The 55,488-nt window shown below is 74.4% G+C and carries 61 protein-coding genes and 1 riboswitch (1 of these 62 only partly in view); of the genes, 37 read left to right on the top strand and 24 right to left on the bottom strand.

Features of this window, described 5'->3' with window-relative positions; translation table 11 throughout:
• Window positions 1-242 carry the start of an N-6 DNA methylase gene (locus tag INN71_RS15270; RefSeq protein ID WP_277499616.1) on the bottom strand. The gene continues 1,261 nt to the left of window position 1, outside the view, so the window shows 242 of its 1,503 coding nt (coding positions 1-242); the start codon lies at window positions 240-242; the stop codon falls past the left edge of the window.
• Between the two features lie 288 nt (window positions 243-530).
• Between INN71_RS15270 and INN71_RS15265 the strand changes: the two genes are divergently transcribed.
• The gene (locus INN71_RS15265) at window positions 531-1,037 is read left to right on the top strand and encodes an O-acetyl-ADP-ribose deacetylase (RefSeq protein ID WP_277499617.1); all 507 of its coding nucleotides are present in this window, start codon (window positions 531-533) and stop codon (window positions 1,035-1,037) included.
• Between the two features lie 10 nt (window positions 1,038-1,047).
• Here the strand turns inward: INN71_RS15265 and INN71_RS15260 are convergent, their stop codons facing one another.
• Entirely contained in the window at window positions 1,048-1,569 is a 522-nt protein-coding gene (locus INN71_RS15260; protein ID WP_277499618.1) for a cation transporter, read from the bottom strand.
• Between the two features lie 101 nt (window positions 1,570-1,670).
• On the opposite strand from INN71_RS15260, the gene INN71_RS15255 reads away from it, so the two are divergent.
• Together INN71_RS15255 and INN71_RS15250 are read left to right on the top strand one after the other, a co-directional pair.
• Complete coding sequence (locus INN71_RS15255) at window positions 1,671-2,321, top strand: hypothetical protein (protein WP_277499619.1); 651 nt, start codon at window positions 1,671-1,673, stop codon at window positions 2,319-2,321.
• A gap of 59 nt (window positions 2,322-2,380) precedes the next feature.
• Window positions 2,381-2,800, top strand: coding sequence for a hypothetical protein (locus INN71_RS15250; protein WP_277499620.1), 420 nt, complete (start codon window positions 2,381-2,383; stop codon window positions 2,798-2,800).
• 50 nt (window positions 2,801-2,850) lie between these two features.
• Here INN71_RS15250 and INN71_RS15245 read toward each other — a convergent pair whose 3' ends face one another.
• Entirely contained in the window at window positions 2,851-3,081 is a 231-nt protein-coding gene (locus INN71_RS15245; protein WP_277499622.1) for a hypothetical protein, read from the bottom strand.
• A gap of 226 nt (window positions 3,082-3,307) precedes the next feature.
• On the opposite strand from INN71_RS15245, the gene INN71_RS15240 reads away from it, so the two are divergent.
• The 4 genes from INN71_RS15240 to INN71_RS15225 all read left to right on the top strand — a co-directional run bounded on the left by INN71_RS15240 (window position 3,308) and on the right by INN71_RS15225 (window position 8,398).
• A complete protein-coding gene (locus INN71_RS15240) occupies window positions 3,308-5,041 on the top strand; it encodes an ABC transporter ATP-binding protein (RefSeq protein WP_277499624.1) in 1,734 nt (577 codons plus the stop codon).
• Window positions 5,038-7,050: an ABC transporter ATP-binding protein gene (locus INN71_RS15235; RefSeq protein WP_277499625.1), complete on the top strand. Its 2,013-nt coding sequence runs from the start codon at window positions 5,038-5,040 to the stop codon at window positions 7,048-7,050. Before INN71_RS15240 ends, INN71_RS15235 begins: the two co-directional genes overlap by 4 nt.
• A gap of 9 nt (window positions 7,051-7,059) precedes the next feature.
• Window positions 7,060-8,043 carry a hypothetical protein gene (locus INN71_RS15230; RefSeq protein WP_277499626.1) on the top strand — a complete coding sequence of 328 codons (984 nt, stop codon included), beginning with the start codon at window positions 7,060-7,062 and terminating at the stop codon, window positions 8,041-8,043.
• A gap of 184 nt (window positions 8,044-8,227) precedes the next feature.
• Window positions 8,228-8,398: a hypothetical protein gene (locus tag INN71_RS15225; protein ID WP_277499628.1), complete on the top strand. Its 171-nt coding sequence runs from the start codon at window positions 8,228-8,230 to the stop codon at window positions 8,396-8,398.
• A 21-nt stretch (window positions 8,399-8,419) separates the two neighbouring features.
• Here the strand turns inward: INN71_RS15225 and INN71_RS15220 are convergent, their stop codons facing one another.
• Window positions 8,420-9,034: a hypothetical protein gene (locus INN71_RS15220; RefSeq protein WP_277499629.1), complete on the bottom strand. Its 615-nt coding sequence runs from the start codon at window positions 9,032-9,034 to the stop codon at window positions 8,420-8,422.
• A 142-nt stretch (window positions 9,035-9,176) separates the two neighbouring features.
• Here INN71_RS15220 and INN71_RS15215 point away from each other — a divergent pair, with 142 nt between their 5' ends.
• Together INN71_RS15215 and INN71_RS15210 are read left to right on the top strand one after the other, a co-directional pair.
• Complete coding sequence (locus INN71_RS15215) at window positions 9,177-9,803, top strand: maleylpyruvate isomerase family mycothiol-dependent enzyme (RefSeq protein ID WP_277499630.1); 627 nt, start codon at window positions 9,177-9,179, stop codon at window positions 9,801-9,803.
• 5 nt (window positions 9,804-9,808) lie between these two features.
• Window positions 9,809-10,150, top strand: coding sequence for a TfoX/Sxy family protein (locus INN71_RS15210; protein WP_277499631.1), 342 nt, complete (start codon window positions 9,809-9,811; stop codon window positions 10,148-10,150).
• Between the two features lie 149 nt (window positions 10,151-10,299).
• Here INN71_RS15210 and INN71_RS15205 read toward each other — a convergent pair whose 3' ends face one another.
• Window positions 10,300-10,608 carry a hypothetical protein gene (locus INN71_RS15205; protein WP_301801040.1) on the bottom strand — a complete coding sequence of 103 codons (309 nt, stop codon included), beginning with the start codon at window positions 10,606-10,608 and terminating at the stop codon, window positions 10,300-10,302.
• Window positions 10,609-10,864: 256 nt separating this feature from the next.
• Here INN71_RS15205 and INN71_RS15200 point away from each other — a divergent pair, with 256 nt between their 5' ends.
• Window positions 10,865-12,139, top strand: coding sequence for a DUF3500 domain-containing protein (locus INN71_RS15200; protein ID WP_301801039.1), 1,275 nt, complete (start codon window positions 10,865-10,867; stop codon window positions 12,137-12,139).
• A 114-nt stretch (window positions 12,140-12,253) separates the two neighbouring features.
• Here the strand turns inward: INN71_RS15200 and INN71_RS15195 are convergent, their stop codons facing one another.
• Both INN71_RS15195 and serC read right to left on the bottom strand, forming a co-directional pair.
• A complete protein-coding gene (locus INN71_RS15195; RefSeq protein WP_301801037.1) occupies window positions 12,254-12,631 on the bottom strand; it encodes a hypothetical protein in 378 nt (125 codons plus the stop codon).
• A 160-nt stretch (window positions 12,632-12,791) separates the two neighbouring features.
• Window positions 12,792-13,925, bottom strand: a complete 1,134-nt coding sequence (gene serC / locus INN71_RS15190) for a phosphoserine transaminase (RefSeq protein WP_301801035.1) — start codon at window positions 13,923-13,925, stop codon at window positions 12,792-12,794.
• A 49-nt stretch (window positions 13,926-13,974) separates the two neighbouring features.
• Here serC and INN71_RS15185 point away from each other — a divergent pair, with 49 nt between their 5' ends.
• From INN71_RS15185 to INN71_RS15175, 3 genes are all read left to right on the top strand, one after another.
• Complete coding sequence (locus INN71_RS15185) at window positions 13,975-14,487, top strand: GNAT family N-acetyltransferase (RefSeq protein WP_301801033.1); 513 nt, start codon at window positions 13,975-13,977, stop codon at window positions 14,485-14,487.
• A 4-nt stretch (window positions 14,488-14,491) separates the two neighbouring features.
• Window positions 14,492-15,121 (top strand): hypothetical protein, encoded by a 630-nt coding sequence (locus tag INN71_RS15180; RefSeq protein ID WP_301801031.1) that lies wholly within the window; start codon window positions 14,492-14,494, stop codon window positions 15,119-15,121.
• An 88-nt stretch (window positions 15,122-15,209) separates the two neighbouring features.
• On the top strand, window positions 15,210-15,797 hold the full coding sequence (locus INN71_RS15175; protein ID WP_301801030.1) for a hypothetical protein: 588 nt from the start codon (window positions 15,210-15,212) through the stop codon (window positions 15,795-15,797).
• 94 nt (window positions 15,798-15,891) lie between these two features.
• On the opposite strand, the gene INN71_RS15170 is transcribed toward INN71_RS15175, so the two are convergent.
• Window positions 15,892-16,995, bottom strand: a complete 1,104-nt coding sequence (locus INN71_RS15170) for a citrate synthase 2 (RefSeq protein WP_277499644.1) — start codon at window positions 16,993-16,995, stop codon at window positions 15,892-15,894.
• A gap of 152 nt (window positions 16,996-17,147) precedes the next feature.
• Here INN71_RS15170 and pdxH point away from each other — a divergent pair, with 152 nt between their 5' ends.
• On the top strand, window positions 17,148-17,798 hold the full coding sequence (gene pdxH / locus INN71_RS15165; protein ID WP_301801028.1) for a pyridoxamine 5'-phosphate oxidase: 651 nt from the start codon (window positions 17,148-17,150) through the stop codon (window positions 17,796-17,798).
• A 372-nt stretch (window positions 17,799-18,170) separates the two neighbouring features.
• Window positions 18,171-19,781 (top strand): GAF domain-containing sensor histidine kinase, encoded by a 1,611-nt coding sequence (locus tag INN71_RS15160; protein WP_301801027.1) that lies wholly within the window; start codon window positions 18,171-18,173, stop codon window positions 19,779-19,781.
• Between the two features lie 91 nt (window positions 19,782-19,872).
• On the opposite strand, the gene INN71_RS15155 is transcribed toward INN71_RS15160, so the two are convergent.
• Together INN71_RS15155 and INN71_RS15150 are read right to left on the bottom strand one after the other, a co-directional pair.
• The gene (locus INN71_RS15155; protein WP_301801025.1) at window positions 19,873-21,024 is read right to left on the bottom strand and encodes an acyl-CoA dehydrogenase family protein; all 1,152 of its coding nucleotides are present in this window, start codon (window positions 21,022-21,024) and stop codon (window positions 19,873-19,875) included.
• 22 nt (window positions 21,025-21,046) lie between these two features.
• Window positions 21,047-22,222, bottom strand: coding sequence for an acyl-CoA dehydrogenase family protein (locus INN71_RS15150; RefSeq protein WP_301801023.1), 1,176 nt, complete (start codon window positions 22,220-22,222; stop codon window positions 21,047-21,049).
• A gap of 222 nt (window positions 22,223-22,444) precedes the next feature.
• Here INN71_RS15150 and INN71_RS15145 point away from each other — a divergent pair, with 222 nt between their 5' ends.
• From INN71_RS15145 to INN71_RS15130, 4 genes are all read left to right on the top strand, one after another.
• Window positions 22,445-23,152, top strand: a complete 708-nt coding sequence (locus INN71_RS15145; protein WP_301801021.1) for a manganese efflux pump MntP family protein — start codon at window positions 22,445-22,447, stop codon at window positions 23,150-23,152.
• 269 nt (window positions 23,153-23,421) lie between these two features.
• Entirely contained in the window at window positions 23,422-24,054 is a 633-nt protein-coding gene (locus INN71_RS15140) for an excalibur calcium-binding domain-containing protein (protein WP_301801019.1), read from the top strand.
• A gap of 256 nt (window positions 24,055-24,310) precedes the next feature.
• Window positions 24,311-24,979 (top strand): hypothetical protein, encoded by a 669-nt coding sequence (locus INN71_RS15135; protein ID WP_301801017.1) that lies wholly within the window; start codon window positions 24,311-24,313, stop codon window positions 24,977-24,979.
• A 3-nt stretch (window positions 24,980-24,982) separates the two neighbouring features.
• Entirely contained in the window at window positions 24,983-26,362 is a 1,380-nt protein-coding gene (locus INN71_RS15130; protein WP_301801016.1) for a hypothetical protein, read from the top strand.
• On the opposite strand, the gene INN71_RS15125 is transcribed toward INN71_RS15130, so the two are convergent.
• Window positions 26,325-27,692 (bottom strand): hypothetical protein, encoded by a 1,368-nt coding sequence (locus INN71_RS15125; RefSeq protein WP_301801015.1) that lies wholly within the window; start codon window positions 27,690-27,692, stop codon window positions 26,325-26,327. The genes INN71_RS15130 and INN71_RS15125 overlap by 38 nt on opposite strands.
• Window positions 27,689-28,132, bottom strand: a complete 444-nt coding sequence (locus INN71_RS15120) for a hypothetical protein (protein WP_301801014.1) — start codon at window positions 28,130-28,132, stop codon at window positions 27,689-27,691. Before INN71_RS15120 ends, INN71_RS15125 begins: the two co-directional genes overlap by 4 nt.
• A gap of 151 nt (window positions 28,133-28,283) precedes the next feature.
• Here INN71_RS15120 and INN71_RS15115 point away from each other — a divergent pair, with 151 nt between their 5' ends.
• From INN71_RS15115 to pruA, 3 genes are read left to right on the top strand one after another with little or no spacing between them, the layout of a single operon-like run.
• Window positions 28,284-29,816, top strand: a complete 1,533-nt coding sequence (locus INN71_RS15115; RefSeq protein WP_301801013.1) for a wax ester/triacylglycerol synthase family O-acyltransferase — start codon at window positions 28,284-28,286, stop codon at window positions 29,814-29,816.
• Window positions 29,813-30,277 carry a hypothetical protein gene (locus INN71_RS15110; protein WP_301801011.1) on the top strand — a complete coding sequence of 155 codons (465 nt, stop codon included), beginning with the start codon at window positions 29,813-29,815 and terminating at the stop codon, window positions 30,275-30,277. The genes INN71_RS15115 and INN71_RS15110 overlap by 4 nt, the downstream gene beginning before the upstream one ends.
• A gap of 53 nt (window positions 30,278-30,330) precedes the next feature.
• A complete protein-coding gene (gene pruA / locus INN71_RS15105; RefSeq protein WP_301801009.1) occupies window positions 30,331-31,956 on the top strand; it encodes an L-glutamate gamma-semialdehyde dehydrogenase in 1,626 nt (541 codons plus the stop codon).
• A 53-nt stretch (window positions 31,957-32,009) separates the two neighbouring features.
• Here pruA and INN71_RS15100 read toward each other — a convergent pair whose 3' ends face one another.
• On the bottom strand, window positions 32,010-32,480 hold the full coding sequence (locus tag INN71_RS15100; RefSeq protein WP_277500567.1) for a DUF2505 domain-containing protein: 471 nt from the start codon (window positions 32,478-32,480) through the stop codon (window positions 32,010-32,012).
• Between the two features lie 146 nt (window positions 32,481-32,626).
• On the opposite strand from INN71_RS15100, the gene INN71_RS15095 reads away from it, so the two are divergent.
• Both INN71_RS15095 and INN71_RS15090 read left to right on the top strand, forming a co-directional pair.
• Window positions 32,627-37,639 (top strand): NAD-glutamate dehydrogenase, encoded by a 5,013-nt coding sequence (locus tag INN71_RS15095; RefSeq protein WP_301801007.1) that lies wholly within the window; start codon window positions 32,627-32,629, stop codon window positions 37,637-37,639.
• A 312-nt stretch (window positions 37,640-37,951) separates the two neighbouring features.
• The gene (locus INN71_RS15090) at window positions 37,952-38,803 is read left to right on the top strand and encodes a hypothetical protein (RefSeq protein ID WP_277500569.1); all 852 of its coding nucleotides are present in this window, start codon (window positions 37,952-37,954) and stop codon (window positions 38,801-38,803) included.
• Window positions 38,804-38,898: 95 nt separating this feature from the next.
• Here the strand turns inward: INN71_RS15090 and INN71_RS15085 are convergent, their stop codons facing one another.
• Genes INN71_RS15085 through INN71_RS15075 form a run of 3 tightly spaced genes read right to left on the bottom strand, consistent with a single transcriptional unit; the run spans window position 38,899 to window position 41,593 of the window.
• Entirely contained in the window at window positions 38,899-39,699 is an 801-nt protein-coding gene (locus INN71_RS15085) for an enoyl-CoA hydratase-related protein (RefSeq protein ID WP_277500570.1), read from the bottom strand.
• A complete protein-coding gene (locus INN71_RS15080) occupies window positions 39,692-40,246 on the bottom strand; it encodes an isochorismatase family protein (protein ID WP_301801004.1) in 555 nt (184 codons plus the stop codon). The genes INN71_RS15085 and INN71_RS15080 overlap by 8 nt, the downstream gene beginning before the upstream one ends.
• Window positions 40,247-40,285: 39 nt before the next feature.
• A complete protein-coding gene (locus INN71_RS15075) occupies window positions 40,286-41,593 on the bottom strand; it encodes a nicotinate phosphoribosyltransferase (protein WP_301801002.1) in 1,308 nt (435 codons plus the stop codon).
• A 111-nt stretch (window positions 41,594-41,704) separates the two neighbouring features.
• On the opposite strand from INN71_RS15075, the gene clpS reads away from it, so the two are divergent.
• The 5 genes from clpS (at window position 41,705) to INN71_RS15050 (ending at window position 44,350) form a co-directional block, all read left to right on the top strand.
• Window positions 41,705-42,001: an ATP-dependent Clp protease adapter ClpS gene (gene clpS / locus INN71_RS15070; protein ID WP_301801001.1), complete on the top strand. Its 297-nt coding sequence runs from the start codon at window positions 41,705-41,707 to the stop codon at window positions 41,999-42,001.
• Window positions 41,998-42,582, top strand: coding sequence for a DUF2017 domain-containing protein (locus INN71_RS15065; RefSeq protein ID WP_301801000.1), 585 nt, complete (start codon window positions 41,998-42,000; stop codon window positions 42,580-42,582). The genes clpS and INN71_RS15065 overlap by 4 nt, the downstream gene beginning before the upstream one ends.
• 47 nt (window positions 42,583-42,629) lie before the next feature.
• Window positions 42,630-43,193 carry a hypothetical protein gene (locus tag INN71_RS15060; RefSeq protein WP_301800998.1) on the top strand — a complete coding sequence of 188 codons (564 nt, stop codon included), beginning with the start codon at window positions 42,630-42,632 and terminating at the stop codon, window positions 43,191-43,193.
• 138 nt (window positions 43,194-43,331) lie between these two features.
• On the top strand, window positions 43,332-43,823 hold the full coding sequence (locus INN71_RS15055; protein ID WP_301800997.1) for an NUDIX domain-containing protein: 492 nt from the start codon (window positions 43,332-43,334) through the stop codon (window positions 43,821-43,823).
• Window positions 43,823-44,350, top strand: coding sequence for a GNAT family N-acetyltransferase (locus INN71_RS15050; protein ID WP_301800995.1), 528 nt, complete (start codon window positions 43,823-43,825; stop codon window positions 44,348-44,350). Before INN71_RS15055 ends, INN71_RS15050 begins: the two co-directional genes overlap by 1 nt.
• A gap of 3 nt (window positions 44,351-44,353) precedes the next feature.
• Here INN71_RS15050 and INN71_RS15045 read toward each other — a convergent pair whose 3' ends face one another.
• The 4 genes from INN71_RS15045 to INN71_RS15030 form a co-directional block, all read right to left on the bottom strand.
• A complete protein-coding gene (locus tag INN71_RS15045; RefSeq protein WP_301800993.1) occupies window positions 44,354-44,668 on the bottom strand; it encodes a multidrug efflux SMR transporter in 315 nt (104 codons plus the stop codon).
• 10 nt (window positions 44,669-44,678) lie between these two features.
• A riboswitch (guanidine-III (ykkC-III) riboswitch) is annotated at window positions 44,679-44,748 on the bottom strand.
• Window positions 44,749-44,841: 93 nt separating this feature from the next.
• Window positions 44,842-46,452 carry an FAD-dependent oxidoreductase gene (locus INN71_RS15040; RefSeq protein WP_301800991.1) on the bottom strand — a complete coding sequence of 537 codons (1,611 nt, stop codon included), beginning with the start codon at window positions 46,450-46,452 and terminating at the stop codon, window positions 44,842-44,844.
• Window positions 46,449-47,396 (bottom strand): FAD:protein FMN transferase, encoded by a 948-nt coding sequence (locus INN71_RS15035; protein ID WP_301800988.1) that lies wholly within the window; start codon window positions 47,394-47,396, stop codon window positions 46,449-46,451. Before INN71_RS15035 ends, INN71_RS15040 begins: the two co-directional genes overlap by 4 nt.
• Window positions 47,397-47,398: 2 nt before the next feature.
• Window positions 47,399-47,914: an FMN-binding protein gene (locus tag INN71_RS15030; RefSeq protein ID WP_301800987.1), complete on the bottom strand. Its 516-nt coding sequence runs from the start codon at window positions 47,912-47,914 to the stop codon at window positions 47,399-47,401.
• A gap of 234 nt (window positions 47,915-48,148) precedes the next feature.
• Between INN71_RS15030 and INN71_RS15025 the strand changes: the two genes are divergently transcribed.
• Window positions 48,149-48,472: a hypothetical protein gene (locus INN71_RS15025; protein WP_301800986.1), complete on the top strand. Its 324-nt coding sequence runs from the start codon at window positions 48,149-48,151 to the stop codon at window positions 48,470-48,472.
• A gap of 41 nt (window positions 48,473-48,513) precedes the next feature.
• Here the strand turns inward: INN71_RS15025 and INN71_RS15020 are convergent, their stop codons facing one another.
• A complete protein-coding gene (locus tag INN71_RS15020; RefSeq protein WP_301800983.1) occupies window positions 48,514-49,413 on the bottom strand; it encodes a dihydrodipicolinate synthase family protein in 900 nt (299 codons plus the stop codon).
• 86 nt (window positions 49,414-49,499) lie between these two features.
• On the opposite strand from INN71_RS15020, the gene INN71_RS15015 reads away from it, so the two are divergent.
• From INN71_RS15015 to INN71_RS14985, 7 genes are all read left to right on the top strand, one after another.
• Window positions 49,500-49,955: a M67 family metallopeptidase gene (locus INN71_RS15015; protein ID WP_277500586.1), complete on the top strand. Its 456-nt coding sequence runs from the start codon at window positions 49,500-49,502 to the stop codon at window positions 49,953-49,955.
• Between the two features lie 5 nt (window positions 49,956-49,960).
• A complete protein-coding gene (locus tag INN71_RS15010; protein ID WP_277500587.1) occupies window positions 49,961-50,248 on the top strand; it encodes a MoaD/ThiS family protein in 288 nt (95 codons plus the stop codon).
• Between the two features lie 127 nt (window positions 50,249-50,375).
• The gene (locus tag INN71_RS15005) at window positions 50,376-50,948 is read left to right on the top strand and encodes an NYN domain-containing protein (RefSeq protein ID WP_277500588.1); all 573 of its coding nucleotides are present in this window, start codon (window positions 50,376-50,378) and stop codon (window positions 50,946-50,948) included.
• 16 nt (window positions 50,949-50,964) lie between these two features.
• Window positions 50,965-51,912, top strand: a complete 948-nt coding sequence (locus INN71_RS15000) for a PLP-dependent cysteine synthase family protein (protein ID WP_277500589.1) — start codon at window positions 50,965-50,967, stop codon at window positions 51,910-51,912.
• Between the two features lie 11 nt (window positions 51,913-51,923).
• On the top strand, window positions 51,924-52,817 hold the full coding sequence (locus INN71_RS14995) for a DUF3152 domain-containing protein (protein ID WP_301800980.1): 894 nt from the start codon (window positions 51,924-51,926) through the stop codon (window positions 52,815-52,817).
• A 106-nt stretch (window positions 52,818-52,923) separates the two neighbouring features.
• Entirely contained in the window at window positions 52,924-53,736 is an 813-nt protein-coding gene (gene murI / locus INN71_RS14990) for a glutamate racemase (protein WP_277500591.1), read from the top strand.
• On the top strand, window positions 53,733-54,512 hold the full coding sequence (locus INN71_RS14985) for an MBL fold metallo-hydrolase (protein ID WP_277500592.1): 780 nt from the start codon (window positions 53,733-53,735) through the stop codon (window positions 54,510-54,512). The genes murI and INN71_RS14985 overlap by 4 nt, the downstream gene beginning before the upstream one ends.
• Here INN71_RS14985 and INN71_RS14980 read toward each other — a convergent pair.
• From INN71_RS14980 to INN71_RS14970, 3 genes are all read right to left on the bottom strand, one after another.
• A complete protein-coding gene (locus INN71_RS14980; protein ID WP_277500593.1) occupies window positions 54,500-54,742 on the bottom strand; it encodes a hypothetical protein in 243 nt (80 codons plus the stop codon). The genes INN71_RS14985 and INN71_RS14980 overlap by 13 nt on opposite strands.
• Window positions 54,739-55,113: a DUF1622 domain-containing protein gene (locus INN71_RS14975; RefSeq protein WP_277500595.1), complete on the bottom strand. Its 375-nt coding sequence runs from the start codon at window positions 55,111-55,113 to the stop codon at window positions 54,739-54,741. Before INN71_RS14975 ends, INN71_RS14980 begins: the two co-directional genes overlap by 4 nt.
• Window positions 55,114-55,315: 202 nt before the next feature.
• Window positions 55,316-55,488: integrase core domain-containing protein (locus INN71_RS14970; RefSeq protein ID WP_277497804.1), on the bottom strand; the 173-nt coding region annotated here is incomplete at its 5' end.

Here is a 55,488-nt window from a genome sequence, read left to right as displayed (position 1 = left end):
ACTCCCGGAGCCTGTGAGATGAGCCGAGCTACAAGCGCAGCACTCAGCGATCCAGTTCCGGCTCCTGGGTCGAGCACTCGGAATGTGCCGTCAGACGGGAGCGTGACCATGTTAGTGAGCAGTTCAGCAGCCTTCGCCGGCGTAAAGTACTGACCCCGCCGCGCCCGATCTTCCGGATTCAGTCTGGCCAAGGTCGTCGAGCGGCGGAGTTCGGCCTGCTCGACGAGGTTTGTTGCGTTCACGCGGGCAGCCTACGGAACAGGATGACCCTCAAAGCAGGCTGACCACCGATGGCAACGCGCGCAGCGAGTAGGACCGATCCCGCGCGGGGACGCGCAACGACCGTCGGCAGGGGTACATGCGGTGGATTTGCGGCTACGTGTCCGGGTTGGGCATCCGCCGGGTCCAGTCATTTGCTCTGTCATTCGCGGGCGGTGCGTCGAAGTTTGCGCCGCAGCGTCCGGTGTTCCGAAGTGTCGTCCGCCCGGGCGTACTGTCGCGGCGAGGGTCGTCGTACTGAGGGAGGTCTGATGATCAGGTTCGCCGAGGTGACGGTCGTCGAGGGCGACATCACGCAGCAGCGGGTCGACGCGGTGGTCAACGCCGCGAACCGGCGCATGCGGGGCGGGGGAGGCGTTGACGGCGCGATCCACGCCGCGGGTGGGCCGGAGGTGCTGGCCGACTGCGCGCGCCGCTTCCCCGACGGGCTTGCCACAGGTGACGCCGGCTGGACGACCGCCGGAGTGATGCCCGCGCGGTGGGTGATTCACGTCGTGGGTCCGAACTACTCGGCCGGAGAGCGCGACCGCGGGCTGCTGGAGTCCTGCTACCGCCGCGCGCTCGAGGTGGCCGACGAGCTCGGGGCGAGCACGGTGGCGTTCCCGCTCGTCAGCGCCGGCATCTACGGCTGGCCGCGCGAGGACGCCATCGCCTGCGCGGTCGAGACGCTGCGCACCACCCCGACGCAGGTCCGCGAGGCCCGGCTCGTCGCCTACGGCCGCCGCGCCTACGACGAGATCGCCGCGGCGCTCGGCTGACCGCCGTACCTCAGCAGGAGGCGCAGCAGCCGCACGCCTCCGCCTCGACGGACCCGTCGGCGCCAAGGTCCCGCGGCGCCGTCGGCGCGCAGCACGCGTCCCCGCGCAGCGCCCCGACGCCCTCCGGCACCGCGACTGCGGCGATGACCATCGCGGCGACGGGGTCGGCCCAGCTGATGCCCCACAGGCTGTTGAGCAGCAGCCCGGCGAGCAGCACCGCCGAGAGGTAGGTGCACAGCAGCGTCTGGTGGGAGTCCGCCACCGCCGAGGGCGACCCGAGCTCGCGCCCCGCCCGCCCCTGGGCCCACGACAGCAGCGGCATGATCGCCAGGCTCAGCGCCGCGATGGCGATGCCGACGCTCGAGTGCTCCGCCTCGTGGCCGCCGAGCATTGCGCGCACGGCGACGAACGAGGCGAACGCGGCGAGCAGCAGGAACGACGTGCCGATCACTAGGAGCGCCACCCGCTCCCGCGCTTGGTGGTTGCGCCCGTCGTGCCGAGACGGGGGCCAGAACCGCTGGGCAGTGCTCACGCCGCCGCCAGACCGGTGACAAGCGAGACGAGTCGCCTGTGTCTGCGTTCTCATTATGGGCGTGCAGCGCCGCGAGGGCGTGAGCCGAAACGGGGGAGATCATGGGCTGGATCCGCAAGACCATCGTCGGGGCAGGTGCTGCAGCGGCCGCGCTGTCGCTCACGGCAGTCACCGCCATGCCGGCGGGCGCCGCGGCCGTGATCGAGCGCATCGACGACGAGCGGGGCGACGTCGGCGTCAGCTACGTCGGCGCGTACGGCCCCAGCTTCACGCCCGCCGTGCCCATGAGCAGCGTGGACGTCGAGTGGGTCACGGTGAAGCAGGTGGGAGCCAACCACCTGCTGGAAATCAAGGTGGAGGACGTCTTCGTCTACCTCCTGAAGTACGCGCGGTCCGGCGACAGGCGGGACCTGAACGTGGCGGAGCAGCGCGTGCACGGCGTGTACCGCGGTGTGGAGGTCTCGGTGCGCCCCACCCAGGCCGGGACGGCGTTCTTCGTCGAGGCCACCGTCACCTGGCACGCGGACGGCAGCAGGGAGCGCTGCGCGACCGCCGGGCAGGTGACGTTCTCCCGCGTGCACGACCTGGTCGGCCTCACGCTGCCGGACGCGTGCCTCCCCGACGAGCTGTGGTACGACCACCTCTCGGCGGGGGTGAACATGGTGCTGACCCGTGAGGTCGTCGTCGGAACGCGCACCGTCTCGGAGTCCAGGCGTTACGCCTTCGACAGCGCCAGCACGTACAGGCAGTAGCCGGGCGGTCGGACGAGGCGGGGCGTTTCGTGCCGTCGTACCGGGGGAGCGTGGGCCCCGTGAGCCAGCAGCCTCCCCACAGCCGTGCCCGCCGCAGCCTCGCCTGGCCCCTATTCGCGCTCGCCACCGCGCTGGTGGGCGTCGGCGCGGGCATCGCGATCGGGCTGCTCATCGAGGGTGGCGGCAGCGACGACCGAGGAGAGCGCAACGCCTCGACGGGTTGCGGGCTACTTGTCGACATCGACCGCGACGAGCCGCTGACCGAGGACTCCGCCATGGACGACCCCGCCTTCTGGGAGCTGTCCGCGATGGCGCCGCTCGCCAGCGCAGCGGGGACGGCCGACGACGAGTACGCCGACCTCGCCGAGGCGGCGCAGGTCATCGGGAGGTCCCTGCAGACCTATGACACCGACGCGCTGTCCGGTGCCCTCGACGACGTCGCCGACGAGTGCGAGGCGCTCGGCCTCGCCACCGACTGACCCCTCACGGAGACCGCCGGGTGCTGCTCACCCGCGATCCCGCGGGCGCCTCAGGGGAGTCGGGCGGCCGCGCGCCGCTCGGCGGCTTCGTCGACCGCGGTCCACACGCGGTAGATCACCCGCTCGAGCACGGTGGCGCTGACGCCGAGCGCCGCGAGACCGATGAGGATCCGCAGCGGGAACGACAGGTGGTCCAGCGCCGGGCTCAGGAACAGGGCGAGCACCAGGAGCATCCCCGGCCAGGCGATGATCCGGCTCGTCCGCCATCTCGTGTATCCCACGCGCGCCACCGTAGGCCCCTCGCCCGCCCACGTGCCGCGAACGCCGCACCCGCACGCCGTACCCGAGACCCCCGAACCCCGCCGAAAGTCGGAAGCCCGGCGAGGCCACCCCCGATATCGTGGGCGACCGGCGCGCGACGCGCCGCCTGACGGGCCTCGCACCCCGCCGCAGACGCGCCGCCACCGCGACTGCCGCCGTACCCCCACCGCTCGAACCGAGGCCCACTTGCTGTTCCGCCTGCTGCGTGACCACCTGCGTCCCTACCGCCGCCAGCTGCTCGTCATCGGGCTGCTGCAGCTGGGGTCGACGGGGGCGATGCTGTTCCTGCCCAACCTCAACGCCTCGATCATCGACGAGGGCGTCACCCAGGGGGACACGGGCCACGTGCTGCGCATCGGCGCGCTCATGCTGCTCATCTGCCTCGGGCAGATCGCCTGCCAGGTGACGGCCGTCTGGTTCTCGGCGCGCACCGCGATGGCGGTCGGGCGGGACATGCGGGCGGAGCTGTTCGGACGCATCACCGGGTTCTCCGGGCGGGAGGTCGGGCAGTTCGGGGCGCCGTCGCTCATCACGCGGGTGACGAACGACGTGCAGCAGGTGCAGATGCTCACCCTGATGACGTGCAGCATCGCGGTGTCGGTGCCGATCATGATGTTCGGCGGCATCGCGATGGCGCTCTACACCGACGTCGGGTTGTCATGGATCTTCGCCGTCGTCGTGCCCACCCTCTTCGTGGTCGTCGCGATCGTCGTGCGCGGCATGGTGCCGAGCTTCCGCGCCCAGCAGGGCCGCATCGACACCGTCAACCGCGTGCTGCGCGAGCAGATCACCGGCATCCGCGTCGTGCGCAGCTTCGTGCGCGAGCGCGAGGAGACCGACCGGTTCGACGACGCCAACGCCCAGCTCACCGAGGTCTCCATCCGCGCCGGCCGCTGGCTGGCCACCCTGTTCCCGCTCGTCATGCTCGTCGTCAACGTCGCGAGCGTCGCCGTCATCTGGTTCGGCGGCCACCGCGTCGACTCCGGCGAGCTGGGCGTGGGCCAGCTGACCGCGTTCATCGCCTACCTCATGCAGATCGTCATGTCGGTGATGATGGGCACCTTCATGCTCATGCAGATCCCGCGCGCCGCGGTCTGCGCCGATCGCATCAGCGAGGTGCTCGACACCTCCTCCAGCGTCCACCCGCCCGAGCAGCCCGTCACCCACCTGCCCGAGTCGGCGACGCTGCGCTTCGAGCACGCCGGCTTCACCCACCCCGGCGCCGAGAAGCCCGTCCTCACCGACGTCTCGTTCTCCGCCGGCCCCGGCCAGACCGTCGCCGTCATCGGCTCCACCGGCTCCGGCAAGTCGACCCTCGTCGACCTCGTGCCCCGGCTCATGGACGCCACCGAGGGCCGCGTGCTCGTCGGTGGCGTCGACGTGCGCCAGGTCGACCCCGAGCTGTTGTGGTCGCGCATCGGGCTGGTGCCCCAGCGCGCGTTCCTCTTCAGCGGCACCATCGCCAGCAACCTGCGCCACGGCAAGGCCGACGCGACCGACGACGAGCTGTGGGAGGCCCTCGAGGTCGCCCAGGCCCGCGACTTCGTCGCCGCGCTCCCCGACGGGCTCGACTCGGTCGTCGCCCAGGGCGGCACCAACTTCTCCGGCGGCCAGCGCCAGCGCCTCGCCATCGCGCGGGCCCTCGTGCGCCGCCCCGAGGTCTACCTCTTCGACGACTCGTTCTCCGCCCTCGACCTCGCCACCGACGCCCGGCTCCGCGCGGCGCTGAAGCCGTGGACCACCGACGCGTGCGTGCTCGTCGTCGCCCAGCGCATCTCCACCATCCGTGACGCCGACCTCATCCTCGTGCTCGAGGACGGGCACCTCGTCGGCTCCGGCACCCACGAGACGCTCGTCGACGACTGCCCGACGTACGCCGAGATCGTCGCGTCCCAGCTGAGCGCGGAGGAGGCGGCATGAGCACCGACCAGGAGCAGCGCACCGACGAGAAGCACGGCGGCGGGCTGCGCGCGACCGAGCGGATCGCCGTACCCCAGCGCGGGCCCGGGCCCGCCGGCGCCATGGGCGCGGGGGAGAAGGCCATGGCGTTCGTGCCGTCGGCCCGCCGGCTGCTGCGCCGCATGCGCCCCCAGCGTGCCAAGGCCACCCTCGTGGTGCTGCTCGCCATCGGCAGCGTCACCCTCATGTCGCTCGGGCCGTGGCTGCTCGGACGCGCCACCGACCTCGTGTTCGCCAGCTACATCGGCCGCCAGCTGCCCGGCGGCCAGACCGCGGAGCAGGCCGAGACCGTGCTGCGGGCCGGCGGCCAGGGCGAGCTCGCCGACCTCGTGTCGGGGATGGACGGCCTCGTGCCCGGTCGGGGGGTCGACTTCGGGGCCGTCGGGCAGGCGCTGCTCGTCGTGCTCGCCGTGTACGTCGCAGCTGCCGCGCTCGCGTGGCTGCAGGGGTGGTTGCTCAACGACGTCGTGCAGTCGACCATCCGCGAGTTGCGCGCCGACGTCGAGCGCAAGATCCACGCCATGCCGCTCGCGACCTTCGACAAGGCGCCGCGCGGCGAGCTGCTGAGCCGCGTCACCAACGACATCGACAACGTCGGGCAGACCCTGCAGCAGACGATGAGCCAGCTGCTCACCTCGCTGCTCACCGTCGTCGGGATCCTCGCGATGATGCTGTGGATCTCGCCGCTGCTCGCCGTCGTGGCGCTCATCGCGGTGCCGGTCTCGCTGGTGCTGACCGGCGCGGTGATGAAGCGCAGCCAGCCGCAGTTCGTCACCCAGTGGCGCCGCACCGGCTCGCTCAACGCCCACGTCGAGGAGTCCATCTCCGGGCACGCGCTCGTCACCGTCATGGGTCGCCGGGGAGCCGCCGAGGAGGTCTTCGCCGAGCAGAACGACGCGCTCTACGACGCGGCTTACCGCGCCCAGTTCGTCTCCGGGCTCCTCATGCCCGTGATGATGCTCATCGGCAACCTGTCGTACGTCGTGGTGGCCGTCGTCGGCGCGTTCCGCGTGACCGCCGGCGCGATCACGATCGGGGACGTGCAGGCGTTCATCCAGTACTCCCGGCAGTTCAACCAGCCGCTGACCACCGTCGCGTCGATGACGAACCTGCTGCAGTCGGGCGTCGCGTCCGCCGAGCGGGTCTTCGAGCTGCTCGACGCCGACGAGGAGGTCGACGCCACCATCGTGGCCGCCCGGGCCGCCGCCGCGGCCGAGGCACCCCGGGGGCGCGGCGAGGTCGCGTTCGAGCACGTCTCGTTCTCCTACAGCGCCGACCGGCCGCTCATCGAGGACCTCTCGCTCGTCGCGCGCCCCGGCCAGACCGTCGCGATCGTCGGCCCGACCGGCGCCGGCAAGACGACGCTGGTCAACCTCGTGCTGCGCTTCTACGAGCTCGACGCCGGGCGCATCACGCTCGACGGGGTCGACGTCACCGAGCTGTCGCGCCACGACCTGCGCGCGCAGACCGGCATGGTGCTGCAGGACACCTGGCTCTTCGAGGGCACCATCCGCGACAACATCGCCTACGGCCGCCCGGGCGCCGGCGAGGACGAGATCCTCGAGGCCGCGCGCGCGACGTACGTCGACCGGTTCGTGGGCTCGCTGCCCGACGGCTACGGCACCGTCGTCACCGAGAACGGCGAGAACCTGTCGGCCGGCGAGCGGCAGCTGCTCACCATCGCCCGCGCGTTCCTCGCCGACCCGGCGCTGCTGATCCTCGACGAGGCCACCAGCTCCGTCGACACCCGCACCGAGCTGCTGCTGCAGAAGGCGATGGGCGCGCTGCGCGAGGACCGGACGTCGTTCGTCATCGCCCACCGGCTCTCCACCATCCGCGACGCCGACGTCATCCTCGTGATGGAGGCCGGGCGCATCGTCGAGCAGGGGACGCACGGCGAGCTGCTGGAGGCCGACGGCGCGTACGCCGCGCTCTACCGGTCGCAGTTCGCGGCGAGCGCGATCGAGTGAGGGGGAGACGTGGACGGTGAGTGGTTCTCGCTGCGCGGGAAGTCGGCGATCAGGGACCTGTGGGTCGCGCCGGAGTGGGAGGGCCAGCCGAAGCTCGGGCCGTGGCTCCTGCCCGACGGGCGCGAGATCCCGCGGCTCATCGAGGACGGCCAGGCCGACGAGCTCGGCTTCCCGTTCTGGTTCCGCCAGGTCGAGGGCTCCCGTGGGCGGCGCCGCGGCGACCTCCTCTGGGGCGGCGGATCGAGGACCAAGGTGGTCTCGCGACGATTCGTCGACGCGCTCGGGGAGCTCGGGGTGCTCGACGACCTCATGACCTACCCGGCGGCGATACTGGACCGCCGTCGGCGCGTGATCGAGGCCGACTACCTGGGGCTCGTCGAGCCCATCGGGCGCGGAGAGGTGCGCGCGGGGCTGACGACGCAGCGCAACTCCATGCTCACCGTGAGCGCCCGGGTGCTGGAGGGCCTGCGCGAGCGCGGTGTGACCGAGTTCGAGGCCGAGCCGACGGAGCGGGACGTCGAGCCGTGGGACGGGCCGCCGCTCTTCGAGCTGTCCTTCGACACCGTCGTCTTCAGCCGCGCGAAGGACGCCGTCGGGGTGTACGACGAGGCGCTCGCCGAGCACTTCCCGGCCGAGACGTTCGAGGTGGGCGACCGAGCCCTCCGGGACGTCCTCACGTTCGACGACCTGGCGATGGACCGGAGCCTGTGGGCCGCCGTGGCCGAGCTCGACGGCGATGTCGGCTTCCCCCTCGACCGGGTCATCGCGAGCTGCCGCCTGCTCGGTATGTCGGCCGCAGCCGAGGCCATCCTCTCGGGGCGTGCTGCGCTGGTGTCGGACCCGCCGGCGGCGGTGCCGGACGTCGACCTGTCCGTCCGCGGATCGGGCGACGCGGCGTACGACGAGTTCAGCTTCGACGGCCTGTGGCCCGCGGTGCAGGCCGTCGTCGCCGGGCAGCCGCAGCTCTTCGGGGCGCCGTCCGCAAACTGGTGACCACGGCGCCTGGGGTCGCTGTCGGTGGCCTCCCCTAGCGTGCCGTGGTCGAGGCCATCGAGGAGCTCGACGTCCCCGGGAACCCGCCGACGCGGCTGTCGTCGCGGAGTACCGTGGACGGTCCGTCGTGGGTGGACCGGGCGCGACGAGCGTCGCGCAGAACGCTCAGGAGAGGCGAGGCGAGATGAGCAAGGACCAGAAGTCCTCGGCAGCGGGTGCGAGCGTCCCGGTGAGGTCGTCGTCCCAGCGCGATCCTCTGACCGAGGGACAGCGCCGCAAGATCGCAAATATCCGGGCGGTCTACAGCAAGAAGCGGCAGGCCGCCGAGGCGGGTCGGCGCGGGTCGGCTTCCTGACTGTGGATCGCGTCTGGCTGCTCAGATACCCGGCGAGGTGGCCGCGTCGCCGTACACGCGCCGCGAGGTGACCGTGCCGGCGCCGTTGCGCTGCTCGAGCACCTGCGACGACTGCACCTCGGCGCCGCGCAGGGTGGCGCCGGACCGCACGCAGGCGGCGGGCAGGCGCAGCAGGATCCAGTGGTCGACCGTCGACGTGCTGACGGTGGCGGGGCTCCGGCAGACGCCGTCGCGCTCGGAGATGGTCGCCGTGACCTGGGGACGGGCCCCGACCTCCCAGATGGCCGTGCCGGTGAGGAAGGCGGACGTGCCGTCGTACAGGTCGACGACCACCGACTGCGCGCCCTGCTGCCGGTTCGCCACCTTGGCCGCGCCGTAGAACTTCCTCAGGTCGACGCGCACGAAGATCGTGTCCCGGTTGGAGGTGACGGTGACCCGCTCGAGGTCGACCGCCGCCGGGTCGATGCGCGGCGTGAACGACGGACCCGAGCTGGCGTAGGGGTCGAGGGTGACGTCGCCGCGGGCGTCGTCGACGACGATCGTGGGGGCCGTCGCCGCGCCGCTGGCGGCGGGCGCCGCACCGAGCCCCATCGCGGTCGCGACCAGGGCTGCTGCCGTCCACGTCCTGCGCACCATCACGTACCCCTGTCGCCCCGGCTGCCGCTCGGCCGCCGAGGGCAACGGTCCCGTCCGGCGCCGGCGTCCGTCAAGCGGAGAGGTACGGCGCACGTCGCCGCGACACGCGGACGCGGCCGGGCCGGCGCGCGACGATGACCGCGTGGACACCTTCGCCGCGATCGCCGACGAGCGCCGAGCCCTGGCCGCGCTGCTGACGGGGCTCACCCCCGCGCAAGCCGCGACGCCGAGTCTCTGCGACCGGTGGACCGTGCACGACGTCGCCGCCCACCTGGTCGTGCCGCTCGAGGTGGGGCTCGGCGGGTTCGCGCGGGCGATGATCGTCGCGCGCGGCAGCTTCCACCGGGCGAACGTGCGGCTGGCCCACGAGCAGGCGCGCCGCCCGCTGGCCGAGCTCGCCGGGGTGCTGCGGGCGAAGGCCGACTCCCGGTTCACCCCTCCCGGCCACGGCCCCGAGGCGCCCCTGACCGACCTCCTCGTGCACGGCCTCGACGTCCGGTGGCCGCTCGGGCTGGCGCGCGACGTACCGGCGGAACGACTGACCGCGACTCTGAACTTCCTCGCCTCGTCGCGCGACCGCAGCTTCGTGCCCCGCGGGGCGCTGGACGGACTGCGGTTCGAGGCCGACGACGTCGACTGGGCCCACGGCAGCGGCCCGGTCGTGCGCGGCCGCGCGGAGGCGCTGCTGCTCGCGATCACCGGTCGCGCCGCCGCGCTCGAGCACCTCGCCGGCGACGGCGTCGCGACGCTGCGCGAGCGTCTGGCCTGACCCCGGTGGCGTACGACGAGCAGTTCGCCGCCCGCGTCCGGGGCGCCCTGGCCGGGGAGTCGGAGGTCCGCGAGGTGAAGATGTTCGGCGGCCTCGCGTTCATGGTCGACGGCGCCATGGCCGTCTGCGTCTCGACCGGCGGGGGAGCGCTGCTGGTGCGGGTGTCGCCCGCCCGCGACGCCGAGCTGGTGCGGGCGGCGGGCGCTCGCCGGGCCGAGATGGGCGCCGGGCGGTCGATGGGCGAAGGGTGGATAGCCGTCGACGACGCGGCGGTGGCCGGCGACGGCCTGCGGTCCTGGCTCGACGCCGCCCTGGAACGCGAGGGGCGTCGAGGCGAGGGCGGCTGACGCGCGGCGTACTGCTCGAGGAGCGCTCTGGTGCGGTGGTGGTGTCTCCTGCGGCGCTGGGGTGTCGGGTGCGGCGGTCCGCCACGTGTGCAGTAGCCCGGACACCGCGTTACAGCGGCGGGCCGGGCGTCGCACCCAGCGCGAGGGCGTCAGGGGCGCGGGGGCTCCTCCTCGAAGTAGACGACCTCGACCTCGGAGCCCAGCTCGCCCTGCAGACGGCGAGAGAGGTGGAGACCGTCGTTCCACCAGCGCCACGCCTCCGCCACCCGGTCGACCTCGAACGGCGACTCCGGCTCGACCCCGTAGCGGTCGTTCCACGCCGACAGTGCGTCGGCCAGGTCGGGACTGATCGCCAGCTCTTCGAGCTCGATGTCGCCGTACGGCCCGCCCGGCGTGCGGTCCCAGAGAGGCGAGGCGAAGTACTCGGCCATGACGTGGACGACGCTGACGACCCGCATCGCCGCAGGCTAGCGCCGCGATGCCCGGAACGCTCGGGCTTCGGCGACGGCGGGCCCGCGACGTACCTCGGGGGCCGTTCTTCTGGTGCGGTGCAGATGTCTCCTGCGGCGCTGGGGTGTCTGGTGCGGCGGTCTGCGGCGTGTTCAGTAGCCCGGACACCGCATTACAGCGGCGCGTGCGACCGCCCACGGGCTCGTGGGGCACGCAAAGACGACGCACAGGAACCGGACAGGATCCGTTCCTAGCGTCCCTGCCATGAACGTGAACACCCGACCCGGCGGCGCGACCGCCGCCCCGCGCGCCCGCCGTACCGCCCGCTGGATCGCGGCCACCACGCTGACCCTCGGCCTCACCCTCACGGGGTGCGCCGCCGAGACCACGTCGTCCTCGTCCGGTGCGTCGTCGTCGGCGGTGTCGTCGGCCGCTGCCGCCGCCGGTACGACGTCGACCACCGACGCCACGACCACCGCCGCGACGATCACCGACACCGCCGCGGCGGCCGAGGCGTTCCTCGCGACGCTGTCCGACGAGCAGCGGGAGCAGGTGCTCTACGACTACGACGACGAGACGAAGACGACGTCGTGGTCGAACTTCCCGGTCACCTTCGTGGAGCGTGCGGGCCTCGACCTGGCCGACCTCACCGAGGAGCAGCAGGTCGCCGCGATGGAGGTGCTCGAGGCGCTGCTGAGCGACGAGGGGTACGCCACGGTCACCGGGATCATGGCGGGCGACCAGTACCTCCTCGACAACAGCAGCAGCACGGAGGAGTCGCTGGGGCAGTACTACATCGCCTTCTTCGGCGACCCGTCCGACACCACGGCCTTCGAGGTGCAGTTCGGCGGCCACCACCTCGGCATCAACGCCACGCTCGACGGCAGCACCGACGCCATCACCTTCGCGCCCACGCACCTCGGGGTGCAGCCCGCCGTCTGGACGAACGAGGACGGCGAGGAGGTGCAGCCGTTCGGCACCATCTACGAGACCGCCTTCGCGTTCTACGACAGCCTCACCGACGAGCAGAAGGCTGCGCTCTACCAGGGCGAGTCCGTCGCGGCGATGGTGTGCGCGCCCGGCAGCACCTGCAGCTACCCGACCGGCACCGGCCTGTCCGGCGCGGACCTCACCGACGAGCAGAAGCAGCTTCTGCTCGACGTGATCGCCAACTGGGTGGGCCTCGCCGACGAGGAGACCACCGCCACCGCGCTCGCCGAGATCGAGGCGACCCTCGACGAGACCTACGTGAACTGGTCGGGCGCCACCGTCTACGACATGACGCAGGGCGACGGCATCTACTTCCAGATCTCCGGGCCGAAGGCGTACGTCGAGTTCGCCGCCCAGCAGGGCTCCGCCGGCGCCGACGTCGACGGGGTCACCACGTCGGGCTGGGGCCACGTGCACACGATCTACCGCGACCCGACCAACGACTACGCCGGCAGCGCCACCCAGCAGGAGTCGACGGGCATGGGCGGCGGCATGGGCGGCACGCCCCCCGGCGGTGGTACGCCGCCCGCCGACGCGCAGGACGGCTGAGGCGCGGCGGCGAGCCGCCGGTCGCCGGCCTTGTGCGGAGGTCCGCTGAGCAGACGTCGAGCAGCAGACCTCCGCACAAGCGCGCCAGCGCCGAGGTAGCGGGCCACCGGCCCCTCAGACAGCGCCGATGGCAGCTACCCGCGAGCCGGTCTTCGGGCACTCCCACACCGCCGCCTCGTCGTGGACCGCCGCGAGCAGAGGGTGGTTGCGGGGGTGCAGCGGGCACGGCGGCCAGTTGTTGGGGCCGGTCGGCATGAGGTAGTCGATGACCGCCTCCTGCACCGCGTCGGCGACCCACGCGACCTGCTCGGCCTCGGTCGCCAGGCGCGACACGGTGATCCCGGTGCCGGCCCCATCGGGGGTGTGGAGCATCGCCGAAGCCACAGCGGTGTCGTCGAGCCAGTCGTAGTCGAGCAGGCGTGGAGGTGCGATCCCCGACCGCACGAGGTCCCGCATCACGGGGGCGATGGCTTGCTCCAGGAGGACGTCCACCGGGCCAGCATCGAGCGGCGCGACCGCAGCGTCCACCGAGTTTCGGGTGCGCAGGAGCGGCGAGCGCCGGCTGCCGGGCACGTGCGGAGATCCGCTGAGCAGACGAGTCGCAGCAGACCTCCGCACAGGCCACCCGGGCGGTCGTGCCGGCTGACGCCCCTCAGATCCGCTCGACGACCCAGTCGACGCAGCGCGTCAGCGCCTCGACATCACCCGGGTCGATCGCCGGGAACATCGCGACGCGCAACTGGTTGCGGCCGAGCTTGCGGTAGGGGTCGACGTCGACGACGCCGTTGGCGCGCAGCACCGTCGCGACCTGCGCCGCGTCGACGGCCCGGTCACCGGACGTCGCCAGGTCGATCGTCCCCACGACCTGCGAGCGGATGGCCGGGTCGGTGACGAACGGGGTCGCGTACGACGACGCCTCCGCCCAGCCGTAGAGCGCGGCCGACGACGCGGCGGTGCGCGCCGCCATCGCCTCCAGCCCGCCCTCGGCGAGCATCCAGGCGAGCTGGCGCTCCATGAGGAACAGCGTCGCGATCGCCGGGGTGTTGAGCGTCTGGTGCTTCGCCGAGTTCTCGACCGCGGTCGCCAGGTCGAGGAACGCCGGGACGAAGCGCCCCGACGCCTTCACCTCCTCCACCCGCGCCAGCGCGGCCGGCGACATCAGCGCGAACCACAGGCCACCGTCGGCGGCGAAGCCCTTCTGCGGCGCGAAGTAGTAGACGTCCGTCTCGCGCAGGTCCACGGCCGCTCCGCCGGCGGCCGAGGTGCCGTCGACGACGACGAGCGCGTCCGCGTCGGCGCCGGGCACCCGCCGTACCGGCGCCATCACGCCCGTCGAGGTCTCGTTGTGCGGCCACGCGTAGACGTCGACCCCGGCGACCGCCTCGGGCACCGCCACCGAGCCGGGCTCGGCCCGCGCCACCACCGGCTCGCCCAGCCACGGCGCGGCGGCGCTGGCGGTGGCGAACTTGCCGCCGAACTCGCCGAAGACGCCGTGCGCGCTGCGCTCGCGCACCAGCGAGAACGTCGCCACGTCCCAGAACGCCGTCGAGCCGCCGAGGCCCAGCACCACCCGGTAGCCGTCGGGCAGCGCGAACAGGTCGGCGAGCCCGCCCTGCACCCGCGCCACCAGGTCCTTGACCGGGGCCTGGCGGTGCGACGTACCCATCAGCGAGCGCCCCGACGCCGCCAGCGCGTCGAGCGACGACTGCGCCACCTTCGACGGGCCGGAGCCGAAACGACCGTCGGCGGGCAGCAGGTCGGCGGGGATCTCGAGCGCGCGGGTCACCGGGCTAGTCTCCCACCGGCGGGATCGGGCACGGCGAGGAGGACGAGGGATGAGCGGTCTGCGGCTCGAGCGCGTGGGCTACGGGCACGAGGACGCGACGCGGCTCGTCGCGCAGGTGCAGGACGAGTACCGCAGCCTCTACGGCGGCCCCGACGAGACCCCGCTCGAGCCCGAGATGTTCGAGCCGCCGACCGGCAGCTTCTTCGTCGGGTACGTCGAGGAGCACGGCACGCAGGTGCCCGTCGCCACCGGCGCCTGGCGCTCCCACCTCGACCTCGACGAGCCGGGGCTGGGCCGGATCGCCGAGATCAAGCGCATGTACGTCGTGCCCTCCCACCGCGGGCGCGGGCTGTCCAAGCTGGTGCTCGCCCACCTCGAGCAGGACGCGCTGCGCGCCGGCTTCGACTCCCTCGTGCTCGAGACCGGAACGATGCAGCCGACCGCCATCGCGCTCTACACCGCGGCGGGCTACGCGGCGGTGACGCCGTACGGGCACTACAGGTGCTCGCCCAAGTCGGTGCACCTCGGGCGGCGGCTCTCGCCGCTGGAGCAGGCGGGCTGAGCCGGTGCGCCTCCCGCCGAAGGTCGCCCAGGGCGTCGCCGACGGGTCGGTGACGCTCGCGTTCCGCCGGTGGGCGCGCCCCGACGTGCGGGTCGGGTCGGAGTTCCGCAGCTCCGCCGGCGTCGTGCGCGTGACCAGCGTCGACGTCGTCGACGAGCACGCCATCACCCCCGACGACGCCCGCGCGGCGGGCTTTCCCGACGCCGACGCGCTGCGCCGCCGCCTGCGCCCCGTCGACGAGGCCGCCCGGCCCGGCGCCGGCGAGCCCGTCGTCTACCGCGTCGGCCTCACCTGGGCGGGGGAGGACCCCCGCATCGCGCTGCGCGAGTCCGCCGACCTCACCGCCGACGACGTCGCCGACATCGACCGCCGCCTCGAGCGGCTCGACCGCGCCAGCAGCCACGGCCCGTGGACGATGCAGACCCTCGACCTGGTGCGCCGCCGCCCCCACACCCGCGCCCCCGACCTCGCCGCCGAGGTCGGACGCGAGCGCGACCCGTTCAAGATCGACGTCCGCAAGCTCAAGGGGCTCGGGCTCACGCAGAGCTTCGACGTGGGCTACGACCTGTCGCCGCGCGGCCGGGCCTACCTCGCGGCGACGACGCGCGTCGTACCCGAGCCGGGCTCGGACTGACCCAGCGGATCCCGATACCACCCGTTGGGGTGCTCAGGTCGGGAGCGACACGGCCGAAAGGGTGACGAGTCCCCTCGGAGGAGTTGTCATGTCCCTGCGTCACCCGCGCCTGCTCACGATCGTCGGCGCCGTCCTGCTCGCCCTCGTCGCCGTCATCGGCCCCCAGCCGACGACCGCCGACGCCCGCGTCGCGTCGCCCGTCGAGCCCTTCGCCCGCTACGAGCCGCAGACCGGCTGCACGTCGAAGATCATGCCCGGCATGCAGGCGTACTCGAGCCAGCTGACCGCCCGCTACGGCGGCCGCATCATCGGCATCACGCGCGCCTGCAGCTCGGGCGGTCGCTCGGAGCACAAGGAGAGCCGCGCGCTCGACTGGAACCTCGACGCCCGCAACGCCAACCAGCGCCAGGCGTTCTACCGCTTCCTCGCCGAGCTGCAGGCCACCGACGCCGCCGGCAACGTCGCCGCCCGCGCCCGTCGCCAGGGCGTCATGTACGTCATCTGGAACGACCGCATCTGGTCGGCCTGGAACGGCTTCCAGGTCAAGCCCTACCTGCACGCCAACTGCACGAGCGTCGCGAAGTGCTCGCCCACGCTGCGCCACGTCGACCACGTGCACGTGTCGCTGAGCTGGGCCGGCGCGCGCGGCCTCACGAGCTGGTACACCGGCGGCTGAGCCCCGGTCACCCCTGGTACGACGGACGGGCGGGCCCGCAGCGCCGGCTGCGGGACCCGCCCGTCGTCGTACCTGCTCGGCGCAGGGAGGGGGCTCAGGCGCCCCAGGCCTCCTGCCAGCCGTCGACCGCGTCGGCGGGACGGGCGGCGGGGCCGGTGTAGACCGCGGACGGGCGGATCAGGCGGCCCGTGCGCTTCTGCTCGAGGATGTGCGCCGACCAGCCGCCGGTGCGGGCGCAGGTGAACATCGACGTGAACATGGGCGCCGGCACCTCGGCGAAGTCGAGCACGATCGCGGCCCAGAACTCGACGTTCGTCTCCAGCACGCGGTCGGGGCGACGCTCGCGCAGCTCGGCCAGCGCCGCCTGCTCCAGCGCCTCGGCGACCTCGTAGCGCGGGGCGTCGAGCTCGCGGGCGGTGCGGCGCAGCACGCGGGCGCGGGGGTCCTCGGCGCGGTAGACGCGGTGGCCGAAGCCCATGAGGCGCTCGCCGCCGTCTAGCAGCTCCTTGACGTAGGCGCGGGCGTCGCCGCGGCGCTCCACCTGCTCGATCATGCCGAGCACGCGGGAGGGGGCGCCGCCGTGCAGCGGGCCGCTCATCGCGCCGATCGCGCCGGAGAACGCGGCCGCCACGTCGGCGCCCGTCGAGGTGATGACGCGGGCGGTGAACGTCGAGGCGTTCATGCCGTGCTCGGCCGCCGACGACCAGTAGGCGTCGATCGCCTTGACGTGCTTCGGGTCGGCCTCGCCCTTCCAGCGGATGAGGAACTTCTCCGCCAGCGTCGCGCCCTCGTCGACCGCCTTCTGGGGTACGACGGGCTGGTGCAGCCCGCGGGCCGACTGCGCGGCGTACGACAGCACCATGACCGCCACCCGCGCCAGGTCGTCGCGCGCCTGCTCGTCGCTGATGTCGTAGGTCTGGCCGAAGCCGAACGCCGGGGCGAGCATCGCGATGGCCGCCTGCACGTCGACGCGCACGTCACCTGTGTGCACCGGCAGGTTGTAGGCCTCCGCCGGCGGCAGGCCGGGGGTGTAGCTGCCGTCGATGAGCAGGCCCCACACGTTCTCGAACGGCACCCGGCCGACGATGTCCTCGATGTCGACGCCGCGGTAGCGGAGCGCGGAGCCCTCCTTGTCGGGCTCGGCGATCTCGGTCTCGAAGGCGACGACGCCTTCCAGGCCGTGGTGGACCTCGGTCATGGGGCGACTCCTTCGTCGGCGCGGTTCCCGCGTGCTCACGTTCGCGTGCTGGTGGCGTGTGTGCCGCGTCGCATTGTGCCCGCGCGCTCCGCGGGCCCGCCACGGGGGCGTCCGAGCGGTGGTCGGGCGCGCTCCGCCGTACCGTGGCGGGCATGAGCGACGAGAGGGACCTGGCCGACCTGCGCGAGGACTACGCGAGCGGCGGGCTCGCCGAGGGCGACCTGACGCCCGACCCCGTGTCGATGTTCTCCCGCTGGTACGACGACGCCGCCTCCGCCGCGATCGGGGAGCCCAACGCCATGGTCGTCTCGACCGTCGACGTCGACGGCGCGCCCTCGTCGCGCTTCGTGCTGCTCAAGGGGTTCGGCCCCCACGGCTTCCGCTTCTTCACCCACACGGGCTCCCGCAAGGGCACCGGCCTCGCGGCCGAGCCCCGCTGCGCGCTGCTGTTCCCCTGGCACCAGCTGGAGCGGCAGGTGCGGGTCGACGGGCACGCCGTACCCGTGCCGCGGGCGGAGGTCGAGGAGTACTTCGCGCGCCGCCCCCGCGGCTCCCGCATCGGCGCGTGGGCCTCGCAGCAGTCCGCCGAGGTGGCCTCGCGCGACGAGCTGACCGCTGCCTACGACGAGGCCGAGCGCCGCTTCGCGGGCACCGACGACGTGCCGGCGCCCCCCGGCTGGGGCGGGTACGACGTCGTGCCCGACGCCGTCGAGTTCTGGCAGGGCCGCACCGGGCGGATGCACGACCGGCTCGTCTACCGGCGCTCCGGCGACGGCTGGACCGTGCGGCGCCTGGCGCCCTGACCCGGGCGCCGTGACCGGCACCCGATTCGCCCTCGGCGAACGGCCCGGAAAACCCCTTGAGACCCCCCGGGCACCGGCGTACGTTCTGGTGCACACGGGAAAGGAGGTGGTCCGGAGAATGAGTTCTTCCAGGACGCGTGAGGTGGCTGCTCGCTAGCAGCTCCGCACCAGACGCGGGACGCCCGACCGGCGAGGTGCCGGTCGCAGCAGAACGCAGTCGGCGGCGTCGAGCCGCTGGCAATCCAAGGGCAGTCACCCGGCCCGCAGGCGCTCCAGACCTTGTCCTACTGGAGACGGCCCCTCCCGAGGGGCCACGCCTGCGGGTCGTCCCATTTCCGCCGCCGCGCGCAGCGACGACCTAGGGTGGCGGGCATGGCCTCGAGCCCCCGGCCCACCCCGCGCTCCATCACCGGCATCGTCGGCGGCGACCGGCTGCCGCACGTCCTCGACCTGCTGGCCCGGCTCACCGGGGACGGCGACGTCCGGACGCTGCTGCAGGACGTCGTCTCGAGCGCCTGCGAGCTGGTCGGGGCCCGGTACGGCGTCCTCACCGTCCTCGACATCGACGGGCGCCTCGGCGACTTCTACCTCCACGGCCTCGACGAGTCCGCGCGCGACGAGATCGGCGACTTCCCGGTCGGTCGGGGCGTCCTCGGCTGCCTCCTGCGCTCCGACGAGCCGATGCGTCTCGACGACGTCACGGCCCACCCGCTCGCCACGCTGCTGCCCCCGGGCCACCCGCCGGTCGAGCGGTTCGTCGGCGTCGGCATCGACCGGCGCGAGCGGCGGCTCGGCATGCTCTACCTCGGCGACGAGGACGACCGGGCCCCCTTCACCCCCGACGACGAGCGGCTGTTGGGCTGGCTGGCCGACCGCGCCGCCCACGTGCTCGACGTCGCCGGCGCACGCGAGCGGGCCGTGCGGCGCTCGGAGTGGCTGACGGTCTCGCAGCGGCTCGCCGAGCTGCTGCAACCGCCCATCGCGGCCGACGCCGCGCTGGCCCACGTCACCGAGCTCGTCAGCTGGGTCTTCCGGGCGCGCTCGGTGGTGCTCGTGCGCCTCGTCGCCGACGCCGTGGTCGTGGTGGCCGAGGACGACGTGTCGAGCACGGAGCACCTGGTGCCCGCCGAGCACCTGGCGCCCGGCGCCGCGGTGTTCGAGGCGGTGCACGCCGCGAACCGGTCCCGCCGCTCCGTGGTCGCCCGGGCCGACAGCACGGTCGTCGTGCTCGTGCCGTTCCGCTCCGAGCTCGCCGAGCCGCTCGTGCTGGGCGTCGCGCTCCGGCCGGGCGACCGGGCCCCCGCCGAGGAGGAGCTCGAGCTGCTCGAGTCGTTCGTGTCGCACGCCGTCTCCTCCATCGACCGCATCCGGGCGGTGGGGGAGCGCCAGGAGCTGATGGTGCTCGCCGACCGCGACCGCATCGCCCGCGACCTGCACGACGTCGTCATCCAGCGCATCTTCGCCACCGGCCTGCAGCTGCAGGGCCTGCGCGCCCAGGTCGCGCCGGACGCCCGGCCCCGGTTCGACGCCGCCGTGCGCGAGCTCGACCAGACGATCCGCGACATCCGCACGACGATCTTCGAGCTCAGCCGGCTCCAGGGCACCTCGCTGCGTGCCGAGGTGCTGCAGCTCGCCGCGGAGTACGCCGACGCGCTCGGCTTCACCCCCGAGGTGCACGTGCGCGGCCCGGTCGACACGACGGTGCCGGACCGCGAGTCCGACGAGCTGCTCGCGACGCTGCGCGAGGGCCTGTCGAACGTGGTGCGGCACGCGCGGGCGAGCGCGGTGACGATCGACCTGCAGGCCGACGACGACATCGTGGCGCTGCGGCTGCTCGACGACGGCGTCGGCTTCGACGGCGCGGTCGAGAGCGGGCTCGTCAACGTGCGCCGGCGCGCCGAGGCGCTGGGCGGGACCGCGCGGGTGATGAGCGAGCACGGCGGCGGGACGCTGCTGGAGTGGGTCGTGCCGCTGCCGCGCTGAGCGGCCGGTGCGGCCGTCCCCTACGGAGGTTCGTGGTAGCAGCGCCGCGGAGTGCCTGGCGCTGCTACCACGAACCGGGGTACGGCGGGGCTCAGCGGAGCGGGTCGACCTCACCGTGGCCGGCGACGTCGAGCGCCAGCAGGCCGAGGTGGTGCCGGGCGTCGCCCAGCAGGTGGTCGAGCGCCGTGAGGTGGGCGGTGTAGGAGCCCGTCGAGTACTCCGCGGTCATCGCGATGCCGCCGTGGAGCTGGATGGCCTCCTGGCCGACGTGGCGCCCCGCCGCGGAGGTCTGGGCCCAGGCCCGGCGAGCCGCGTCGGCCTTCTCCTCGGGGGTGGCGTCGGGGTCGGCGTGCACCATCGTCGCCCAGAGCGCGAGGCTGCGGGCGAGCTCGAGCGCGACGTACATGTCCGCGGCGCGGAAGGTGAGCGCCTGGAACGTCTTGAGCGGCACGCCGAACTGCTCGCGGCTCTTGAGGTACCCCGCCGTCGTCTCGAGCGCGACCTGCATCGCCCCCACGGCCTGCTGCGCGGCCGCGACGCGGGTGGCGTCGTGGGCCGCCGCGACCTCGGCCGTGCGGTCGACGCCGGCCTCGCCCAGCGGCGTACCCGTCGCGCTCTCGAGGTGCACCCGGGCGGCGCGCCCGCCGTCGGGCGTGCGGTAGCCGTCGCGGGTGACGCCGTCGGCCGCCGGGTCGACCACGAACACCCCGGTGCCGCCGCCCGGCAGGGCCGCGGTGACGAGCAGGACGTCGGCGGAGGCGCCGAACGGCACCGGCTCCTTCACCCCGTCGAGGGTCCAGGTGTCGCCGGCCTGCTGCGCGGTCACCGCGGTGGCCTCGGCGCTCCAGCGGCTGCCCGGCTCCGCGTGGGCCAGGGCCGGCACCAGCTCGCCCGACGCCAGGCCGCCGACGAGCTCGGCGCGCTGCTCGTCGGTGCCGAGGGCTGCGACGAGGCCGCCCGCCAGCACCACGGCCGCGAGGTAGGGCTCGGGGGCGAGCACGCGACCGATCTCCTCGGCCACCACGCCCACCTCCACGGGGCCGGCGCCCACCCCGCCGTCGTCCTCGGCGAAGGGGAGGGCCAGCAGGCCCATCTCGGCCATCCGGCCCCAGGTGGCCGCGTCGTACCCCGGGTCGTCCGCGACCGCGCGGCGCCGGTTCTCGAAGTCGCCGTACGCCCGGCCGAGGAGACCCCGCACCGCCTCGCGCAGCGCGACCTGCTCCTCGTCGTAGGTGAAGTCCACGTCTCGTCCTCTCGCGTGCGGGTCAGAGCCCGAGGATGGTGCCGGCGATGATCTGGCGCTGGACCTCGTTGGAGCCGCCGTAGATGGAGGCCTTCCGCAGGTTCAGGTACGCCGGGGTGCCGCGTCGCTGCCAGGCCGGCAGGTCGCTGGTCTCGTCGTCGGCGCCGGAGGCCAGGGCGCCCGGGCCGGCGACGTCGATCGCGAGCTCCGAGACCGCCTGCTGCAGCTCGCTGCCCTTGAGCTTGAGCACCGAGGAGGCGGGGTGCGGGCGACCGTCGGCCGAGTGCGCGACCACGCGCAGCGCGGTGAGCTCGAGGGCGCTCAGCTCGTTCTCCAGCTCCGCGATGCGGGCGGCGACGAACGGGTCGTCGAGCAGCGTGCCGTGGGGGGAGGTCACCGTGGTGGCCCACTCCTTGATCTGCGCGAGCAGCCGCTTCGTGGCGCCGACCGGCGCGACGCCGACGCGCTCGTTGCCGAGGAGGAACTTGGCCTGGGTCCAGCCCGAGTTGACCTCGCCCACCAGGTTCTCCGAGGGGACGCGCACGTCGGTGAACCACACCTCGTTGACCTCGTGGCTGCCGTCGATGAGCTCGATGGGACGGACCTCGACGCCGGGGCTGGTCATGTCGATGAGCAGCATCGAGATGCCCGCCTGCTTCTTCACGTGCGGGTCGGTGCGCACCAGGGTGAAGATCCAGTCGCCGTACTGCCCCAGCGTGGTCCACGTCTTCTGGCCGTTGACGACCCACGTGTCCCCGTCGAGCACCGCGGAGGTGCGCAGCGACGCCAGGTCGGAACCCGCGTTGGGCTCGGAGAAGCCCTGGCTCCACCAGATGTCGAGGTTGGCCGTGGCCGGCAGGAAGCGCTCCTTCTGCTCCTGGCTGCCGAACTGGGCGATGACCGGGCCGATCATCGAGGTGTTGAACGCCAGCGGCGGCGGCACGCAGGCGCGCTGCATCTCCTCGTGCCACAGGTGGCGACGCAGCGAGCTCCAGTCGCGCCCGCCCCACTCGGCGGGCCAGTGCGGCACGGCGAGGCCGGCCGCGTGCAGCGTGCGGTGGCTGCGCACGATCTGCTCCTGCGTGAGGTGGGCGCGGTCGCGGACCGCGGTGCGGATGTCCTCGTCGACCTGCGTCGTGAAGAACTCCCGGAGCTCGGCGCGGAACGCCGCGTCCTCCTCCGTCAGGTGCAGCCGCATGCGCTCCTCCTCCGCCCCTTCCGGGGTCCTCCGCCTGTGATCGCGCTCACCGTAGCCGCTCGCAGCGACACTACGGCGATGACCTAGGGTTCGAGGTCGAAGGGGAGTAGCCCGGCCGACTCGCGTCGGCAGGGACGGTCGACATGCTGGTGCCCGCGGCGACGTGGTCACCCGGCCGTCCCGCCCGAGGCCGCCCGCGTCGCAGGACGCGGGGAGCCGGTGGTGGACGAGACCTTCGACCAGCTGATGCTGGTCGAGGCCTCGGCGTACCCGGATCCCCTCGACCAGCCCGACGAGAGGAACCCCTCGGTGACCATCGCCGAACTCATCGTGCTCGCCTTCGCCCTCGCCATGGACGCCGTCGCCGTGTCCGTCGCGCAGGGCCTGCGGATGCACCGCCCCCGCTGGCGCGACGCGCTCTTCCTGGCCGGCGCGTTCGGTCTCTTCCAGGCCGTCATGCCGCTCGGTGGCTGGGTGCTGTCGTTCTGGTTCGCCGGCGTCGTGAGCGCCGCTGCCCCCTGGATCGCCTTCGTGCTGCTGGCGGTCCTCGGCGGGTTGATGATCAAGGAGTCGTTCTCCGACGACGACGACGAGCCCGCCGACGCGGGCGCCGGCACGGGTACGGCGGGGGGCGCCCTCGCCGCGTACGCCCCGCTGACGCTCGCCGTCGTCGTACCCCTGGCCGTGGCCACCTCGATCGACGCCGCCGCCGTCGGCGTCACGTTCGGCGTGCTCGACATGACCGTCGCGGCCGTCGTCCAGGCCGTCGTGATCATCGGCGTCATCACCTTCGCGCTGTCGCTGGTCGCCGTGTTCGTCGGCTCCCGTGTCGGCGAGCGCCTCGGCACCTGGGCCGAGCTCGTCGGCGGCGTGATCCTCGTGCTCATCGGGCTGCGCATCCTGCTCGACCACCTCGGCGTCCTGGGCTGACGCCCGCGGCGCCGCAGCGGCCCGCCGCACCGCCGCACCGCCGTACGGGCTCGTGTAACGCGGTGTCCGAGCGACTGCACACGTGGTGGGCGGCGTGTGCAGACGCGTGGACACCGCGTTACACGGCGGGGGGGCGACCGCCGGCGGTACGGCGCGGGCGGTGGTCCAGGCCAGCGGAGCCGGACGCGCCGTTCGGCGGACGCGGGCGGCGTACGACGCGTTCACTGGTCGCGCGCCTCGCGAACGGCGGGCGCGAGGGGGAGACCACGATGCAGCCGTACGACATGACGAGGACGCCGCGCCGCCGCGGCCCGTTCTGGACCCGCGCGAAGGTCGGGATCGCCGCCGGCCTGGCCGGGCTGGTGCTCGGCCTCGGCGCTTCCGGGGAGGACGAGGACGCGCTGGCGCGCGCCGAGGCCGAGGGCCGCGCCGCTGTCGAGGAGTCGACGGAGCGCGAGGTCGCGGCCGCCCGTGAGGAGGCGCGCGACGAGGCCGCGGACGCGGCGGCGGACCAGCTCGACGCCGCCGAGGCGGCCGCAGCCGCGCAGGTCGCCGAGGCGCACGCCGCGACCGACGTCGCCGTGGCGGAGGCCGTCGAGGCGGAACGGGTCGCGCAGGCGGAGGCCCAGCGCCGGGCGGTCGACGACGCCGTCGCCCAGGCGCTCGCGTCGCGGCCGGCCAGCGGCTCGGGCGGCGGGTCCGGCTCGTCGGGCTCGGGCGGTGGGTCCGGCTCGGGTGCTGCGACCGCGCCCGAGGCGGCTCCCGCGTCCTCGACGGACCCACGGTTCGGGACGTGCGGGGCGGCGAACGACGCCGGGTACGGCGACTACGTGAGCGGCGTCGACGCCGAGTACGACTGGTACCAGGACCGCGACGGCGACGGGGTCGTCTGCGAACGCTGAACCGGAGCCCGCGCCTCTGGCGCGGTGCTGGGGTGTCCGTGCACGCCGTCGACCGCGTCTCCCGTCGCCCGGACACCGCGTTGCAGCAGCAGGACTTGTCACCGGCGTGAGCATCGGGGGACGTCCTGTGGACGGACCGGTGCGAGGACCCGGCGGTTGTGGTGATGATGTCCGGGTGAGTGGACATCTCGGGACCGTCCCTCCCCAGCGGGCGACGCGCGCGACCGCGCCGGGTTGGCGCGATCCGCGGCTGTGGGTGGGGTTGCTCATCGTCGCCGTCTCCGTCCTGGTGGGCGCGCGGGTGCTCGGCTCGGCCGACGACACGGTCGAGGTCTGGGCGGCCGACGCAGACCTCGTGGCGGGGTCGACGCTGTCGGCCGACGACCTCGTGGCCGTGCGCGTGCGCTTCCGCGACGGCGAGTCCCTCGACTCCTACCTGCGGGCCTCCGAGCCACCGGAGGACGGCGCGCGGCTCGCCCGTGACGTCGGCGCCGGTGAGCTGCTGCCCGCCGCCGCCCTGGGGGAGGGGGAGGACGAGGGGCTGCGCCACGTGCCCGTCGCGGTCGAGGCGACGCGGGTGCCGCCGGGCGTGGTCGCCGGCAGCGTCGTCGACGTCTGGGCCGCCGGCGCCGAGGTGCCCGCCGACGCGGCCGGCACCTCCGCGACGACCCAGCCCGGCCAGGGCACGGCCCCGGGCCCCGCGCAGGGCCAGCAGGGCACGGGTGCCCCGGACCCGTCGGCACCGGGTGCGGTGCTGCTGCTCGAGGAGGTCCGCGTCGTCGAGGCGCCCTCGGCCCAGGACGGCATCGGCAGCCTCGCCGACCGCCAGCTGGTGCTCGCCGTGCCCGAGGACCAGCACGACGCCATCGGTCCCGCCCTCGCCGCCATGACGAGCGGCACCGTCACTGTCGCCCAGCGGGGCTGAACCGTGATCTGCGTCCTCGTCGTCGGCTCGGGCGCCGCCTGGGAGCAGGGCGCCCTGACGGCGCTCGCCGACCGCAACGACGTCGCCGTGCTCCGGCGCTGCGTCGACGTCAACGACCTCCTGGCCTCCGCGACGCTCGGCCAGGCCGACGTCGCGCTCGTCGGGCTCGAGGCGCCCGGTCTCGACGGCGCCGCGGTCGAGCACCTGCGGCGCCACGGCGTGCGCACCGTCGGCGTCGTGGAGCCCCACCAGACCGGCGGCCCCGACACCGTGCGGGCCCGTGCGGCGCGCCTCGGGGTCCGCTCCCTCGTGCCGGCCGACGACGGCCCGGCCCTCGTGACGGCCGTGCTCGCGCCCCCGGACCCGACGGCGGTACGCCGCACGCCCGGCCCGGCGTCCGGCCCCGCGTCCGGCCCCGCAGCCGCCTCGCCCCACCGTGGGGCGGACCCCACCTCGACCGCCACCCAGGCCGCGGTGTCGCCGTTCGGGCCCGCGGGAACCGCGGCCCCCGGCGCCCCCGCGCCGACCTCGCCGGGCGCCGACGCGGCCGTTCCGGAGCCCGTGCCGCGCCGCGTCGTCGCCGTGTGGGGCCCGGCCGGCGCGCCGGGGCGCACGACGGTCGCGACGGCCCTGGCGGCCGCGCTGGCCTCCCGGGGTGAGCCCACCCTCCTCGTCGACGCCGACCCCTGGGGCGGCACGGTCGCGCAGCACCTCGGGGTGCTCGACGAGGTCTCGGGCCTGCTGGCGGTCGCGCGGCACGCGGGCGCGGGGGACCTGGAGGAGCGCTGGCTCGGCGCGGTCCGCTCGCTCGACCGGCACCTGCACGTGGTGACCGGGCTGCCCCGCGCCGACCGCTGGGCCGAGGTCGACGGCGGGGCGCTGGAGCAGCTCGTCGACCTGGCCCGCGAGGTCGGTCACGTGGTGCTCGACACCGGGTTCGCGCTCGACCACGACGACGGCGGGTTCGCCGTCGGCCCCGCCCGCAACGAGCTGACCACCACGGCGGTCGAGCTGGCCGACGCGGTGGTGGTGGTCGGCACGGCCGACCCGGTAGGGCTGACACGTCTGGCCCGCGGCCTCGCCGACCTGCGCGAGCTGGGGCGCGGCGACGTGCACGTCGTCGTCAACCGGATGCGGTCCACGCTCGGCTGGTCGGAGCGGGAGGTGGCGTCGATGCTGGCCGACTTCGTGCGCCCCGCGTCGCTGCACTTCCTGCCCGACGACCGCCCGGCGACGGACCGGGCGCTCGTGACGGGACGCTCGCTGCTCGACGGGGGCGACGGTCCGCTGGCCCGGGCGGTGCTCGCCGCGGCCGCGGGCGTCGTACCCGGGGCCGCGGCGCCCGTCAGGAGGCGAAGAGCAGGTAGAGCCCGCCGCCGGTGAACGCGATCATCACGCCGAGCATCGGCAGCTGACCGACGAGCTGGTGCTGGCGCGGCAGCACCGACAGCGACCGGTCGTGTGCCGCCACCGCGGCCACGACGTGCCCCACCACGACGCCGGACACCTGCACGAACGCCAGGAGGCCGATGTTGTCGGACAGGAAGTACGACGGCTGCAGGTTCGCCGTGCCCAGCCAGTTCGACCCCTGGGCGAGCGGGTCGCTCATGTAGATCACGACCTGCTGGCCGAACTCGAGCAGGTAGGTCAGGTAGTGGGCGCCGACGTACCCGACGATGATCGGCGCGATCGAGTGCGCCATCAGCGACGGCAGCGCCCGGCGCGGGATGCCCTCGCGCGCCGGCACGGCCGCGGACGCCAGCGTCAGCAGCACCCCGACGATCGCGATGACGCCGATGAGCGCGACGTTGAGGATGAGGTCGGAGTCGAGCGTGCTCGTGTTGACGAACCGCACGAACGGCAGCGACTCGCGGAAGGAGTCGTACGCCGTGCTGCCGAAGAGCACGGCCACGAGCGCCACCAGCCCGGCGGCGGGCCGCAGCGTCGCCAGGTTCGCGAGCGGGCTGCGTGCCACCAGCGTGCCGTCGGCGTCGCGGCCCCAGACCGACACGTGCGCCACGAGCGTCGAGTAGGCCTCGAACGGGTCGCAGCGCTCGTAGAACACGTTGCCGAAGACCGCACCGCCGACCAGCATCAGAGCGAAGTACGCCGCCAGCCACAGCCGCACGGCGCTCGTCTCGACGCCGTTGGTGCTGACCAGCTCGAGCCACACGAACGCGTAGAGGCCGATGGCCGCCGGCCAGTAGCCCACCCAGGACGGCAGCTCGCGCAGCCCGTGCTCCGGGTCGGTGCCGGCGAGCCGGGAGAGGCCGGCGTTGATGGTGCGCACCGGGCTCACGGCCCGGTAGAAGCGGCCGAGGAACAGCGACGCCGGTACGATCCCGACCCAGAGCAGCACGTAGAACATGCCGAGACCGGGGTTCGTCGCGTAGTCGGGGCCGACCACGAGCGCGAACATCATGTAGGCGAAGAACGCCGCCCCGAGCAGTCGGGCGAGCACCCGCACGACCGGGTGGTCGACCACGGCGCCGATGCGCCGTACCGCCCCCGGCGCCCAGGGCCGCATGCGGGTGGTGCCGGGCCCGGGTCCGTCGTACCGCGGCTTGCGCCACGCGACGGCGAGCACCAGGAACGACGCCGCCAGCGCCACGACCGAGCCGATGACGACCGCCTCGAGCGGGATCGGCAGGTCGGCGGCGTTGCCCAGCCCGCTGTGGGCGAGGGTGACCTGGTCGGAGGGGTCCGGCGTCACGGGCGGACGTCGACGCGCACGAGCAGGCGCTCGGGGTCGTGCAGCTCGACGTCGTAGCTGCCGGCCCGGTCGATGGTGACGGTGTGCTCGCTGGTGCCGGGCTCCGCGTCGATCGTGAACTCCGGGTCGGTGTGGCCGTGGATCTCGGCCGCCACGTCGGTGGTGACGCGGAAGACGATCGGCTGGCCGACCGCGGCCTCGACGCGGCTCGCGTTGGGGGAGACCGAGTCGCCGTCCACGACGACGTCGATCATGACGGGCTCGACGCCGGGCTCGGCCGACGCGCTGCCCGAGGTGGCGCCGGACGTGGTCGTGCTGCTCGACGACGTCGACTCCTCCGGGCCGGCCTCGTCGGCGGTCCCCCCGCAGGCGGAGGCGGTCACGGCCAGGGTGGCGGCGACGGCGACGGTGGTGAGCGGGCGCAGGGCGCGACGGAACACGGTGACTCTCTTCTCCCTCGGGTACGACGACACGGTGCCGGCCCGGTCCGGCGACCCCCACCCGGGCACGGCGGGGGCTGTGCCGGTCGGGGGCGGATGACATGATCCACGTCGAGGTTACGTACAGCGTCGAGCGGGAGCGAGGTGGGGGATGGGCGAGCGGCTGCGCTCCCGGGACATGGCGATCCTGGCGACCGACTCGACGACGTCGCCGTTGCACAACGCGACGCTGGAGATCTTCGACCCGGGCGAGTCCGGGTTCGACCACGAGCGCCTCGTCGCGCTCATCGGCGACCGCATCACCTTCGTGCCGCGCTACCGCCAGCGGCTCCTCACCGTCCCCGGCCACCTGGCCACGCCGGTCTGGAGCGACGACCTGCGCTTCGACCTCGCCTACCACGTGCGCCGCTCGGCGATCCCGCGCCCGGGCACGCTGGAGCAGCTGCTCGAGCTGGTCGCCCGCATCGTGTCGCGCCCGCTGGACCGCACGCGGCCGCTGTGGGAGGTCTACTTCATCGAGGGCCTCGAGGACGGTCGGGTCGCCGTGCTGTCCAAGTCCCACCAGATCCTGGTCGACGGCATGGAGACGGTCGACCTCGGCCAGGTGCTCCTCGACGTCTCGGCCACGCCCAAGGTCATGGAGCCCGACGAGTGGGAGCCGGCGCGCCGGCCGACCAACCCGGGCCTCGTCGCCGACGCGTTGCGCGACACCCTCACCGAGCCCTCCGCGCTGCTCGCGAACGGCCGGGTGCTCGGCCAGTCCGTGGCCCGCCGCACCCTCGGCGTCCGTCGCCGCCTCACCTCGCTGGCAGGTCCGCTCGCCCCGCTCGGCGGGCCGCTGGCCGCGCAGCCCCCGGTCAGCGAGTCGCCGATCACCCCGGCCGCGCTGTCGCAGCAGCGCCGCGTCGCCGGCGTCCGCACCTCCCTGGCCGACCACCGCCGGGTGCGCGAGGTGCACGGGGGCACCGTCAACGACGTGGTGCTCGCCACCGTGGCCGGCGGCCTGCGCAACTGGCTCATGGCCCGCGACCAGCGCATCGGCCCGCAGAGCAAGGTCCGCGCGCTGGTGCCGATGTCGGTGATCGACGACGAGCTCGAGGCCACCTCGCTCGGCACCCAGATCCAGGGCCACCTCGTCGACCTCCCCGTCGGCGAGGCCAGCCCCGTCGTGCGGCTGCACCAGGTGTCCTACTCGTTCAAGGCCCACGGCGAGACCGGCCGCGCGGTGGCGGCCAACCGCCTGGCGGGCATCGCCGGCTTCGCGCCCACGACCTTCCACGCCCTCGGCACGCGGGTGGCCCTCGGCGAGCTCGGCTCCCGGCGCTTCCAGCTCACCGTCACCAACGTCCCCGGACCGCAGTTCCCGCTGTACGCCGCGGGCGCCCGCATGGTGGCGACCTACCCGGTGCCGCCGCTGCTGCCCCGGCACGCGCTGGGGATCGGGGTCACGTCGTACGACGGGCACGTCTACTACGGCGTCACCGGCGACCGCGACGTGATCGACGACCTCGACATCTTCGCCCAGTGCCTGCGCGACGCCCTCGACGAGCTGGTCGACACCGCCAGCGACACCCGCCCCCGGGCGCCGCGCGGCCGCAGCCGCCCGCGGCCCGCCACCGGCCCGACCGACCCCGCGCCCGGCCCCGCCGCCGACCCCGCGCCCGGCCCAGGAGCGACCTCGTGACGACGCGCGTCTTCGTGCCCCTCACCTCCTCCGAGCTCGCGCGCGTGGTCGCCGAGGGCCGGCTCGCCGGCCCGTTCCGCGCGCACGCCGCGACGCCCGCGCTGGAGGAGGCGTGGCCCGACGGCTCGACCGAGGAGTGGGAGTACGCCGCGCAGGCCGCGGCCGGCACGGAGTCGCTGGCCCGCCGCGTCGAGGGCGATCAGCCCCGGCGCCTCGTGCTGGCCGCCGACGTGCCGCAGGTGCGACCGCTGGACGACGAGGCGGAGCCCACCCTCGTCGAGGTGGAGGCCGACGTGCCGTGGAAGCGGATCGCGTCGGCGCACGTCGACGTCGTCGACCTCCCGCCGGCGGCGGTCGCGGCGTACCTCTCGGGCGAGGAGCTGCCCGACTCGGTCGACGGGGTCGAGCTCGACCACGACCTCGCGTGGTTCGCCACGCAGGAGATCCGCACCCTCCTCTGACCGCGGGGCGGGGGCTGTTGAGGGCGTCGGCGCCGCCTGACACGATCGGGCGCATGGACGCGATCACGCTGCCCCCCGCACCGGTCAACGAGCCGAACCTGACCTACGCCCCCGGCAGCGCCGAGCGGCTGGCGCTGCTCGAGCAGGTCGAGGTGCTGCGGGCTGCCCCCCGCGACCTCCCGGCGTACGTCGGTGACTGGCGGGCCGGTGGTGGCGCCGAGGTCGCCGTCGTCGAGCCCCACGACCACCAGCGGGTGCTCGGCACCTTCCGGTCCTCGACCCGCAAGGACGCGCAGGACGCGGTCGACGCCGCGCGGGCCGCGGCGCCGGGCTGGCGGGCGCTGAGCTACGACGACCGCGCCGCGGTGCTGCTGCGGGCCGCCGAGCTGCTCGCCGGCCCGTGGCGCCAGCGCCTCAACGCCGCCACGGTGCTCGGCCAGTCGAAGACGGCCTTCCAGGCCGAGATCGACGCCGCCTGCGAGCTCATCGACTTCTGGCGCTTCAACGTGCACTACGGGCGCCAGATCCTCACCGAGCAGCCGATCCGCAACGCGCCGGGTGTGTGGAACCGCACCGACCACCGTCCGCTCGAGGGCTTCGTCTACGCGATCACCCCGTTCAACTTCACGGCGATCGCGGGCAACCTGCCGACCGCGCCGGCGCTCATGGGCAACACCGTGATCTGGAAGCCGTCGCCCACCCAGCAGCTGGCGGCGTCGCTGACGATGGAGCTGCTGACCGAGGCGGGCCTGCCGCCCGGCGTCATCTCGATGCTGCCGGGAGACGGCGTCGAGCCCTCCGAGGTGCTGCTGCCCCACCCCGACCTCGCGGGCATCCACTTCACCGGCTCCACGCCGACGTTCCAGCACCTGTGGCGCACGGTCGGGGAGAACCTGTCGGGCTACCGCGGCTACCCCCGCCTCGTCGGCGAGACCGGCGGCAAGGACTTCGTGCTCGCCCACCCCTCGGCCGACCCCGACGCGGTGCGGGTGGCGCTGGTGCGCGGCGCGTTCGAGTACGCGGGCCAGAAGTGCTCCGCCGCCTCGCGGGCGTACGTCGCGCGCTCGGTGTGGGAGCGGATCCGCGAGCAGCTGGTGGCGGACGTCGACGGCCTGGCGATGGGCGACCCGACCGACCTGTCGAACTTCCTCGGCGCCGTGATCGACGACCGGGCCTACGCCAAGCACGTGGCCGCCATCGAGCGGGCCCGCGCGAGCGACGGGCTGGACGTCCTCGCCGGCGGTGAGTGCGACGACAGCGTCGGTTGGTTCGTGCGCCCCACCGTCGTCGAGGGCGGCGACCCGACCGACGAGATGTTCTCGACGGAGTACTTCGGGCCGATCCTCGCCGTCCACGTCTTCGACGACGCCGACTTCGAGAAGGTGACGCGCCAGCTGGAGTCCGCGTCGCCGTACGCCCTGACCGGTGCGGTGTTCGCGCGCGACCAGCGCGTCGTGGCGTGGGCGGCCGAGGAGCTGCGGTTCGCCGCCGGCAACTTCTACGTCAACGACAAGCCGACCGGCGCCGTGGTGGGCCAGCAGCCGTTCGGCGGCGGGCGCGCGTCGGGCACGAACGACAAGGCCGGCGCGGCGTCGAACCTGACCCGCTGGACCAGCCCGCGCTCGATCAAGGAGACGTTCGTGCCGCCGCACGACCACCGCTACCCGCACATGGGCTGACACGCGGCGGGGCGGCACCGGACCGGTGCCGCCCCGCGCTCGCGTCCTGGGCCTCAGCCCTTGGCGAGCCAGGCGCGGCCGGCGCGGTTCTCGGCCTTGAGCGCCTTGACGAGCAGGTCGGCGATGAGGCCCTCGATCTTCCCGCCGACGAGCGGGATGGAGACCTTGACCTGCAGGTCGACCGTCTCCGTCGTGCCGGTGCCGGTCTCGCGGAGCGTGGCCGTGCCCGTCATGTCGCCGGGCTTGCCGGGGATGGTGACGTGGATGTCCGCCGCGGTGGCGCCCCACTTCTCGTCCTGCACCACGACGATCTCGTCGCCGACGAACTTCTTCGCGAACGACGGGATGCCGGCGGCGGGCTGCACGGTCTCGAAGCGCACGACGTCGCCCGTGACGGAGACGGTCGAGCGCAGCGCCCGCTGCTCGGCGGCCACCGAGCGGCGGAACGCCTCGTCGAGCAGCATCGCGCGCACGTCGGCGAGCGGGGCGTCGTAGGTCAGTTCGTGGGTGACGCGCTTGGCCATGGGGAGGATCTCCGTCCGACTCGGCACGGGCCTCGGCCCGGTGCGGGGTGCTGGTCGACGGGGCGCCGGGCCCCGCCGCGGGCCATCATGGCGCACCCCCGGGAGCCGGGTTGTTGCGGCACCGGGGGACCCCTAGGGTCGGGAGGGTGGCGACGACGCTGGACGGCAGGAACCTGGACCGCAGCAAGGCCGATCTCGTGGCGGACGCCGCCGCGCTGGCCCGGGGCCGCAACGGCTCCCTCGCCGGGCCTGAGGGTGATGCGGACCCGGACGCGGTGCTGTCGGCGTACTACCGCCACGTCGCCCCCGAGGACATCCTCGACCGCACCCCCGTGGACCTGTACGGCGCCGCCGCCTCCCACCGCCGCCTCGCCGAGCACCGCGCCCCCGGCGAGGTGCTCACCCGGGTGCTGACGCCGTCCGTGGCCGACGACGGCTGGACCGCCGGCGGCCACTCCGTCGTCGAGGTCGTCACCGACGACATGCCGTTCCTCGTCGACTCGGTGACGATGCTGCTCGACCGGCTCGACTGCGACGTGCACGCGGTGCTCCACCCCCAGCTGCGGGTACGGCGCGCCGCCGACGGCACGCTGCTGGCGGTCGGCCCGATCGCGGAGGGCTCGGTGCAGGTCGAGGACCACGCCGACCAGACCGCGACGCGCGAGTCGTGGATCCACGTCGAGATCGGCCGCCTCGGCACCGACGGCGACGACGGCACGGCCGCCGCCATCGAGGCGGGGGTCCACCAGGTGCTCGCCGACGTGCGCGTCGCGGTCGAGGACTGGCAGCAGATGAAGGAGGCCGTCGCGGCGGTGGCCACCGACCTGCGGGAGCGGCCCGCGGAGGTCGCGGCCGGCGTACCCGAGCCGGAGGTGCGGCAGGGCGCCGACCTGCTGGAGTGGATCGCCGACGACCACTTCACGTTCCTGGGCTACCGGGAGTACACGCTGGCCACCGGCGCCGACGGCGACGAGCTCGTCGCGGTGCCCGGCACCGGGTTGGGGCTGCTGCGCGACGACCGGCCGGGCGTGGCGCCCACCGGCGCCGACGGGCCCCGCGTCACGGCCGAGGTGCGCGACCGGATGCGGGACCCCGAGCTGCTGGTGCTGGCCAAGGCCAACCGCCGCGCCACCGTGCACCGGCCCGTGCACCTCGACTACGTGGGCGTGAAGACGTTCGACGCCGACGGCGTGGTGACGGGCGAGCGGCGCCTCATCGGCCTGTTCTCCTCGGCCGCCTACACCGAGTCGCTGACCCGCATCCCGCTGCTGCGCGAGAAGGCGGAGGCGGTGCGCGAGCAGCTGGGCTTCGACCAGCGCAGCCACGCCGGCAAGGCGCTGCTCGACACGCTGGAGAACTTCCCGCGCGACGAGCTCTTCCAGACCCCCACGGAGGACCTGGCGCCCATCGCGCAGGCCGTCATGTTCGCCCGCGAGCGCCGCCGCCAGCTGCGGCTCTTCGTGCGGCGCGACACCTACGGGCGCTACCTCTCCGTGCTCGCCTACCTGCCGCACGACCGGTACAGCACCGCGGTGCGCGAGCGCTTCGCCGAGGTGCTGCGCCAGCGGCTCGACTCCTCGGCCATCGAGTTCGCGGTGCAGCTGTCGGACTCGGCCATGGTGCGCGTGCACTTCGTCGTGCGTCCCCAGGAGGGGCTGAGCATCCGCCAGGCCGACCGCGAGTTCGTCGCGGAGCTGGAGCACCGCTTCGACGAGGTCGCCCGCTCCTGGCGCGACGACCTGCACGCCGCGCTGCTCGCCGAGCACGGCGAGGTCGACGGGGCGCGGCTCGGCCGGCGCTACCTCGGCGCGTTCCCGGAGGCCTACAAAGAGGACTTCGACGCCCGCACGGCCGCCTCCGACATCGGTCGGCTCGAGGCGGTCCGGGCGGCCGCCGGCCCGGCCGGCGGCTTCGACGTCGCGCTCCACCAGCCGGTCGACGCGCCGGCCGGCGAGGGCATGCTGAAGGTCTTCCGCGTCGGCCCGGCGCTCTCGCTCTCCGCCGTGCTGCCGATGATCTCGTCGATGGGCGTCGAGGTGCTCGACGAGCGGCCCTACGAGCTGGAGGACCTCGACCAGCCGACGTTCGTCTACGAGTTCGCGCTGCGCACCGACGCGCAGGCGGGCCCCGACCAGCGCGAGCTGTTCGCCGACGCCCTGCGCGCGGTGTGGGCCGAGCACAGCGAGGTCGACCGGTTCAACGCCCTCGTGCTGCGGGCCGGGCTGACGTGGCGCCAGGTGATGGTGCTGCGCGCCTACGGGCGCTACATGCGCCAGGGCAGCTCGCCGTTCTCGACCACGTCGATGGCGGACGCGCTCGCCGCGAACGTCGAGATCACCCGCCTGCTGGTGCGGCTGTTCGAGACGCGCTTCGACCCCGACCTGACGGGTACGGGCGACGGCGCGGGGGACGGGGCGGTCGGCGGGGCGGTCGGCGGGGCGGACGGCCGCGAGGCCGCCGAGCAGCAGCTCGTGGACGAGGTCACCAGCGCGCTGGAGCAGGTCGTCAGCCTCGACCACGACCGCATCCTGCGCTCCTACCTCACCCACGTGCGGGCCACGCTGCGCACGAACTACTACCAGCGCCCCGACGCCGGTGGCGTGCGCTCGCACCTGTCGCTGAAGCTGCAGCCCTCGGCGATCCCCGACCTGCCCGCGCCGCGGCCCGCGTTCGAGATCTTCGTCTACTCGCCCCGGGTCGAGGGTGTGCACCTGCGCTTCGGCGCCGTGGCGCGCGGGGGCCTGCGCTGGTCGGACCGGCGCGACGACTTCCGCACCGAGGTGCTCGGCCTGGTCAAGGCGCAGATGGTGAAGAACACCGTGATCGTGCCGGTGGGGGCGAAGGGCGGCTTCTACGCGAAGCGCCTCCCCGACCCCGCGGACCGGGAGGCGTGGCAGGCGGAGGGCGTGGCGGCGTACCGGACGTTCGTCTCGGGCCTGCTCGACGTCACCGACAACCTCGTCGACGGGGCGGTGGTGCCGCCGCAGCGGGTGGTGCGCCACGACGGCGACGACACCTACCTGGTGGTGGCGGCCGACAAGGGCACCGCGACCTTCTCCGACATCGCGAACGCGCTCTCGGCGGACTACGGCTACTGGCTCGGCGACGCGTTCGCGTCGGGCGGATCGGTGGGCTACGACCACAAGGCGATGGGCATCACCGCGCGCGGCGCCTGGGTCTCCGTGCGCCGCCACTTCCGCGAGCTGGGCCTCGACACGCAGCGCGAGCCGTTCACCGTGGTCGGCATCGGCGACATGTCGGGCGACGTGTTCGGCAACGGCATGCTGTGCTCGCCGCACCTGCGGCTCGTGGCCGCGTTCGACCACCGCGACATCTTCCTCGACCCCGACCCCGACGCGGCGGCCTCGTTCGCCGAGCGCCAGCGGCTCTTCGCGCTGCCCCGCTCGTCGTGGCGCGACTACGACCGCTCGCTCATCTCCGAGGGCGGCGGCGTGCACCCCCGCTCGGCGAAGTCGGTGCCGATCTCCGCGCCGGTACGCCGCGTGCTCGGCCTCGGCGACGACGTCACCCGGCTGACGCCGAACGAGCTGATGCGCGCCATCCTGCAGGCGCCGGTCGACCTGCTGTGGAACGGCGGGATCGGCACCTACGTGAAGGCCTCGACCCAGACCCACGCCGCCGCCGGGGACAAGGCCAACGACGCGATCCGCGTCGACGGCAGCGAGCTGCGCGCCCGCGTCGTCGGGGAGGGCGGCAACCTCGGGCTGACGCAGGCGGGACGCATCGAGTACGCCGCCGCGGGCGGCCGCCTCAACACCGACTTCATCGACAACTCCGCGGGCGTCGACACCTCCGACCGCGAGGTCAACATCAAGATCCTGCTCGACCGCCTCGTCGCGGCCGGGGACCTCACGGGCAAGCAGCGCAACGAGCTGCTGGCGTCGATGACCGACGAGGTCGCCGAGCTGGTGCTGGCCGACAACTACGACCAGAACCTCGCGCTGGCCAACGCCGCCGCGAACGCGCCGGCCCTGCTGCACGTGCACGAGCGGTGGATGCGCCGGCTCGAGGCCGAGGGCCACCTCGACCGGCGGCTGGAGGACCTGCCGTCGAGCGGGGAGGTGCGCCGGCGTCTCGAGGCCGGGCAGGGCCTGACCCTGCCCGAGCTGGCGGTGCTGCTGAGCTGGACCAAGATCGTGCTCGCCGACGAGCTGCTGGCCTCGGACCTGCCGGACGACCCCTACCTGCGGGGCGAGCTCTACGCCTACTTCCCGACCCCGATGCGGCACCGGTTCCGCGAGCGGATGGACGAGCACCCCCTGCGCCGCGAGATCGTCGTGACTCAGGTCGTGAACCGGCTGGTCGACACGGCGGGCATGACGTTCTGGCCGCGCCTGGCCGACGAGACCGGCGCGACCGCGGCCGAGCTGGCCCGCGCCAGCTTCGTGGCCGACGAGATCTACGGCGCCGCCGCGTTGCGCGAGGAGATCGCCGGCCAGGACAACCAGCTCGACGCCGCCGTGCAGACCCGCATGCGGATCGAGCTGCGCACCCTCGTCGAGCGCGCCGCGCGGTGGCTGGTGCTGCGGCGCCCCGACACCGACGCGGAGGGCACCGTCGACTTCTTCGGCGTCCGCATCCAGCAGGTGCTGCAGGGCGACCCGGGCCTCGCGGGGCTGCTGACCGGGCGCGAGTCGGTGGCGCACGACGAGCGGCTCGCCGCCCTGCGCGCGGACGGGGTCCCCGACGGGCTCGCAGCCCGCATCGCGGCGCTGCCCCCGTCGTACGGGCTCCTGGGGATCGTGGAGACCGCCGCCCGCCGCGGCCTGCCGGCCGAGACGGTCGCCAAGGTGCACTTCGCGCTGGGGGAGCGGCTCGGGTTCGCGACGCTGCTGTCGCGGATCCTGGCGCTGCCGCGCAACGACCGCTGGCAAGCCACCGCCCGCGCCGCGCTGCGTGACGACCTGCACGCCGTGCACGCGCTGCTCACCGCGCAGGTGTTGGCGGCGACCTCCGACGACGACTCCGCCGCGGCGCGTGTCGCCGCGTGGGAGGAGACGCAGGCGACCGTCGTCGCCCGCGCCGCCCGCACGCTCGAGGAGGTCTGCGCCGAGGAGCCCGACCTCGCCCGGCTCTCGGTGGGCATGCGCGTGGTCCGCGGGCTCGTCGCCGTGCCCGGGGGTGCGCCGCAGGTGTGAGGCGGCGGCCCGGTCGCGGGACGTCATCCGGAGCGGGGGGCGGGGGCCTCGTCGGGGATGACGTCCGGGGGCGGCCCGCAGCCGCCCGCCCGCATCCACTCGTCGCGGGTACGGGCTGCGGGAGTGGTGACATCTGGGGCGCCCGCGTCCGGGGGCGGCCCGCAGCCGCCCGGCCGCATCCACTCGTCGCGGGTACGCCGCGCCGCTGCGGGCCGCGGGCGGGGGAGTGGTAACGGTCGGGCGGCCGCCCGGGTGGCCCGCGTCTGTGGACGAGCGGCCCGGCCCGGGCCGCCCGCGGGGCACGATGCCGGGGTGATCGCTGACCGGCCCCGCGTGCCCGCGGTCCAGGCCGTGCGCGAGCTGGGTGATGTGGCCTGCTGGGCGGACCTCCGGCCTGCCGTGACCCGCCACTCGCTGCGGGAGGCGGTCCGCCGAGGTGAGCTGACGCGCTGCGATCGCGGCCGCTACCGCGTGGCCGAGGCGGACGAGGCACTCGTGGTCGCACGCCGCATCGGCGGTGTCGCCTCACACCTCAGCGCTGCCGTGCTCCACGGCTGGGAGGTGGCCCGCCCGCCGACGGACGCCTGGTTCACGGTGCCGCGGGGCAGCCGGCGGCGCGAGGTCTGGACGCCGCACACCTACCGCGCCGACCTGGGCGACGAACCGGGCGACGTGACCCGTCCGCTGCGCACCGTCCTCGACTGCGCGCGGCGCCTGCCGTTCGAGGAGGCCCTCACCGTGGCGGACTCCGCGCTGCGGCACGGCGACGTCGAGCCCCTCGAGCTGCGGATCGCGACCCAGCGCGTGGGTGGCCGCGGCGCCGGGCAGCTGCGTCGCGTCGCGGCCCACGCCGACGGCCGCGCCGCGAACCCCTTCGAGTCGGTCCTGCGGGCCCACGCCCTCGAGGCGGGACTCGACGCGGTCGCCCAGCTCGCCGTACGGGTCGAGGGGCGGGTGCTGCACCCCGACGTCGGGGACGCGGGACGACGGCTGGCCGTCGAGGCGGAGTCGTGGGCCTACCACGGCGACGCCGAGGCGTTCCGCTCCGACTGCTGGCGCCACACGGTGCTCGCCGTGGCGGGATGGCGGGTGTTGCGCTTCACCTGGCAGCAGGTGATGCACGACGGCGCCTGGGTCCGCCGCTGCCTCGCCGCGTTCGCCTGAGCCTGCCCGCCCGCCCGGCCGCATCCACTCCTCGCGGGTACGCCGCGCCGCTGCGGGCCGCGGGCGGGGAAGTGGTGACGCGGTGGCGGGCCGGATCAGTCGCCGGTGAACCGCGGCGTGCGCTTCTCCACGAAGGCGCGCATGCCCTCGGCGGCGTCGCTGGTGCGGAAGAGCGCGAGCTGGCCGAGGTTCTCGCGGTCGAGCGCGCTCTCCAGCTGGGTCAGGGTCGCCGCGTTGACCGCCTTCTTGGTGGCGGTCAGGGCCAGTGGCGGCCCGGCGAGCAGCGCCGCGACGACCCGGTCGACCTCGGCGTCGAGCGCGTCCGGCTCGACGAGGTGGCTGACGAGACCGGCGGCGTGGGCCTCGGCGGCGGGGAGCCGTTCGCCCAGCAGCGTCATCCGCATGGCTCGAGCGCGCCCGACCGCGGCGGCCACGGTGGCCGTCGAGCCGCCGTCGGGCATGAGGCCGATGCGGGTGAACGTCAGCGCGAACGACGCCGCGCTGGAGACGACCTGCAGGTCGCTGGCCAGCGCGAGCGAGCAGCCGACGCCCGCGGCGACGCCGTTGACCGCCGCCACCACGGGCTTGTCGAGCGCCACGACGGCGCGCACGAGCCGGTTGGCGCGCTCCATCGCCTGGTCGTCGAACGTGTCGAGGGGCGAGTCGCCCTCCAGAGCCGCGCCCGAGCAGAACGCGCGGCCGCGGCCGGCGAGCACGACGGCGCGCACGTCGCTGCGGCCGTAGCAGCGCTCGAGCGTCACCGCGCAGGCCTCGATCATCGGGCCGTCGAGCGCGTTGAAGCGCTCCGGGCGGTCGAGCACGACCCGCAGCAGCCCGGCGTCGAGGGTGACCTCGACGCCGGGCGCGGTGGTCGCGAAGGCGGGCGTCTCAGACAAGCTGCGCCCCGCCGTCACGCATCGCGGCGTACGCGGCCTCGGTGCTCTCCGGCGCGACGCCGACGGCGAGGTGCGTGAGCACCCGCACCGTGAAGCCCTCGCCCAGTGCGTCGAGCACGGTGGCGCGCACGCAGTGGTCGGAGGCGATGCCGCAGACGTCGACCTCGTCGACGCCGCGCTCGCGCAGCCACGCCGCGAGCGACGAGCCGTCGGAGGCCGAGCCCTCGAAGCCCGAGTACGCCGCCTCGAACTCGCCCTTGAGGAAGACCGCCTCGATCGCGGAGGTGTCGAGCGCGGGGTGGAACTCCTCGCCCGGCGTGCCGACCTCGCAGTGCACGGGCCAGGAGTCGACGAAGTCGGGGTCCTCCGACCAGTGGGCGCCCGGGTCCACGTGGTGGTCCTTCGTGGCGACGACGTGGGCGTAGTCGTGCGGGCCGGCGAGCAGCGCGCTCACCTCCGCGGCGACGCGGGCCCCGCCGGCGACGGCGAGCGAGCCGCCCTCGCAGAAGTCGTTCTGGACGTCGACGACGATCAGTGCGCGGGTCATGGGGTCAGCCTCTCAGGTGCGTGGTGCCGGGTGGGTGGGTCAGTTCTCGTAGACGGTCGGCACGACCGGCTCGCCGCGGGCCATCGACCGCGCCGCCATCGGCAGCTCGGCGCGGGCCGCTCGGTGCCGGGCGCGGGCGTCGTCGAGGCTCTCGCGGCCGACGACCTCGCCGGCGGTGACGAGCGGGCGGTGCAGCGGGCGGTCGGCCGTGCCGGGCTCGGGCGTGGGCGTGCGGTCGACACCGATGACCTCGGCGACCGCGACCCCCTCCGCGAGGCGGCGCACGGGCTGCTTCTCGCCGCCGACCGAGGCCTTGTTCGCGCTGCGCTTCGCGACGGGCTGCATCCGGCCGTCCGCGTCCTCGCGGGCGACGAGCTTGTAGACGAACGCGCTCGTGGGGTGGCCCGAGCCGGTCACGAGGCGGGTGCCCACGCCGTACCCGTCGACGGGCGCAGCGGCCAGCGCCGCGATCGCGTGCTCGTCCAGGTCGCTGGTGACGATGATCCGCGTGCCCGTGGCGCCGAGGGAGTCGAGCTGGCGGCGCACGTCCTGCGCCAGCAGGCCGAGGTCGCCCGAGTCGAGGCGCACCGCGCCCAGCTCGGGGCCCGCCACCTCGACGGCGAGGCGCACGGCCTCGGCCACGTCGTACGTGTCGACGAGCAGCGAGGTGCCGACGCCGAGGCTGGTCACCTGGGCGCGGAACGCGTCCTCCTCCGTGTCGTGCAGCAGCGTGAAGGCGTGCGCGCTGGTGCCGGTCGAGGGCACGCCGTACCGGGCACGGGCCGCGAGGTTGCTCGTCGCGTCGAAGCCTGCGACGTACGCCGCCCGCGCCGCGGCGACCGCGGCCTCCTCGTGGGTACGGCGCGAGCCCATGTCGATGCAGGGGCGCCCGTCGGCGGCGAAGGTCATCCGCGACGCGGCGCTGGCGATGGCCGAGTCGTGGTTGTAGATCGACAGCAGCACGGTCTCGAGCAGCACGGCCTCGGCGAAGGTCGACTCGACGACGACCAGGGGTGAGCCCGGGAAGTAGACCTCGCCCTCGCCGTAGCCCCGCACGTCGCCCGAGAACCGGTAGTCGGCGAGCCAGGCCAGCGTCGTGTCGTCGACGACGCGGGCGTCGGAGAGCACCCCCAGGGTGGCGTCGTCGAAGCGGAACCGCTCGATCGCGTCGAGCGCGCGGTCCACGCCGGCGACGACGCCGTAGCGCCGCCCCTCCGGCAGCTTGCGGCCGAACAGCTCGAAGACCGAGCGGCGCCGGGCGGTGCCGGACGCGAGGGCCGCCTGCAGCATCGTCAGCTCGTAGTGGTCCGTGAGGAGCGCCGTCGAGCCCGACTGAGTAATAGTCATGCTGACAATATAAACGGGACCGGGCGGAAGGGCAAGGGGTACGGCGCACGCGGCCGGATCGGGCCGGTCGGGCCGGTCGGGGCGTCGCCGGGTCTGTGCCACGATGGGGACGTGTCTGCCGCCAGCCCCGTCGAGGTCGAGCCGACGCTCGTCCCCGAGGAGTCGTCCTTCCCGGCGACGCCCTGGGTCACGATCGTCTGGGACGACCCGGTCAACCTGATGAGCTACGTGACCTACGTCTTCCAGAAGTACTTCGGCTACTCCAAGGCGCACTCGGAGCAGCTGATGCTCGAGGTGCACAACGACGGGAAGAGCGTCGTGTCCACGGGGTCCCGGGAGGCGATGGAGCGCGACGTGCAGGCCCTCCACGAGTACGGGCTGTGGGCCACGATGGAGCGCGCCGAGTGAGCGGCTTCACCCGCCACCGCCGCAGCCGTCGCATCATCGCCACCTTCACCGGGTTCGAGGCGGACCTGCTGCGCTCGCTGGCCGGGCAGCTCGTCGAGCTGCTGCGCAACGAGGCCGCCGTGCCCCGCGACGACCTCGACCCGCTCAAGGCGATGCTCGACTTCACCGGTCCCACCGTGGCCCCGGAGGACCCGGTGCTCGCCCGGCTGTTCCCCACGGCGTACCCCGGCGACGAGGAGGCGGCGGGCGAGTTCCGGCGCTACACCGAGGGCGGGCTGCGCGACGGCAAGACGGCCGCCGCCTGCCGGATCATCGAGGACCTCGAGGAGGCGGGCCTGCCCGACGAGCTCACCGAGGACGGTCTGATGATCGACGTCGAGCTCGACGAGCCCGTCGCCGAGACGTGGATGCGCTCCTTCACCGACATCCGCCTCGCGCTCGCGACCCGGCTCGGCATCGAGGACGGCGACGAGGCCCGGTGGATGGCCCTGCCCGACGACGACCCGCGGGCGCAGGCGCACGACATCTTCGAGTGGGTCGGCTACCTCCAGGAGACCCTGGTGGGGGCCCTCACCCGCTGACCGCGGCGCGTTCGACACGCTCGGGCCCGCGTGCTCGAATGGAGGGCATGCGTGCTCAGCGATCGATCTCGGTGACGGTGCTCGCCCTGGCCCTCGCGCCCCTCGCCGCCTGCGGGGGCGGCAGCGAGGAGGACGCCGACGGCGGGTCCTCCAGCTCCACGACCCCGGCCGACGGCGGGTCGTCGACCGCGACCGAGGAGCCCACCAGCAGCGAGCCGCCCGTCGTCGTGCCGCCCGAGACCGTCTCCACCGGCGAGCCGCTGCCCGGCGTCGAGGGCGCCGCGTGCCCCGCGTCCGTCACGCTCGAGGGCGCCGTCAGCGCCGCCTGGGAGAACGAGGGCGCGGTCTCGCCGCAGGGTGACTACGGCCCCACCACCACCTACCAGACCACGTCGCCGGACGGGTACGTCCTGACCGTGTACGCCGCCGGCGAGGGCTTCGACGCGGGCGTCATCGTCGACACCGGCAGCGGCTCCTTCGTCTCCGCGCCCGGCGAGCCCGGCCTCGTCGCCCAGCCCGACGGCACCGGCGTCGAGGTCGAGGCGGAGCTCATCCAGATGGAGGTGCCGGACGAGACGGTCACCGTGACCGCGTCGTTCGCCTGCGGCTGAGGGGCTCGAACGGTTGGTGGCGGGTTCCCCGGTGCACCGGGGAACCCGCCACTTCCGGTGCCAAGCTTTCACCCGGAAGCGGCGGGTTCGGTCCGCCGCCCTCGCCCCGGGCCGCGATCCGTCTGGGAGGATGACGGCGTGCCCATCCCCGACTTCATCGTCGCGCTGCGCCGCAAGGTCGGCACCGACGAGCTCTGGCTCCCCGCCGCCACCGCCGTCGTCACCCGCCCGGCCCCGGACGGGCCGTCGGGCGCGGTCGAGCTGCTGCTCGTGCGCCGCGCCGACAACGGCGCCTGGACCCCGGTGACGGGGATCGTCGACCCCGGCGAGGAGCCGGCGGTGGCCGCCCGGCGCGAGGCGCTCGAGGAGGCCGGCGTGACGATCCGCGTCGACCGGCTCGCGTCCGTCGCGACGACCGACCTCGTGACCTACCCGAACGGCGACCGCACCCGCTACCTCGACCACACCTTCGCCTGCACGTGGCTCGAGGGCGAGGCGCACGTCGCCGACGACGAGTCGAGCGAGGTGGGCTGGTTCACCCTCGACGCCCTCCCGCCGCTGAGCGCCGAGATGCGGGGGCGCATCGACGCGGCCCTGGCCGACGAGGTCGCCGCCCGCTTCGTGCGCTGATGGCACTGGTGGTCCGCGACCTCGACCGGTCGGACCCCCGCGACGTCACGGCGCTGGCAGCCCTCCTCGCCTCGGTCCCGGACTTCTCGCAGCGCGTCTCCGGCCGCCCGCCGGCACCGGACGACGCCGCGGACGCGCTGACCGCGGCGCCCCCCGGCGTACCGGCCGAGCGGAAGCACGCGATCGGCCTGTGGGACGCCACGGACCCGGGACGGCTGCTCGGGTTCGCCGACCTGCTGCGGGGCTGGCCCTCGCCGGAGAGCGCCCACCTCGGGCTGCTCGTCACCGACGGCCGCCTGCACGGCGGCGGCCTCGGGCGGCACACCTTCGACGCCGTGCTGGCGCGGGTCCGCGACTGGCCGGAGGTGACGCGCCTCCAGCTCGCGGTCGTCGCGACAAACGCGGCCGCGGCCGGCCCGTTCTGGGGGCGCCTCGGGTTCCGACCGACCGGGCGGACCGCGCCGTACTCCTCCGGGTCGGTGCGCAGCACCAAGGAGGTCTGGGCCGCGCGGGTCGTCGACCTCTAGCCGCTAGTGGGCCAGCTTCAGCCCCACGACGCCGCCGACGATCATCACGAGGAACAGCGCCTTCGCGAGCGAGAAGGGCTCGGTCCCCGTCGCCATCGCCCAGACGACGGTGAGGGTGGCGCCGATGCCCACCCACACGGCGTACGCCGTACCCACGGGCAGGTCGCGCATCGCGAGCGCGAGACCGGCCATGGACGCGACGAGCGCGCCGCCGAACACGACGGTGGGCACGAGGCGGGTGAAGCCCTCCGAGCGACCGAGGGCGGTCGCCCACACGGCCTCGAGGACACCGGAGACGACGAGCAGGAACCAGGACACGACAGGCCTCCACGGGCCGTCTTGTCGTCGACCGGGTACGGCGCCCCTCGTCCGGGAGCCCGACGTGGCGCGGGCTCGCCCTCCACGGTGGCACACCCCGCGACGCGGTTCCAGCGGTGGTGACGCACCTGACCGGACCGCGCGGCCCGCCGACCACCCGCCCGCCGACCGGCTCAGTACCCCGCGAACGAGTCCGTGCGCACCTTCCGCGCCCGGCGCCGCAGGCCGCCCGCGACGGCGGTGACCATCGCGGGGGGACCGGAGACGTACGCCGTCCGCTCGCCGAGGTCGGGCACCGCGTCCACGACGACGTCGGCGGTCAGGAACGCCGACGGCAGGTGCCGCCACCCCGGCGGGAGGTCGGCGGGGGCGCCGGGCGCGACCAGGACGACGGGTACGCCCGCGGCGACGAGCTCGTCGCGGTAGGCCACGTCGTCGGCGTCGGGCACGCCGAGCACGAGCACGGCGTCGAGCCCCTCGGCCTCCGGCGAGCGCAGCCACGACAGGAACGGCGTGATGCCGATGCCACCGGCGACCAGCACGACCGGGCCGGGCCGGCGGGGCAGGACGAAGTCGCCACCGACGCCCGTCGCGCCGAGCACCGCGCCCGGCTCGAGCGCCAGCAGCGCCTTCTTGTACGACGACGACGGCTCCGGCACGCGCAGCGCCACGGCCAGCTCGGGGTCGTCGCTGGGCGAGACGATGCTGAACACGCGGCGCACCCCGCGCCGGTCGGAGCCGCGGTGGGGAAGGGCGAGCTCGACGTACTGCCCCGGGCGGAACCGCACCGGACGACGGGGCGCGAAGCGCAGCTCCCACACCTCGGCGCCCACCCGGCGCGTGCCGGTGTGGCGCAGGCGCACGCCACCGCGCTGGCCGAGCACGAACGCGACGGCGCCGGAGGCCAGCAGCGCCAGCTCGGCCGTCGACTCGAAGACCCACAGGTCGACCGGCTGGGGCAGCAGGATCGTCTGGAACTGCGGCCAGGCGAAGACGAACGCCGCCAGCGCCGCCACACCGAGACGCTGGGCGCGCCGCGGCGGGAGGGTCAGCGGCTCGCTCAGCATGAAGCCGGCGAGGAAGATCGCGGGCGAGGACACGACGTACTGCTCCAGCGCCGTGCCCGCGCCGAGGTCGGTGGAGTTGAGCAGTCCGAGCACGACGAGCACACCGGCGAGGGCCACGAACAGCAGCCCCAGGTCGAGGCGACGGGTGCGCCACAGCACGACGAGCGCGGCGAGCACGAGCGGCACCAGCGCGGGCTCGTTCGCGATCCACCACGTCGTGTAGACGCGGTGCGCCGGGTCGACCGACGCCAGCTCCTGCACGACGAGCACGAGCACGACGCCCGCGGCGGCCGGGTTGAGCACGTGGCGCCCGCGCACGGCGAGGAGGTACTTCGACGCGTTCGCCAGCACCGCGGTCGCCGCCAGCCAGGCGAGCTGCGCCGTGTCGGTGGTGGGCCAGTAGAGGAACCACAGCAGCAGACCGGTGATGACGGCGGACTCGGTGTGGGCCCGCACGCGGAACGCCAGCCCGAGCAGCGCGTTCGCGACCACCGACACCCCGACCAGCACGACGAGGGTCAGCGCCATGGCCTCGAGCCGGAACACGCTCGGCAGCAGGGAGCGCGTGATCGCCAGGAAGAACGAGACGAGCACGAGGGCGCCGAGCGCGAGCGAGACGACGCGGTACATCGGCACCCGCCCGAGGGCGGCGTCGACGCGCGCGAGGGGGGAGCCGCCGGTGCGCGGGGCGGGCGCCGAGGTGGTGGACGAGCTCATGCGAAGACCTCTCCGGGGAAGTCGGGGGAGTGGTGGACGCGCGTGCCGGTGGGCGTGCGGTCCAGGCGGACGAAGGTCGCGCCCAGGTCGGCCGCGAGGGCCGTCGCGGCGTCGGGCGGGACGAGGAACAGGGCGGTGGCCAGGCCGTCGGCGACCAGCGCCGAGCCCGCGACCACCCAGGTGGCGAGCACGTCGGTGACGGGCACACCCGTGCGCGCGTCGAGCACGTGGTGCACGCCGTCGGCCCACGTACGACGGTTGGTCGCCGACGCGCACAGGGCCCGGGCGCCGGGGGTGCCGGGCAGGTCGGCGACGCCGACGGCGTACCCCGGCCGCAGCGGGTGCTCCAGGGCCACCCGGAGCGACGCACCGCCGGGGGCCACGCGGTGCACGAGGTCGCCGCTGGCGTCGACCGTCACCGTGCCCGTCGCGCCCTCGGCCCGCTGGACGGCCTCGACCTCGTCGGCCACGAGGTCGGCCAGGTAGCCCTTGCCGGCCGCGCCGACGTCGAGCACGAACGGCTCGGTGGTCACCAGGTACGGCGGCTCCCACCGCACCTGCCCCCAGTCGACCGCGCCGCGGTGGCCCGGGCGCGGTCGCAGCGAGTACGACGCGTCGTACCCCAGGTGCTCGAGCCCGTCGCCGACGGCGGGGCTCATCGCGCCGTCGGTCGCGGCGTGGAGCGCGTCGTACAGCCGCACGAGCGGGTCGGCGTCGTCGGGCAGCCGGTGCCGGCCGGGGCCCGCGCGGAGGGCGTCGACGACCGAGCCGGCCCGGAAGCGTGACCAGTCCCGGTCGAAGGCGTCGACGCGCAGCGCCACGGCGCGGCGGGCCGCCGGGGTCAGCGGCACGGCGGCGTCGACCTGCCAGCGGGTGCCGATCGCCTCGAAGGACCACGACGGCACGGCAGCCGCCGGGTCCGGCGAGGCGGTCGGGGCGCCCACGCTCAGGCCTGCGCCTCGGTGAGGATCTGCTCGATCGCGGCGTTGAACCCGCCGCTCGTCAGGGAGGAGCCGGCGACCTTCGAGACCTCCAGGCCGTCGATGGGCTGGCCGACCACCTCGTCGGCGATCCCGTCGGCGAACTGCGACTGGTACTGCACCGAGTTGCCGCTCTCGGCCTGCGGGGTGACGGTCACGTCGGTGACGGTGCCCGCGGCGTCGAGGGTGAGCTCCACGCCGACGGACTGCTCGCCGCCGGGGGTGCTGTAGCTGCCCTCGGCCTCGTAGGTGCCGGCGGTCCACGCGCCCGTCGCGGCGCCGGCGTCGGTGCCGGCGTCGGTGCCGGCCGAGCTGTCGGTGGTCGCGTCCGTGGTCGCGTCCGTCGTCGCCTCCTGCGAGGAGCTGCCGGAGGAGTCGGAGGCGTCGTCGTACTGGCCGACGCCGCAGGCGGTCGCGAGGGCGAGGGCGGGCAGCGTCGCCGCGGTGAGCAGCCAGCGGCGGGCGGGGGAGAGCGAGGACATGGGGTTCTCCTGGTCCGAGAGGCGGATCGGCCGGGTGCTTGTAGGTCCCAACCGACGGTTGTAGGTGCAACTGTTCCGATGCAACCCGATGGGGCCGCCGGGCGCCAGGGGTGAGGGTGCCCTCACCGGAAGTTCACAGGTTCGCGGGGCGCCCCGCACAGGTGGTCGGCCCGGGCTCCTAGCATCGTCCGCGACCGGGCGCCGCCGTGGCGCCCGGACCACGAGGGGGAACCGATGGCCACGCTCGCCACCACCAGCTTCCAGTCCGCCGCGCCGCCGCAGGCGGTGCTCGCCGCCGTCCACCGCGTCATCGCCGAGCAGCGCTACGCGCCCGGTCCCGTCAGCCCCGACGGCTCCCAGGTGCTGTTCCGCACCCGCAAGTCCGTCCTCAGCTGGGAGCTGGACGTGCAGGTCACCGTCGTGCCGACCCCCGGCGGCTCGCAGGTCGACGTGGCCCTCGACACGGCGCCGGGCCGGCCCAAGGCCCTCCTCGACGGCCGGAAGAACCGCAAGTCCGCGCAGCGCATCGCCGACGAGATCAGCGCCGCGATCGGCTGAGCCCCGGCCTACCTGAGCCCCGGCCCAGCCCCGGTCGGGGCTCAGTCGGCCAGCGCCAGTGCGTCCGCGACCCGCGCGACCTCGGCCCGGTCGGCGTCGCCGAGGCCCTGCAGTGGCCGCGGCAGCGCGGGCGCGGTCACGAGCCCGAGGTGCTCGGCCAGCGCCGCGGTGACCCGCAGGCTGCCGTGGGTCGCGAAGAGCTCCCACAGCGGTGCGAGGCGAGCGGCGCCGGCCTCGGCCGTCGCCACGTCCCCGGCGCGGGCCGCCCGGGTCAGCGCCACCGCGAGCCGCGGCAGCAGCCCGCCGACGACGGAGTACCAGGCGTCGCAGCCGGCGAGCAGCCCCGCCACGCCCAGGGCGTCGCCCGAGACGCCGATGGTCACGTGGTCGGGCAGCAGGGCCCGCAGCGCGTCGACGCGGGCCCGTGCCTGCCCCGGGTCGGTCGGCACGCCCGGGATCTTGACCGAGCCGACCTGCGGCAGCGCCGCCACCGCGGCGAGCAGGTCGTCGCCGAACACGAAGCGCGTCGTCGTCGGGTTGTCGTAGACGACGAGCGGCACCGACAGCCCGGCGGTGACGTCGGTGTAGAGGCCGAGCACGTCGTCGTCCGTCAGTGGCTGGTAGGAGACCGGGGCGAGGAGGACCGCGCTGGCCCCCGCCTCCTGCGCGTCGTCCGCGAGCCTCCGCGCCCAGGACGTCCGCAGCGCCCCCACACCGACCACGACCGGCGTGCCGCCGGCCGCCTCGACGGCGGCGCGCGCGACCCGGCGCCGCTCGTCGCGGTCGAGGTAGGCGTAGGAGCCGGTCGAGCCCAGGACGGCGACCGTGTCGACCTCCGCCGCCACCGCGCGCTCGACGAGGCGGCGCAGCGCGGCCAGGTCGAGGGCGTCGTCGCGCACGGGGGAGAGGGGGAAGGCGCCGAGTCCGGTCAGGGTGCTCACCCGCCCATCCTGCCCGCACCCGACCCCGCCGGTCCGCATGGTGGCGGCGGCGGGCGGGCGGTGGGCGGCGCCGTACCCTGGGCCGCGTGCTGAGGATCGACCGCGCGACGCGCGACGCCATCGTCGCCCACGCCAAGCGGGACCACCCCGACGAGGCCTGCGGCGTCGTCGCCGGACCCGTCGGGTCCGACCGGCCCGAGCGCCTGGTGGAGATGGTGAACGCCGCGGGCAGCCCGACGTTCTACGAGTTCGACTCGCTCGACCTGCTCGCGCTCTACCGCGAGATGGACGACCGCGACGAGGAGCCGGTGGTCGTCTACCACTCCCACACGGCGACCGAGGCCTACCCCAGCCGCACCGACATCGGGCTCGCCAGCGAGCCCGGCGCGCACTACGTGCTCGTCAGCACCCGGGAGCACGGGAACAACGAGGGACCTGTGGAGTTCAGGTCCTACAGAATCGTCGACGGCGAGGTGACCGAGGAAGAGGTCGACGTCGTCGAGCAGCTACCAGCCCCGACAGTCCCCGAAAGTGGAGAGTGAACCAGATGGCCATCGAGGTGCGGATCCCGACGATCCTGCGGACCTACACCAACGGTGAGAAGGCCGTGTCCGCCAACGGCGACACCCTCGCCGCGCTCATCGACGACCTCGAGGCGAACCACCCGGGCATCCGGGGCCGCCTCGTCGACGGTGACGGCGACGACGCCGACCTGCGTCGCTTCGTGAACGTCTACATCAACGACGAGGACGTGCGCTTCATCGGCGGCCTCGAGGCCGGCCTGTCCGACGGCGACCAGGTCGTCGTGCTGCCGGCCGTCGCCGGCGGCTGCTGACCCACCCAGCACCACCCAGCACCACCCCGCGCCACCCAGCACCATCCCGCACCGCCCGAGGGGGCCGTCGGACCACACGGTCCGGCGGCCCCTCGGCGTACCGGCCCGGGTGCGTAGAGTGCCGCCCATGACCGAGCCGGTGACGCCGCAGCGGCGCACGTTCGTCCTCGTCGACGGCGAGAACATCGACGCCACGCTGGGCAACTCGCTCCTGGGCCGTCGCCCGACGCCCGAGGAGCGGCCGCGCTGGGAGCGCGTGACGGCGTACGCCGAGCAGCTGTGGGACCAGCCGGTCACCGGTCTGTTCTTCCTCAACGCGAGCGGCGGCTCGCTGCCGAGCGCCTTCGTGCAGGCGCTGCTGGCGCTCGGCTACCGCCCCGTCCCGCTGGCCGGCCGCGGCGACCAGAAGGTCGTCGACCTCGGTATCCAGCGGACGCTGCAGGCGGTGCTGGCCCACGACGCCGACGTGCTGCTCGTCAGCCACGACGGCGACTTCCTCGACGACCTGCGCCCGCTCGTCGAGCACCCGGACCGCCGCGTGGGCCTGTTGGCGCTGCGGGAGTACGCGAACGCCGGCTTCACCTCGATGGGCGTGCGCATCCACGACCTCGAGGACGACGTCCGCGCCTTCAACGTGCCGCTCCCGCGCGTGCGGATCATCCCGCTGGAGGAGTTCGACCCGGAGCTGTTCCTGCGGTGATGGGAGGATGGCGGCCATGCGCTACGACGACCTGGTCGCCTCCGTCGGCAACACCCCGCTCGTGGGTCTGCCGCGCCTCTCGCCGAGCCCCGACGTGCGCATCTGGGCGAAGCTGGAGGACCGCAACCCGACCGGCTCGATCAAGGACCGCCCGGCGCTGAGGATGATCGAGCAGGCGGAGGCCGACGGCCTGCTGCGCCCCGGCTGCACGATCCTCGAGCCGACGTCGGGCAACACCGGCATCTCGCTGGCCATGGCGGCGAAGCTCAAGGGCTACCGCATCGTCTGCGTCATGCCGGAGAACACCTCGCAGGAGCGCCGCCAGCTGCTGCGCATGTGGGGTGCGGAGATCTACTCCTCGCCCGCCGCGGGCGGCTCCAACGAGGCGGTGCGGGTGGCGAAGGGGATGGCCGAGGAGCACCCCGACTGGGTGATGCTCTACCAGTACGGCAACCCCGCCAACGCGCTCGCGCACGAGGAGGGCACCGGCCCCGAGATCCTCGCCGACCTCCCCGAGATCACCCACTTCGTCGCCGGTCTCGGCACGACCGGCACCCTCATGGGGGTCTCCCGCTTCTTCCGCCGGGCCAAGCCCGACGTGCGGATCGTGGCCGCGGAGCCGCGCTACGGCGAGCTGGTCTACGGCCTGCGCAACCTCGACGAGGGCTTCGTGCCCGAGCTGTACGACGCCGACCTCATCGACGCCCGCTTCTCGGTCGGCCCCCGCGACGCCGTGCGCCGGGTGCGCGAGCTGCTCGAGCTGGAGGGCATCTTCGCCGGCGTCTCGACGGGCGCGATCCTGCACGCCGCGCTGGGCCAGGCGGCCAAGGCCGTGAAGGCCGGGGAACGTGCTGACATCGCCTTCGTCGTGTGCGACGGTGGGTGGAAGTACCTGTCGACCGGGGCCTACGAGGGCACGGTCGACGAGGCAGAGGACCGTCTGGAGGGGCAGCTGTGGGCGTGAACGGGGCGCGCGTGCGCAGAGGGCGTCTCGGCGCCTGGCTGGTGACGGCCGTGGCCGGGCTCGGTCTGGCCGTCGTGCCACCCGCGGGGGCGAGCGGTGCGCCGACGCTGCCGTCCGCCGTACCGGGGGTGCAGGCGGCCGCGCCCACCCTGACCCCGGAGGGGCCCGACACGATCCGCGGCGCCGCCCGCTACGAGGGCACGCTGACCGCCGTCGTCGCCTGGCGCACGCCGCGCGCCACCAGCGGGCAGGTGCAGTGGCACCGCGACTACACCCCGATCCCGGGCGCGACGGGCTCGACGTACCGGGTCACGCACGAGGACGTCGGCCACCGGATCCGGTACGTCGTGACGGTCGGCCGCGCGGGCTACGCCTCGTCGCGCCACCTCTCGCAGCCCACGCCCGTCGTCGGCGACGCGACCCCGCGGCGCCGCACGGTGACCTACGACGTGCGCGTCGACGGGTCCATCCCCGGGTTCCGCGTCGAGGAGTTCGGCGTGCAGTCGGGCGAGACCCTCGCCGACCCCCGCGGCTGGCGCGCCGGCGGCACCCACTTCCAGCGCACGGCCAGCGGTGCGCGCTCGAGCTTCACCCTGGTGCTCGCCACCGCGGACCGGCTGCCGCGCTACTCCGGCGAGTGCAGCACGCAGTGGAGCTGCCGCGTGGGGCGCAACGTGATCATCAACTACACGCGCTGGATGGAGGCGTCGCCGTCGTGGAACGCCGCCCGCGGCACGCTGCGCGACTACCGCCACATGGTGGTCAACCACGAGGTCGGCCACTTCCTGGGGCGCGGGCACGTCGGCTGCTCGGCGCCGGGCAACCGGGCGCCGGTGATGATGCAGCAGTCGAAGGGGCTGGACGGCTGCCGCTTCAACCCCTGGCCGCTGCCGGGCGAGCGCTGAGCCGGAGGCGTCGGGGTGGGGGCGCGGGACGCGTCTCACGGCCGTGAGAGTGACGACACCGCCGCTGCGTCGCTTCACGTGCTCGTAACCCCTAGATTGACCCGTTGTGGTGGACGACCTCGCCGACGCACCGATCGGCATCTTCGACTCCGGCTTCGGCGGGCTGACCGTCGCGCGCTCGGTCATCGACCAGCTGCCCCACGAGTCGATCGTCTACCTCGGTGACACCGCCCGTCAGCCCTACGGCCCGAAGCCGATCGGCGAGGTCCGCGAGTACGCGCTGGAGTGCCTCGACCACCTCGTCGCCCGCGGCGTCAAGGCGCTCGTCATCGCCTGCAACTCAGCGAGCGCCGCGATGCTGCGCGACGCGCGGGAGCGGTACGACGTGCCCGTCGTCGAGGTCATCTACCCGGCCACCCGCCGCGCCGTCGCGGCCACCCGCACGGGGCGGATCGGCGTGATCTGCACGCAGGCGACCGCCACGTCGATGGCCTACGACGACGCGTTCGCGGCCGCCCCCCAGGTCGAGCTGGTCACCCAGGCCTGCCCGCGCTTCGTCGAGTTCGTCGAGCGGGGCGTCACCTCGGGCCCCGAGCTGCTCGAGGCCGCGCACTCCTACCTCGACCCGCTCATCGCCGCCGACGTCGACACCCTCGTGCTGGGCTGCACGCACTACCCGCTGCTGACGGGCGTCATCTCCTACGTCATGGGCGACGGGGTGACCCTGGTGAGCAGCGCCGAGGAGAGCGCGAAGGCGGTCTACCAGATGCTCGCCACGGGCGGTCTCATGCGGGCCGCGGGCGAGGCGACGTACGAGTTCGTCACCACGGGCGAGCCCGGCGAGTTCGAGCGCATCGGCCGGCGCTTCCTCGGCCCCGAGCTCGTGTTCGCGAGCCAGTTCGCGGGAGGTCCGGCATGAGGCTCACGATCGTCGGCTGCGCCGGCTCCTACCCGGGGCCCACCTCGCCCGCGAGCTGCTACCTGCTCGAGGCCGAGGGCCCGGACGGCGACGGCGGTACGCGCACGTGGCGGATCCTGCTCGACCTGGGCAACGGCGCGCTCGGGGCGCTGCACAACCACGCCGACCCGCTGGCCGTCGACGCGGTCTTCGTGAGCCACCTGCACCCCGACCACTGCCTCGACCTGTGCGGCTACTACGTGCTGCGCAAGTACCACCCCGCCGGCCCGCAGCCGCGCATCCCCGTGTGGGGACCGGAGGGCGCGGCGGACCGCATGGCGCGGGCGTACGACCTGCCGCTCGACCCGGGCATGCGCGAGGAGTTCGACTTCCGCGAGTACGCCGTGGAGCGGCGCGCGATCGAGGTCGGCCCGTTCAGCGTGCAGCCGTTCGAGGTGTTCCACCCGGTGCCGGCCTACGCGCTGCGCGTGAGCGCCGGCGGGCGGACGCTGACGTACTCCGGCGACACCGCCCCGTGCCTCGGCCTCGACCGCGCCGCCGCCGGCGTCGACCTGCTGCTGGCCGAGGCCGCATTCCGGGCGCGGGACGAGAACGCGCCCGGCGTGCACCTCACCGGCACCGACGCGGGCGACCTCGCCACGCGCGGCGCCGTCGGTCGGCTCGTCCTCACCCACGTCCCCGCCTGGTTCGACCCGCAGGACGCCCGCACCGAGGCCGTGGCCCGGTACGACGGCCCCACCTCCGTCGCCGTCGCGGGCGCCGTCTACGACGTCTGAGCGGCGAGCCGGCGCCCCACGGCGTACCGCACCGCCAGTAGCACGCCCGTCACCCCGATCGTCGGCCAGTCCTGCTGGGCGGTGAGCCGCAGCAGCGCGGCGGCGATCAGCAGGTCCACCAGCAGGGCGGTGGCGTCGCCGAGGCGCCGGGTGGTGACCACGCCCAGCAGCCCGGTGACGACGGCCGCGGCCGACGTCAGCGCCGCGGCCCCGAGGAGCACGGCCGTCACGGGGGCGGCGCCCCGACCTCTTCCTGCTCCTCGCGGATCTCGCGGGCGAGGAAGAAGTTGAGCGCGGTCCGGATCGCGGCGACGGCGGCGAGCTGACCGAGCTCCTCGAACGACGGCGCGATGGCGGTGCGCAGCACGTCGGAGGCGAGCTGGAACTCCAGCCCCAGGGCGAGGAACCGGCCGAGGGTCAGCCGCACCCGCGTGAACTCGCGCGGGTTGCGGTGGGGCAGCACACGCAGGAACTGCACGACCGCGATGACGGCGCCGATGAAGATGACGGCGGCGCCCGCGGCCTCCACCAGCCGCACGAGCGTGTCGACGGCGGTGCGCAGGTGTTCCTCGGGCAGGAGGTCGATGGCGGCGGGGCTCACCTCGCGCCGGTACCCACGCGCGGTCGTGGTGGCCGCGCGGGGCCCGGTGGTCGAGGTGGCCGCGCGGGGCCCGGTGGTCGAGGTGGCCGCGCTAGCGGCCCTCGAAACCACGCCGTACGCCGCGCGGTGGTTGAGGTGGCCGCGCTGGCCGCCCGGTGGTTGAGGTGGCCGCGCTGGCCGGTCGGTGGTTGAGGTGGCCGCGCTAGCTGTGATGTCCAGGGACGTTGGTCAGCCTGGTGATGGGTGGTTGGCCGCCGATGGCGGTGTGGGGCCGGTGGTGATTGTAGAAGTGCAGCCAGGTCTCGAGGGTGTCGTCGCGTTGCTGGGTTGAGGGGTAGTGGCGGGCGTAGGCCCAGCCGTCGGCGAGGGTGCGGT

Source organism: Nocardioides sp. ChNu-153 (assembly GCF_030466625.1).
Lineage (GTDB): Bacteria > Actinomycetota > Actinomycetes > Propionibacteriales > Nocardioidaceae > Nocardioides.
Note: the sequence above shows the minus strand (reverse complement) of the source record. Positions and strands in the feature narration are given on the sequence as shown.

Excerpts from the sequence above, each read along its gene's own strand:
- INN71_RS15025 (WP_301800986.1), top strand. The coding sequence starts at position 48,149 with ATGGCCACGCTCGCCACCACCAGCTTCCAGTCCGCCGCGCCGCCGCAG.
- INN71_RS15140 (WP_301801019.1), top strand. The coding sequence starts at position 23,422 with ATGCAGCCGTACGACATGACGAGGACGCCGCGCCGCCGCGGCCCGTTC.
- INN71_RS15150 (WP_301801023.1), bottom strand. The coding sequence starts at position 22,222 with ATGCGGCTGCACCTGACGGAGGAGGACGCGGCGTTCCGCGCCGAGCTC.
- INN71_RS15265 (WP_277499617.1), top strand. The coding sequence starts at position 531 with ATGATCAGGTTCGCCGAGGTGACGGTCGTCGAGGGCGACATCACGCAG.
- INN71_RS15200 (WP_301801039.1), top strand. The coding sequence starts at position 10,865 with ATGAACGTGAACACCCGACCCGGCGGCGCGACCGCCGCCCCGCGCGCC.
- INN71_RS15010 (WP_277500587.1), top strand. The coding sequence starts at position 49,961 with ATGGCCATCGAGGTGCGGATCCCGACGATCCTGCGGACCTACACCAAC.
- INN71_RS15255 (WP_277499619.1), top strand. The coding sequence starts at position 1,671 with ATGGGCTGGATCCGCAAGACCATCGTCGGGGCAGGTGCTGCAGCGGCC.
- pdxH (WP_301801028.1), top strand. The coding sequence starts at position 17,148 with ATGAGCGACGAGAGGGACCTGGCCGACCTGCGCGAGGACTACGCGAGC.
- INN71_RS15185 (WP_301801033.1), top strand. The coding sequence starts at position 13,975 with ATGAGCGGTCTGCGGCTCGAGCGCGTGGGCTACGGGCACGAGGACGCG.
- INN71_RS15235 (WP_277499625.1), top strand. The coding sequence starts at position 5,038 with ATGAGCACCGACCAGGAGCAGCGCACCGACGAGAAGCACGGCGGCGGG.
- INN71_RS15000 (WP_277500589.1), top strand. The coding sequence starts at position 50,965 with ATGCGCTACGACGACCTGGTCGCCTCCGTCGGCAACACCCCGCTCGTG.
- INN71_RS15225 (WP_277499628.1), top strand. The coding sequence starts at position 8,228 with ATGAGCAAGGACCAGAAGTCCTCGGCAGCGGGTGCGAGCGTCCCGGTG.
- INN71_RS15115 (WP_301801013.1), top strand. The coding sequence starts at position 28,284 with ATGGGCGAGCGGCTGCGCTCCCGGGACATGGCGATCCTGGCGACCGAC.
- INN71_RS15100 (WP_277500567.1), bottom strand. The coding sequence starts at position 32,480 with ATGGCCAAGCGCGTCACCCACGAACTGACCTACGACGCCCCGCTCGCC.
- INN71_RS15205 (WP_301801040.1), bottom strand. The coding sequence starts at position 10,608 with ATGCGGGTCGTCAGCGTCGTCCACGTCATGGCCGAGTACTTCGCCTCG.
- INN71_RS15075 (WP_301801002.1), bottom strand. The coding sequence starts at position 41,593 with ATGACTATTACTCAGTCGGGCTCGACGGCGCTCCTCACGGACCACTAC.
- INN71_RS15080 (WP_301801004.1), bottom strand. The coding sequence starts at position 40,246 with ATGACCCGCGCACTGATCGTCGTCGACGTCCAGAACGACTTCTGCGAG.
- INN71_RS15040 (WP_301800991.1), bottom strand. The coding sequence starts at position 46,452 with ATGAGCTCGTCCACCACCTCGGCGCCCGCCCCGCGCACCGGCGGCTCC.
- INN71_RS14985 (WP_277500592.1), top strand. The coding sequence starts at position 53,733 with ATGAGGCTCACGATCGTCGGCTGCGCCGGCTCCTACCCGGGGCCCACC.
- INN71_RS15060 (WP_301800998.1), top strand. The coding sequence starts at position 42,630 with ATGCGTGCTCAGCGATCGATCTCGGTGACGGTGCTCGCCCTGGCCCTC.
- INN71_RS15175 (WP_301801030.1), top strand. The coding sequence starts at position 15,210 with ATGTCCCTGCGTCACCCGCGCCTGCTCACGATCGTCGGCGCCGTCCTG.
- INN71_RS15160 (WP_301801027.1), top strand. The coding sequence starts at position 18,171 with ATGGCCTCGAGCCCCCGGCCCACCCCGCGCTCCATCACCGGCATCGTC.
- INN71_RS15005 (WP_277500588.1), top strand. The coding sequence starts at position 50,376 with ATGACCGAGCCGGTGACGCCGCAGCGGCGCACGTTCGTCCTCGTCGAC.
- INN71_RS15170 (WP_277499644.1), bottom strand. The coding sequence starts at position 16,995 with ATGACCGAGGTCCACCACGGCCTGGAAGGCGTCGTCGCCTTCGAGACC.
- pruA (WP_301801009.1), top strand. The coding sequence starts at position 30,331 with ATGGACGCGATCACGCTGCCCCCCGCACCGGTCAACGAGCCGAACCTG.
- INN71_RS15050 (WP_301800995.1), top strand. The coding sequence starts at position 43,823 with ATGGCACTGGTGGTCCGCGACCTCGACCGGTCGGACCCCCGCGACGTC.
- INN71_RS15220 (WP_277499629.1), bottom strand. The coding sequence starts at position 9,034 with ATGGTGCGCAGGACGTGGACGGCAGCAGCCCTGGTCGCGACCGCGATG.
- INN71_RS15030 (WP_301800987.1), bottom strand. The coding sequence starts at position 47,914 with ATGTCCTCGCTCTCCCCCGCCCGCCGCTGGCTGCTCACCGCGGCGACG.